Genomic DNA, 55,699 nt, shown 5'->3' with positions numbered 1-55,699 from the left:
CGGCGGAGTCCGGCCAGATGTCCTTGAGGAAGACATCGTTGCCTTCGGTGTCCTTGCCGAGGGAATCCGTGTCGAAGTCGAAGTTCATCGAGCCGGCCAGGGCGTACGCGATCACCAGCGGAGGGCTGGCCAGGTAGTTCATCTTCACGTCCGGGCTGATCCGGCCCTCGAAGTTGCGGTTACCGGAGAGCACCGCGGTGACCGCGAGGTCGTTGTCGTTGATCGCGGCCGAAACCTCGTCGATAAGCGGACCGGTGTTGCCGATGCAGACCGTGCAGCCGTAGCCGACGGTGTAGAAACCGAGGGCCTCGAGGTCATCGGTGAGGCCGGCCTTCGCGTAGTAGTCCGTGACGACCTTCGAGCCGGGCGCCAGGGTGGTCTTGACCCAGGGCTTGGACTTCAGGCCCTTCTTCACGGCATTCCGTGCCAGCAGGCCGGCGGCGAGCATGACGGAGGGGTTCGAGGTGTTGGTGCAGGAGGTGATGGCTGCAACGGCCACTGCGCCGTGATCGAGCGTGTAGCTGGCGCCGTCAGCCGTGGTGATCGGCACCGGGCTCGACACCGAGACGGGAGCGTGGCTCACGTGCTGGTGGGAGATCTGGTGCGCGCTCTGTTCGTCCTGCGCGGTGAAACCGATCGGGTCAGACGCCGGGAAGGACGCCTCGACGGCCGCGTCCACCATAGACAGGTCGTGAGTGGCGTAATTCTGCAGGTCGATTTCGAACTGGGTCTTGGCGTTGCTGAGCTCGACCCGGTCCTGCGGGCGCTTGGGCCCGGCGATCGACGGCACGACGGTGCCGAGGTCCAGCTCCAGGTACTCACTGAAGTTGGGCTCCTGGGCGGGGTCGTGCCACAGGCCCTGCAGTTTCGAGTACGCCTCGACGAGCGCGACCTGGTCCTCGCTGCGGCCGGTGAGGCGCAAGTATCCGAGGGTGACGTCGTCGATCGGGAACATGGCCGCCGTCGAGCCGAACTCGGGGCTCATGTTGCCGATGGTGGCGCGGTTGGCCAGCGGGACCTGGGCGACGCCCTCGCCGTAGAATTCGACGAATTTGCCGACCACGCCGTGCTTGCGGAGGATCTGGGTGATGGTGAGCACAACATCCGTTGCCGTGACGCCGGTGGGGATGGAGCCGTTGAGCTTGAAGCCGACGACCTTGGGGATGAGCATCGACACGGGCTGGCCGAGCATGGCGGCCTCGGCTTCGATACCGCCTACACCCCAGCCGAGAACGCCGAGGCCGTTGACCATGGTGGTGTGCGAGTCGGTGCCGACGCAGGTGTCCGGGTAGGCGCGAAGGATGCCGTTTACCTCGCGGGTGAAGGTGACCCGCGCCAGGTACTCGATGTTGACCTGGTGCACGATTCCGGTTCCCGGCGGGACGACCTTAAAGTCGTCGAACGCGGTCTGGCCCCAGCGGAGGAACTGGTAGCGCTCACCGTTGCGCTCGTACTCGATCTCGACGTTGCGCTCGAGGGCGTTCTCGCTGCCGAACAGGTCGGCGACGACCGAGTGGTCGATGACGAGTTCTGCCGGGGCGAGCGGGTTGATCTTGTTGGGGTCGCCGCCGAGGTCGGCGACGGCCTCACGCATGGTGGCGAGGTCGACGATGCACGGCACGCCGGTGAAGTCTTGCATGATCACGCGAGCGGGAGTGAACTGGATCTCGGTGTCGGGATCGGCGGTGGGAACCCACGCGCCCAGTGCGCGAATGTGATCCGCGGTGATGTTGGCGCCGTCTTCGGTGCGGAGGAGGTTCTCCAGCAGCACCTTGAGGCTGAACGGCAGCTTCTCGAATCCCTTGACGGCGTCCAGGCGAAAGACTTCGTAGTCCGTCGAACCGACGCGCAGGGTGTCCCGAGCTCCAAAACTATTAACAGCAGACACGATGCCCTCTCCTTCGTGGAAACCGACGGGAAACCGTCCGCAATCCTCAATCCTGACCAACTGACGCCGGGTTCTGCCAGCAAGGGTAGCCTTACTGCAAACTATCTTGACGTCGAGATAACTATAACACCGGCCGTTCGGTGGCTGTGGCCGCGTATACCGAACGCACCATCAGCCAGGAGACCACGAGGAGCGGCGCATACAGCGGGATGCCCATGAGCAGTTTGGTCGCGCCCAGCCACTCGACGTTGCCGGAGTAGTACAGGGGAAGCTGCACGGCCAGGCGGAGGATGAACAGCCCTGCCCACATGAGCGTCAGGATCGTCAGGACCCGTCGTTTGGACCGGTCGGACCGCCAGGCGAGCTGCTCCCCCATCAGGAAGCCGACCGCCACGCCGAGCAGCGGCCAGCCGACGAGGGCGGAGACCAGCAGGGCCGCGCCGTAGACTCCGTTGGTCCAGAAACCCGGGAGGTAGAAGTCTTCGGCGCGTCCGGTGAGCAGGGCGAGCACGGCGCTGAGCCCGATGCCGACGAGTCCGCCGACGGCCTGGGTGACGGTCTGCTTGCGCGCCAGCCGGAGCGCGAAGAAGATCACCCCGATGAGCACCGGAGCGATCAGGGAGGGAATCAGGTCACGGGTCAGTGTGTAGGTGACCAGGAACACCAGGCCGGGCAGGACGGCCTCGACGAGGCCGCGGATGCCTCCCATGGCCGCCAGTAGCGCGTGGCCGCTGATGGGTTCCCCGTCGGCGGCCGGACTGAACCCCGCACGCCGGGCGGCGGCCGCCATGCCGTCGGCGAGGGCGCCGGCGGGCTCTGGTGCGCTGTTGCTGCTGTCGGTGCTGCTGGTGCCGTCGGACGACTTACGCGGTTCGGGGTCTGGCACGGAAAGGGAATCCGTCATCAGGTGACTTTCGGTGAGAGCACCTGACGAATCAGGCGCCGGTGGGTTCGGGCTTGCCGGCCGGAGAGGCCGGCATCCGCAGCGGGATGAGGTCGCGCGGCGGCATCGGGGCGGAACCGCGCACCACGACGATGCTGCGGAACAGGTCTTCGATCTGTGCTGCGGCTTCGGGGTTGATGGCGCCCTCGCCGGCGATAACGCCGCGCAGGAACCAGCGCGGGCCGTCCACGCCGATGAAGCGGGCCAGCCGGGTGGTGCCGGCGGGTCCCTGGCCGGCGGCGACGGGGATCTCGGCGACGAGTTCCGGGCCGAAGGGGCCTTCGCGTGGAGTGGTCGAGCCACCCTGCTTGGCGATCTGGTCGGCGATCTGGCTGCGGATCTCCTGCCACAGGCCGCTCGAGCGCGGTGCAGCGAAGGGCTGCACCTGAAGGGTCGATCCGGCGTAGTCCAGGCCGATGGCGACGACGCGCTTGCTGCCCTCTTCGATCTCGAGCCGAAGGTGCAGGCCCTCGCGGGGAAGGATCTTCACCCCGCCGAGGTCGACGTATGGGCGCACCGGGTTCGCTTCCGACTCGTCGAGGGGGCCGTCCACGTCTCGGTCGACGGGTGCGGACTTGGCGTGCATGTCGGGGACCTGCTGCTCGGTTCCGTTGAGCTCGGTGCCGGCCGGGCCGTCGGTGGTCGAGCGCGTGTCGGGATTCACGTTGTCACTCACAGGGTTTCTCCGCTTCGGTGGGCGTCCGTCGGGGCGGACGTTTCGGTGTGGGGGGCGAGGTCTGGCGCGGCGCCCGGCGCGATGCCGGTCGAGCCGAAGCCACCCTCCCCCCGCGTGCTGCCGGGCAGTCGTTCGACGGGCACGAAGACCGCCCGCGCCACCGGCACAACAATGAGTTGGGCGATGCGATCGCCCACGTTGATGGGGAACGGCGTGACAGGGTCGGTGTTGATCAGGCAGACCTTGACCTCGCCCCGGTAGCCGGCGTCGACGGTTCCCGGCGAATTCACGACGGTGATTCCGTGTTTGACCGCCAGGCCGCTGCGCGGGACCACGAACGCCGCGTATCCGTCCGGCAACGCTATCGACACACCGGTTCCGACGAGTGCCCGTTCGCCGGCCGCCAGGACCAGCGCCTCTGAGGCATGCAGGTCGGCTCCGGCGTCACCCGGATGGGCGTAGGTCGGGAGAACGGACGCGGTAATCAGGACTTCGACGCTTTCAGCCACGTGTCGAGGGTAGTGCAGTTATCTGGTCGAATAGACCCATGCCTGATTATCGCGAAAAACTCTGGCCATCCCCGTGGCTCTTCATCATCATTGCGCTTGTGATCCCCGCGAGCCTCCTGGTCTTCCTGCCGATCTCGGTGCTGGCGGGGATCCTGACCGGGGCCGGCCTCTACCTCGGCAGCGCCCTGCTGTTGGTACTGGCGTCGCCGACTGTTACGGTGGCCGGCGGTGTCCTCACCGCCGGCCGGGCGCGCATCGAGACGCGCCTGCTCGGTGAGGCCGTGCCCGTCGAGGGAGCGGACGCCACGCTCGAACGTGGCCAGAAGCTGGATGCCCGCGCGTGGCTGCTGATCCGCGGCTGGATCGCACCCGTGGTGCGCATCCCGCTGACGGACCCAACCGATCCGGCGCCGTACTGGCTGGTGTCCAGTCGCCGGCCACAGAAAATGGCCGCCGCGATCAATGGATCGCGACGGCCAGCATCAAGTAACTAAGCGCGCTTAGGCGTCGCACTCCAGGCAGACCGGGCCGAGCTTGGTCTCGTGCGACATCTGCGAACGGTGCTTCACGAGGAAGCACTCCACGCAGGTGAACTCGTCGGCCTGCGGAGGCAGGACGACGACGTCGAGGTCGAGGTCGGACAGATCGGCGCCCGGGAGGTCGAAGCCACCGGGGTTGTCGGAGTCGTCAACATCAACGACACCAGACATCTTGTCGGGTACACGCTCCTTGAGGGCCTCGATCGACTCTGAGTCGTCTTCGGTCTTTCGCGGTGCGTCGTAATCGGTTGCCATACCCATCCATTTCATTAACGCCGATAAACGAAATCGGCGGCCATAGTTTGCAACAATCCGTGCGGAATAGCAAACCAATCACCAACCTTTCAGGTTGGCATTGGGAGCAACTTCCGGCACGCCCGCAGTATTCCCCGGAAATGAGCACTATGCATGGCAGGGTTGGGCCATCAGTAATCGCGAGAGGGCTTTCGCCATGCAGGATTTGAAAGTTATCGGAGTCGAGAACGGCGCGCTGCTTGCAGCGTCAGAGGAGGGCGATCGTTTTCGGATCCCCATCGATGCGGTTCTCCAGTCCCGGCTTCGCCAAACCCAAACGGATACGTCCGTTCGACCCAAGTTGTCGCCCAGGGAGGTGCAGGCGCACATTCGTTCCGGCATGTCCGCGGAGGACGTCGCGGCAGTGACCGGTGCGTCGCTGGACTTCGTCAAGCGCTTCGAGGGACCGGTGGTCGCCGAACGCGAGTACATCGTGTCGAGCGCCTTGAGCGTGCCAGTGCACACCGCGATCGATCCCGATCCCATCGACGAGCAGGCCAACTTCGGCAGCGTCATCCGGGAACGCCTCGCGTCGCTCGGTGCGTCCAACGAACGCTGGGCCAGCTGGAAGGAACCCGGCGCGGGGTGGATCGTCAAGCTCGCCTTCACGGCGGACGACATCGACCATGACGCCCGGTGGGGCTTCGAGCCGAAGAAGAACACCCTGTCGCCGATCGGCAGTGAAGCCATCGCGCTCTCCCAGCAGGGAGAGCTCAAGGGTGCCCTCATCCCCCGGCTGCGCGCCGTCGGCGCCGAGACCAGCCTGGCCGACGTGAGCCGCTTCGACAGCGGCGCCTTCACTTTCAAGGAGTCCCTGGCCGACGACATCCTCAACGACACGGCTCCGCTGCACGATCCGGTTCCGTACGCCCGCTCGGCCGGAACCACCGAGGCCGTCTCCAAGGCCGCCATCAAGCGTGCGGCCGAACCGCCGCAGAGCCTGAGCGAGACCGCGGACCTGCTCGAGTCGCTGCGCCGCCGCCGCGGCGAACGCGAGGCGGCCGCCGGGGAGACCGAAACGCACGCCACGTCCGTGGCTGACACGCGCCGCGCCGAGCGGGCACCGGCCGAGTCCGGTATCCGCCTGGTGAACGAGGTGACCCCGACCGCCGAGCCGGCCGCCGCACCTCCCGAGGAGACCCGTAATGTATGGGCCACTCAGGCCGCGACGGGACAACCGCGCACCGGTCAGACCGGTCGCCGCGGCCGAGCGTCGATGCCCAGCTGGGACGAGATCGTCTTCGGCGCTCGCACCGACGACGACCTGGCCTGATCCGTCAGACCGACAGGTCACCCTGAGGGGTCCCCTGACGCGTCACCCTGACTTGTCATAGGCTGCGGTTCCATGACCCGCGCCTCCCGCTCCGACATCACCCGGCGTCGCCTGGCCAGCCAGGCGCTGACCGGGTCGATCACCGATCCCGCCCTCGTCGTGGACCGGATGCTGGCCGTGCAGGCGCAGGACCTCCGGTGGGCGAAATGGGCCGTTGCCGTGCGGGCACCCGGAAGCACCTCCGCCGACGTCGACGGGCTGATCGATTCCGGCCGGATCGTGCGCTCCTGGCCGATGCGGGGAACCCTGCACCTGGTGCCAGCTCCCGACCTGGCCTGGATGCTCGGGCTCACCACCGCCAGGCTCTGGGCGGGAGCGGCAACCAGGCGCCGCGACCTGGGCCTGGACGAAGCCACCATCGAACACGCCCGCACCGTGGTCGAGGATGCGCTGAGCGGCGGACGGGAGCTCACCAGGGCAGGCTTCCTGGCGCTGCTGGAGAGCCACGGGATCAGCACAGACGGCCAGCGGGGCTATCACCTCATCTGGCACCTGGCCCAGTCGGGAACGCTCTGCTGGGGCCGGCAGCTCGACTCCCAGCAGATGCTCGTCCTGCTGTCGGAATGGGTCCCCCGGCCCCGGCTGCTGGAACGCGACCAGGCACTCGGCGAATTCCTGCTGCGGTACCTGGCCGGGCACGGGCCGGCCCCACTGACCGACTTCGCCTGGTGGTCCCAGCTCACCATGGCCGACGCCAAGACCGCCCTGGCCGTTGCGGGAGGACAGCTCGACGCGCTCGACGTCGACGGCGTGCGCCATCTGCTCCCTCAGCGCTCCGACCTGGGCCCGCTTGGCCGTGCCGCACCGGGGCGTGGTCCGACCGCCGTGCTGGCCCTTCCCGGCTTCGATGAGTACCTGCTCGGCTATCGGGACCGCAGCTTCGCGATCGAGCCCGAGAATCTGACCAGGGTCGTCCCGGGCAAGAACGGCATCTTCCTCCCCATCCTGGTTCGCGGTGGACGCATCTTCGGCACCTGGCGCCGTGACTGGCAGCCCCGGGCGATCACGGTCCACCCCGAGCCGTTCTCCCCGCAGCCCGCAGACTCGGAGACGAGCACCGAGCGGGCCCTGCACGACTACGCGCGCTTCCTCGGCCGCCCGGTGCAGGTGCTTCCGGCCCCGCCGACCGCGCCGCCCGCACCGTAGTATCGCGGGCCTCGCCCGGTGATCCGGCCGGTCCCGCGGGCCTTGTACCCTATGACAGTGCGAATAACGGCCAACCTGCGAGTGTCCAGACGGATCCCGCTGCTGCAGACCCTCAAGACCTCAGTCGCCGTGGTCCTGGCTTGGGTCATTTCGATGTGGCTCCTGCCCGGCGAACTGCCCATCTTCGCCGCGATGGCGGCGATCTTCGTCGTGCAGCCCAGCGTCAACCAGTCCCTCGGACGGGCCCTGGAACGCAGCCTCGGCGTGGTGGGCGGGGTCCTGGTCGCCCTCGCCATCGGGCTGGTGTTCGGCCAGTCCAGCTGGATCGTGCTGGCGGCGATCGTGCTCTGCATCCTGCTGGCCTGGGCCCTGAAGCTGTCCCCGGGATCGGCCAATCAGATTCCGATCAGCGCGATGCTCGTGCTCGTGTTGGGCGCCGCGACCCCGACCTATGCCAGGGACCGCATCATCGAGACGATCCTGGGCGCCGCGATCGCTGTCATTGTCAACGCGTTGATCGTTCCGCCCGTGCTGCTCACGCCCGCGCACGACGCGGTGACCCGGCTCACGCTGGAGGTGGCCGCGACCTTCGACCGGGTGGCCACCGCACTGCTGAGTCCGCAGAAGTACGCCGACCTGGAAACCCTGATGATCCAGGCGCGACTGCTCCGGCCGATGCTGGCCAAGGCCGAACGCGCCATCAGCCAGGCGGAGGAGAGCCTGACCCTCAACCCCCGCCAGGCCAGGCACCGGGAGGTTCTCGACGCCGACACCGACCTCTACGCCCGCCTGGTCCCCCTGGTCACCAGGGCGCTGGGTATGACGAGGGCGCTGCGCGACCACTACGACGATTCCCTGCACCTCGAGCCCACCGTGCAGGCCTTCGCCATCGAACTGGAACGAGCCGCCCATGATCTGCGGTTGCTCACCGTGCCGTCGGACGGGGGGCCGGCTAGCGCGGCTCCGGCGTTCGAGCCACCCGCCCTGACGGCGCCCCTGATGATCATGACCCCGCATCCCCAGCACTGGATCCTGATCGGCGCCCTGATGGAGGACCTGCGACGGGTGCGCGAGGAGATCACCGGCGAGTAGGCTGCCCGCATGTCGAGCAGCCCCGAGCCCGCGCCCCAGGGCAAGCCGGCGGGCGGGGCATCTCCCCGGCGGACGGTTCTGTCCACCCGGCGCCTGGAATCGTACACGGACGGCGTGTTCGCCATAGCCGCGACGCTGCTGGTGCTGAACGTCTCCGTGGACAGCATCGGCGTCGTGACGTCGAACGCCGAGTTCCTGCACCAGATCAGCGCGTTGGTGCCGAGCGTCCTGAACGTGGTCATCAGCTTTCTGCTGCTCAGCCTGCTGTGGCTCATCCACGTACGTCAGTTCGAGTTCATCCCCCGCGTGGACACCACCATCATCTGGCTCAACAATTTCCGCCTCCTCGGCGTGGTCCTGGTTCCGTTCACGACGAGCCTCAACGACGAACTCAGTCGGTTCCTGCTGGGCCGCATACTGTTGCCACTGAATTTCTTCGTGATACTGCTCTTCAGCACCTGGCAGTGGTTCCACGCCAGTTCTCCCCGCCGTCGGCTCGGGGAGGGCGCATCCGCCGCCGCGGTGCACAACGCCAGGGTGTACAACGTCAGCGCGCTCGCGCAAGCGTTCGCCGTCGTGCTGCTGGCCACCCTGGTCGGTTCCCCTGCGTTCTTCCTGTTCGCCCTTGATCCGCTCATCGCCCTGGTATTGCGACGCGCCGGGGTGCTGAGGCCCACGCCGGACGAAGCGGCGGCCGGCTGACCCAGGAACTGCACGCAGAGACACCACAACGGGGACCCCACTGGTGGGATCCCCGTCGCGTGATGCCGAGTGCTTAGGCCTGGAGGGCGCCCTGCAGTTCGAGGGTGATGGTGACCTTGTCGCCCAGCAGCATGCCGCCGGTCTCGAGGGCCGCGTTGTACGAGAGGCCGAAGTCTGCGCGGGCGACCTCGGTCGTGGCCGTTGCGCCGAACTTGTAGTTGCCGTAGGGGTCGCCGCCGAAGCCACCGAACTCGAAGTCGAAGGTGACGGGCTTGGTGACACCCTTGATGGTGAGGTTGCCGTCGACGAGGTAGTCGCCCTTGACGACGCGCACGCCGGTCGACACGAAGTCGATGGTCGGGTAGGTCTCGGCGTCGAAGAAGTCGCCGTTGCGCAGGTGACCGTCGCGGTTGGCCTCGTTGGTGTTGATGGACGCGACCACGGCGGACGCCGTGACACTGGTCTCGAGGGGGTTCTCGGTGGTGACGAAGGTGGCGTTGAAGGTCTCGAACGTGCCTTTGACCTTGCTGATCATGATGTGACGGATGCTGAAGCCGACCACGCTGTGGGTGGGGTCGATAGTCCAGGTTCCTGCTTTGTAGCCGGGGATGGTGGTCATGGTGATGTCGCTCATCGTGCTCCTCAAGTCGATGGGGGCGGTGGATTCGCTGCCCTCAGGTATATGCAAGCGCATAGGACCCCAGGATATTCCATCGCTGTCCGCAAAAGATGTGAACGGTTCAGGAACGTCCGGCGAACCGGACTCGGTGGCGGGGGAAGTAGGCTCTGCCTGTCGAAAGGATTCCACGATGCCGACCGCCTCCCTGTCCCGTCCGGCGCTGTCCAGTCCGGCACTGGGCATCCGCCATCTGGCCCCCGAGAGCGTTCTGGTTCTCGCCGGGGGCCGGGCGATCCTGCTGCAGCTCGCGAACCCCGCCGTCGGGCACGGTGTCGCCAGACACAGCGACTTTGCGGCCAGACCGTTGAGCCGCCTGAGTGGGACGCTGTCCTACGTGTACGCCGTCACCTGCGGCACGCCCATCGACCGGGCCGCGGCCGTGCGCCGGGTCTCCCTGGCCCATCGTCCGGTGCACGGTGCGCAGACCCTCAGCACACCGGCGTACAACGCCTTCGATCCGCAGTTGCAGCTCTGGGTGGCCGCCACCCTGTACGAGTCCGCGACCCGCATGCACGAGCTGGTCTACGGACCACTCCCCGATGCCGACGCCGAGACCGTCTACCGGGACTATGGAGTGCTGGGCGCGGCACTGCAGGTGCCGCCAGGGCTGTGGCCGGCTGACCGGGCGGCTTTCGCGGCGTACTGGAGCCGCGCGACGACCGGGCTGTCCACGGACGAGACGACCCGATCGGTGGCCAGGCAACTACTGCACCCGAAAACCGGACCGGTCTGGCTGCGCCTGGCGATGCCGCTGGCGCGCCTGGTCACGACGGGGCTCCTGCAGCCGGACGAACGAGCGCTCTTCGGCCTGACCTGGTCCACCGGTCGACAGCGCCGGTACACCGCCGTGATCGGCGTCGTGCGGCTGGTCTATCCCCGATTGCCGACGCGGCTGCGGCAGGCCCCGATGCGTCACTATCTGCGGGCCGGCCGGGCCCTGGCGGCCGAGGAACGTGCGGCGGTGGAACCTGACGGCCCCGAAAGGCGTTGACCGGCACGCGTCGACCGGCACGCGTCGACTGGCACTCGGCCTAGAAGAAGTCGTCCGGAGTGCCGGCCGCACGGGTCACCGCGACGGTGGATACGCCAGCGCCATCGAGCTTGGCCACTGCGACGCGAAGCCCGGACTCCATCTGGGATGCCCACACCTCGGTCTCACGGGCCCCGGCCTCGACGGCAGCGAGCTTGGCGAGGGCCTTCTCCTTGTCGGCGCGCTCGGTGGTGACCTGCTGGATGCTCAGGGTGACGGCGTAGTACGCCGCCACCATTGAGGCGATCGGCGTGGCGATGACGGCGAGGGCGATGATGCTCTCGTTGGAGACGTTCACGAAGATCATGATGATGAAGGCGATCGCCAGAACGGCGATGCCCACGAGCACGACCAGCGCCGCCCGCTGCGCCGGTCCGGTCCTGAGATCGGAGAGCAGGGTGCGGCTGCGGGGTTTGGCCGCGGCTGGGGTCGAGGATTCCGCAGTGCCACCGGGCCCGTCGGTTACCGGTTCGGTTGCCGGTGCGGTGCCCGGCATCGGCAGGCGTTCCGTGGTGGTCGAGGTGTCGAGGGGGAACGTGCGGTCGAACGGGTCATAGCTCTGATCGGTCATGGTCACTCCGTGGGTGGGTTTCGGTAGCCGGGTGATGTCTCAAGGCTCTGTCGTTGTGGGCGTTGTCGTTGTGGGGGGGGTGTTGTTGAGGGGGGGTTCTGTCGTCGAGGGTAGCGCGTCCCCGGGCAGGAAGACGCGTTTATAGCTGCGGCCATCCGCCAGCTCGACGGTGCGGCTGATCAGCTTACCCCTGCTCACCTGCAGATACACCGCCTGCACGCTGACTCCGAGCAGTGCAGCCGCCTCGGCCACCGAGTGCCCGGGCAGGTCGGTCGGAACGCTGCTGGGCCGCGCGCTGCGCTTGCGGCCGGCATCCAGTCGGGCCGCGATGTCGTCGTCGGTGCCCTGCCAGCGCCACTTGGCCGCGGTGGGCTTGAGCCCGGCGGCATCCGCGATCTCGGGCCAGCCCGCCCCGTCGGCCAGGGCGTCGCGCACGCTCGCCAGGGCGGCGGGGTCGGCATCGAGGTGGTGCAGCACGGCACGAATGGCGCGCATCCGTTCGAGCGGCGGCGCCGCCGCGTCGGCGTCCAGCGCCGACAGCCGGGCCAGCGCGGCCGCCGTCTCCGGGGAAAGAAAGTGGCCCATTGGTCCTCCTCGATGGTCAGTGGAACCGGCACGTGGAGCTGTCTGGTGGAGCCGTCTGGTGGAGCTGTCTGGTGGAGCTGTCTCGTGGCGCTGCCGGGTGGTGCTAGCCAAGCACCGCGACCGAGTGCGGCGGCAGCAGCACTTGACCGGCGTCCAGCCGGAGGCTCGCGTCGGCATTGTTGGCGAAGGCGAGCAGGACGCTATGCCCCGTGACCGGCACGGACTGTGCGCTCGTTGAGAGGTTGATCACGATCTCGGTCTCGCCGCGGGACAGCCGCAGCCAGCCAGCCGCTTCGTCGAAGGCCACCGCGACACGCGCGAACCGTGGGTCGGTCAGGTCGGCGAGCCGGCGCCGCAGACTCGCGAGGTCACGGTAGAACGCCAGGAGACGACCGGAATCGCCCCGCTGCAGCTCGGACCAATCCAGTTTGGACCTCTCGAAGGTGGCCGGGTCCTGGGGGTCGGGCACCACGGCCGGGTCCCAACCCATGCGGGCGAACTCGCCGATCCGGCCCTCTGCGGTGGCCAGGCCGAGTTCGGGTTCCGGGTGCGAGGTGAAGAACTGCCACGGAGTGTGTGCGCCCCATTCTTCGCCCATGAACAGCATCGGGGTGAACGGGCCGAGCAGCGTGAGTGCGGCGGCGATGCCCAGCTGGCCGGTGTCGAGCTGGGCGCTGAGCCTGTCGCCGATGGCTCGGTTGCCGATCTGGTCGTGATTCTGCGAGGCCACGACGAGGCGCCAGGCCGGCATCCGTTCGGTGTCGACCGGGCGGCCATGGTGGCGGCCGCGGAAGGTGGATTGGGTGCCGTCGTGGAAGAAGCCGCGGGTGAGTACCTTCGCCAGGGCGCCGAGCGGGGCGAAGTCGGCGTAGTAGCCCGCGGTCTCACCGGTGAGGGCGACGTGAACGGCGTGGTGGAAGTCGTCGCTCCACTGAGCGTCAAGTCCGTAGCCGTTCGCTTCACGGGGAGTGATGAGCAACGGGTCGTTGAGGTCGGATTCGGCGATGAGGGTGAGCGGGCGCCCGACGGAGGCGCTGAGCACCGCGACCTCACCGGCGAGCTGTTCGAGCAGGTGCACGGCGGAGTGGTCCTTGAGCGCGTGCACGGCGTCCAGGCGCAGTCCGTCGACGTGGTAGTCACGCAGCCACATCAACGCGCTGTCGATGATGTACCGGCGCACCTCGTCGGAGTCCTGGCCGTCTAGGTTGACCGAGGCGCCCCAGGTGTTGCCCTCGGCGTCGCTGAGGTAGGGGCCGAAATTGGGCAGGTAGTTGCCGCTGGGGCCCAGGTGGTTGTGCACGACGTCCTGGATGACGCCGATGCCGGCCGCGTGGCAGGCGTCGACGAAACGCTGGTAGGCCGCCGGGCCGCCGTAGCCCTCGTGCACGGCGTACCAAAGCACGCCGTCATAGCCCCAGTTGTGCGTGCCGTTGAAACCGTTCACCGGCAGCAGCTCGACGAAGTCGACACCGAGCGACACGAGGTGGTCGAGCCTGCCGGCCGCGGCCTCGAGGGTGCCCTCGGGGGTGAAGGTGCCGATGTGCAGCTCGTAGATGGTGGCGCCGGCCAGCTGGCGGCCGGTCCACCCGTCGTCCTGCCAGGCGTGCGCGGCCGGGTCGAAGGTGCGGGAGAGATCGTGCACGCCGTGCGGCTGGCGGCGGGACCGCGGGTCGGGGAACGGGCCGGTGCCGTCCACCAGGAAGCCGTAGTCGACACCGTCGGGGGCGCCCGCCAGGGTGCCGTGCCACCAGCCCGCGTCGCCGCTGGTCATCGGCGCGGTGCCGTCTGCGGACACCAGCTGGACGGTCCCGGCGGCCGGCGCCCACACGTCGATCTGAACGGCTGTGTTGTCCTTAGGCACGGGGTGACCTCCTCGATAGCGACAGGTGCGGCGGATGCGGCGGCGATTCGGCGGCGGATGCGGGGATCAGCAGCGCCACCGGGTAGCGCGACAGCAAGTCGGCCAGGCGCACCTGGCCGCCGTCGAAGCGGGCGCCGGTGAGCGCGTCCTGCCAGTCGTGCCCGGCGAGCATGATCGTGGTGTCGCCCCAGCCGGTGCGGGCGAGCGCGACCGGCAGCCGGGTGGCCACGGTCACCGCGCCGCCGCGATCGTAGGCCACCACGTGTGCGGCGGCCGGGCCGAAGGCCTCGACGGGCGCGTGCCGGCCGAACAGCTCCGGCCGGTCGCGCCGGAGACGCAGGGCGCTCGTGGTGACGAGCAGTTTGGCGGCACCGGTCTCGTCGATGGGGGGCAGCCAGCCCGCCTGGACGCGGTCCAGGAAGTCCCGGCGCACGGTGTAGTCCACCGGGCGGCGGTTGTCGGGGTCGACGAGTGACATCTCCCAGAGTTCGCTGCCCTGGTAGACGTCGGGCACGCCGGGTGCGGTGAGCTGGATGAGCTTGAGGGAGAGCGAGTTGCTCCAGCCGGCCTGTTCAACCCGGTCGACGAAGGAGGCGACGGTGCGGGCCAGGGGTCCGTCGTCGGCCAATGCCCTCACCAGGGCGCGCATGCGGTCTTCGAAGTCTTCGTTCGGCGCGGTCCAGGTGGTCGAGAGGTTCGCTTCCCTTGACGCCTTCTCGGCGTAGCCGATGAGACGGTCGGTGGAGGCGGGCCAGGAGCCCACGATGGCCTGCCAGAGCAGGTTTTCGAACGGGGCATCACCGAGCGGGGCCAGGGCGCGCAGCTCGGCAAGCAGGCCGGCCCACTCGTCCGGGATCTCGGCGAGTACCGAGATCCGGGCTCGCACGTCTTCGCCGCGCTTGGTGTCGTGGGTCGACAGCGTGGTCTGTGAGGCGGGCGCAACCGCGAGCCGCGTCTGCTGGCGGCGGTGGAACTCGTCGACAGACACCGCGAACTCGCTCGGGTCTGCGCCGACCTCGTTGAGGGAGGTGAGCCGGCTGTAGCGGTAATAGGCGGTGTCTTCGACGCCCTTGGCCATGACCATCCCCGAGGTCTGTTGGAAGCGAACGGCCGCGGGGTGCGTCGGGTCGGTGAGGTACGGGAGCAGAGCGGTGATGGTGGCGTCGAGGTCGGGGCGGCGCTGCCGGGCCAGCCGCACGGCGGTATCGAGCTCGGGCCGGCCGACAGGCAGGTAGGAGCGGTAGACCGGGAACCAGGCGATCAGTTCCGCGAGGGCGTCGGCGGAATCGGCCACCTCGGGGATCAGGCGGTCGAGGCGGCGCACCTCGCTCTGCAGGATGCCGTCGGCGATGGCGCGCTTAGAGGTGTAGACCAGCTCGGCCCAGGACACGGCACCGTCCTGCAGTGTGGCCTCGAGGGCGTCCAGAGCGTCCTGGCCGGCTGGGTCGACGAGGACCCTGTCGAAATCGGCGAGGGCGTCATAGCCGGTCGTGCCGTCGGTCGACCAGCTGCTGGGCAGCTGCTCGCGGCCCTCCAGGATCTTCTCCACCAGCAGGTAGCCGTCGGGCATGGCAGCGTGCAGCCTGTCGAGGTAGCCGGCCGGGTCCGCGAGGCCGTCCGGGTGGTCGACCCGCAGGCCCTGCACCTGGCCGGTGTGCACCCAGCGCAGGATCTCGCGGTGGGATTCGTCGAAGACCCAGGGCACCTCGACGCGCACGCCGGCGAGGGTGTTCACGGCGAAGAAGCGGCGGTAGTTCAGGTCGGCGTCCGCCCGGCGCCAGTTGACCAGTTCGTAGTGCTGCCGGTCGTGCACGACGGCGGCGGGGGCGCCGTCGTTCGCGGTGCCGGGAGCGATCGGGAACCGGTTGTCGTAGTAGTGCAGTTCGTCGCCCACCACCGTGAGCCGGTCCAGTTCGGTCTCGCCGTCGCCGAGCACCGGCAGCAGGAGCCGACCGTTGCCCGCGGGCCAGTCCACGTCGAAGGCCTCGGCGTAGCGCGAGCCCTGCCCCTCACGAAGCAGCTCCCACCACCAGGCGTTGCTGTGCGGTGTGTTGACGCCCACGTGGTTGGGCACGATGTCCACCAGGATCCCGCGGCCGGCCGCGGCCACTCGCTCCGACAAGCGGGCGAGCGCCTCGGGCCCGCCGCGGGCCGGGTCGATGCTGCCGTGGTCGATCACGTCGTAGCCGTGGTCGGAGCCCTCCTCCGCCGTGAGCAGCGGTGAGAGGTAGAGCCAGTCGGCGCCGAGCCGGCTGACGTAGTCCAGCACTCCGGCCGCCGCATCCAGATCGAAGGCCGACGTGATCTGCAGGCGATAGGTGGATACGGGGATGCTCATGTCGGTTACGCGTGTCCTTCGGTCGAGGAATACGGGTCCGCCAGCACCGGCAGGGTCAGCGTCGACGTCGGAGGCGACGGGTGGCTCGCCAGTGACGCGGCGACGGAGTGATCCGGAGCGACCTCAGGGACGTGATACTCGCGCAGCACGACGAGCGAGCGTGCCATCACGGTGTGGGTGGCACCGGCCGGGCGGGCCTCCGAATCGGCGCCCTCTCCCCCGGTGTCGATCACGATCTCCCAGGCGGGCGAGTACTCCTCGCTCGGCAAGGTGAATTCGACGTCTTCGGCATCAGCGTTGAACAGCAGGATGAAGTTCACGTCGGTGACCTCGCGGCCGCGGGAGTCGCGTTCCCGGATGCCCTGGCCGTTCAGGAACATGCTCACGGTGCGCGAGCGGCTCTCGACCCAGTCCTCAGCCCGCATCTCCTGGCCGTCGGTGTTCAGCCAGACGATATCGGCCAGCGGGTCGCCCTCGGCGCGCGTGCCGGGGTGGCCGTCGAAGAAACGGCTGCGGCGAAAGGTGGGGTGTTCCTTGCGCAGGCGCACGACGGCGGAGGTGAACTCGATCAGGGGCTGGTCGGCCTCGTCCCAGTGGATCCAGCTCAGCTCGGAGTCCTGGGCGTAGGTGTTGTTGTTGCCGCGCTGGGTGCGACCGAGTTCGTCGCCGTGCAGGATCATCGGAACACCCTGGGAGAGCAGCATGGTGGCGATGAAGTTGCGCTGCTGGCGGCCGCGCAGGCTGCGGACGGTGTCGTCGTCGGTGGGACCCTCCACGCCCGCGTTCCAGGACCGGTTGTGGCTTTCGCCGTCGTTGTTGTCCTCGCCGTTGGCGTCGTTGTGCTTCTCGTTGTACGACACCAGGTCGTTCAGGGTGAACCCATCGTGCGCGGTGACGAAGTTGATCGATGCGACCGGGCGACGACCGGAGTGTTCGTAGAGGTCGGCGGAGCCGGAGATGCGCGAGGCGAATTCACCCAGGGTGGACGGCTCACCGCGCCAGAAGTCGCGTACGGTGTCGCGATACTTTCCGTTCCACTCCGTCCACTGGGGCGGGAAGTTGCCCACCTGGTAGCCGCCGGGGCCGACGTCCCAGGGCTCGGCGATCAGCTTGACCTGGGACACGATCGGGTCCTGCTGCACGAGCTCGAAGAAGGTGGACAGCTTGTCGACGTCGTACAGGTCGCGGGCCAGTGCGCTGGCGAGGTCGAAGCGGAAGCCGTCGACGTGCATTTCGATGGCCCAGTAGCGCAACGAGTCCATGATCAGCTGCAGCGAGTGCGGGTGGCGCACGTTGAGGGTGTTGCCGGTGCCGGTGTAGTCCATGTAGTACCGGCCGTCGTCGTCCATCAGCCGGTAGTAGGCGGCGTTGTCGATGCCCTTGAACGAGATGGTCGGGCCCAGGTGGTTGCCCTCGGCGGTGTGGTTGTAGACCACGTCGAGGATGACCTCGATGCCCGCGGCGTGCAGGTTCTTGACCATGCCCTTGAATTCCTGCACCTGCTGGCCGAGGTCGCCGCTGGAGGAGTAGGTGTTGTGCGGGGCGAAGAACCCGATGGTGTTGTAGCCCCAGTAGTTGGACAGGCCCTGGTCCTGCAGGGTGCTGTCGTTGACGAACTGGTGCACCGGCATCAGCTCGATCGCGGTGACGCCGAGCTTCTGCAGGTGCTCGATGACCGACGGATGTGCGACGGCCGCGTAGGTGCCGCGCTGGGATTCCGGCACCTCCTGCTGCAGCTGGGTGAGGCCCTTGACGTGAGCCTCGTAGATGACCGATTCGCTGTACGGGGTGCGCGGGGAGCGGTCGCCGGTCCAGTCGAAGAATGGGTTGACGACAACACCGAGCATCATGTGCGGGGCGGAGTCCTCGTCATTGCGGGAGTCCGGGTCGCCGAAGTTGTACGAGAACAGCGCCTGGTCCCAGTCCATGACGCCGCAGGTGGCCTTGGCGTACGGGTCGAGGAGAAGCTTGTTGGGGTTGGCGCGCTTGCCCTCCGCGGGGTTGTACTCGCCGTGCACGCGATAGCCGTAGCGCTGGCCCGGCTGCACCTCGGGCAGGTAGCAGTGCCAGACGAAGGCGCTGGACTCCCGGACTTCGACGGGGGTTTCGGCGCCGTTCTCGTCGAAGAGGCAGAGTTCGACCCGCTCGGCGGCCTCACTGAACAGAGCGAAGTTGGTGCCGCTTCCGTCGTAGGTTGCGCCAAGCGGGTAGGCAGATCCGGGCCAGGTTTCCACGGTGTACTCCTCGAGGAAGGTAAGAACGAAAGGATGAGGTGGGTGGTTTGCCCGAGCCGGGCCCACATATTTACGCTACCTCGTCCGCGGCGCGCGAAAGTCCCGTTAGGCCATGATTTCGTGCACCAGAGGGGCCACTTCGGTGCCATAGAGCTCGATACTGGTCATCAGCTTCTCGTGCGAGAGGGTGCCCAGGCTGTACTTGAGGTCGAAGCGGGACAGCGAAAGCCCCGCGGCCGTTTTGGCGATCTTGGTCGCGACGGTGTGCGGCGAGCCCACGAACAGGGCTCCGTCGGGGCCGGCATCCTGCTCGAACCGGGCCCTGGTGGCCGGGCCCCAGCCGCGCTCGCGGCCGATGCGGTCCTGCATGGCGCGGTAGTGCGGCCACATTTCTTCGCGCGCCTGGTCGTCGGTCGCGGCGATGTAGCCGGGTGAGTGCTCGCCGATGGGCTGCGGGTCCTTGCCGAACTGGTCGAGCGCACGGTGGTAGAGGTCGGTGAACTGGGCGAACGCGAGCGGCTCACCGCCGATGATGGCGAGCATCAGCGGGAGGCCGTAGTGGGCGGCACGCACCACGGACTGCGGGCTGCCGCCCACGCCGATCCAGGTGCGGATGGAGCCGGATTCGGTGGACGGGAACACCCGTTGTTCGGTCAGCGCGCCGCGGGTGCTGCCGGTCCAGGTCACCGGCGCCTCCTTGAGGAGTTCGGCGAAGAGTTCGAGCTTTTCCTCGAACAGCTGCTCGTAGTCGCTGAGGTCCAGGCCGAACAGCGGGAAGGACTCGGTGAACGAACCTCGACCGAGGATGACCTCCGCGCGGCCATTGGAGACGGCGTCGAGGGTGGCGAAGCGCTGGAAGACGCGCACGGGATCGTCGGAGCTCAACACGGTGACCGCGGACCCGAGCTTGATGGTGCTGGTCTGGCCGGCGATGGCGGCCAGCACCACCTCGGGGGCGGAGACGGCGAAGTCCTCGCGGTGGTGTTCGCCGATGCCGAAGAAGCTCAGGCCCACCTGGTCGGCGAGTACGGCCTCTGCGACGACGTTGCGCAGCACCTGGGCGTGGCTGAGCAGGCTGCCATCCGCGGCGTAGGTGACGTCGCCGAACGTGTCGAGACCCAGTTCCAGTTTCGGTGCCATGTGGTGCGCCCTTCCGATCAGTTTGTATGCATACGCATACTAGTCTCCAACCGGACGGGGCTCGTGACTATTCCGGCCCGATCAGGCTGTGTCGCCGGACACGACTGCCGGCAGGATGTTGTGGTTCTGCCGAAGCAGATTCTGCGGGTCGTACTCGCGCTTGAGGAGTCCCAGGCGTTCCAATTTGGACGCGCCGTAGACCTGCTCTGCCTGCTGCACGGGGTCGGCGTCGCGTTCCTCGCCGAGGAAGTTCACGTACCGGCCGCCGGAGCCCAGGGGCTCCACCTCGGCGCCGAAGTCGCGGATGAAGGCCGTCCGGGTGAGGTCGTCGTCGGGTTCGGCCCAGAATCCGTAGATGTTCAGCCAGAACCGGGCGGCGCGGCTGGGGAATGGCGTCGCATCCTCCGGCACGCGTCCGAAGGCGCCGCCCAAGTGGTGGATGTCAAACCCGGTGCCGATCCAGGTCTGCTCGGTGCCCCTGCGGATCAGGGCGGCGATCACCTCGGTATCCAGGCTGTCGAAGGAGGTGTTGCGCCAGTAGCCGCGAACTCCCTTGGGGAAGATCGCGTCGACGGAGGACTGCCAGGCCGGCCAGCTGACGGGTTCGGTGGCCTCCATCGCGGGCGGCGCGGCGCGGCGCAGCCGGTCCACGACCCGCTCCGCCCTGGCGGTGTCGTCGGTCGCCCAGGTGAACCCCAGCAGCAGCAGGGGATCCGAGCCGAGCCCCATCAGAGGCGGTGGCACCGTGAAGGTCAGCACGCTGGTCAGTTCGTCCGGCAGGTCCCGTGTCCACACCTCGTAGGCCGTGAGGGCGGACTCCCAGTGAGGCGCCGGATAGACGAAAGTGCCGGTGAACGGCAACGCGGGAATCGGGTGTGCCCGGAAGGTGAACTCGGTGACGACACCGAAATTCCCGCCGCCGCCGCGAAGCCCCCAGAACAGTTCCGGGTTCTCGGTCCGGCTCGCCGTGACCAGGTGCCCGGCCACGGTCACGACCTCGGCCGAGACGAAGTTGTCGACGGTGAGCCCGTACGCCCTCGTGAGCCACCCCACCCCGCCGCCCAGCGTCAGTCCGGCGATGCCGGTGTTCGAGACCACCCCGATCGGCACGGCCAGGTTGGCCCGTTCGGTGGCGCGGTCGACCTGGGCGAGGCTCGCGCCGGCCGCCACCCGCACCGTGCGGGCCTCGGCGTCCACCTCGACTCCGTTGAGTCCGGAGAGGTCCAGAACGAGGCCGTCGTCGACGGTGCCGTTGCCGGCGACGTTGTGGCCGCCGCCGCGCACGGCGAGCGGCAGGCCCTGTTGGGAGGCCAGGGCGAGCGTGGGTGCGATGTCGGCGACCGAACCGGCCCGCACCACGGCGATCGGCCGTCGGTCGATCATGCCGTTCCAGACCCGCCTGGCGTCGTCGTAGCGGGGGTCGGAGCGATCGATCAGTTCGCCCGAGATGCGGGTGCGCAGCGAGGAAAGCAGGGAACGGTGGGTGGGGTTTGAGTGTGGGTCAGACGGGGAGTTCATCGGGCTTCCTCCGGTTTTGTCGACGACGGGTTTACCGGCGCCGGCCTGCCCCCTGTCCCGGCGCCGTCCGCGTCCATGACACCACCTTCAGCGGCCGACGGCAACGCCCGTCGTGATCTCCGTCACCCGGCCGGCGTCGACCGCCCAGTGCCGGTCGAGACGCACCGTGGCCAGCATCCGCCGGTCGTGGGTGACCAGCAACAGGGTGCCCGTGTACGACTCGAGGGCCTGCTCCAATTGTTCGATCGCGGCGAGGTCGAGGTGGTTGGTGGGCTCGTCGAGCACCAGAAGGTTGACGCCGGTGGCCTGCAGCAGGGCGAGACCGGCGCGGGTGCGTTCCCCGGGTGACAGGGCGTCGGCGGGCCGGTTGACGTGGTCTGCGGTGAGGCCGAACTTGGCGAGCAGGGTGCGGATCTCACCGACGGGGCTCTCGGGCAGGCGCTCCTCGAAGATGGCCACCAGGGTCTGGTCGCCCGTGACACTGGCCCTAGCCTGGTCGATCTCGCCGATGGCGACGCTCGCGCCCAGGCTCGCCGAGCCGGCGTCGGGAAGGCGGCGGCCAAGCAGTGCGCGGAGCAGCGTGGTCTTGCCGGCGCCGTTGGGACCGGTGATTCCGATGCGCTCCCCCGCGTTGACCTGCAGGGAGACCGGACCGAAGACGAAGTCACCAAGCCGGATGATCGCTTCGTTCAGGATCGAGACCACGCTGCTCGAGCGCGGTGCGGCGCCGATGGTGAACTCGAGCTGCCACTCCTTGCGCGGTTCGTCGACCTCGTCGAGACGGCTGATGCGACTTTCCATCTGGCGCACCTTCTGCGCCTGCTTCTCGCTGGACTCTGCGGCCGCCTTGCGGCGGATCTTGTCGTTGTCCGGGGACTTCTTCATGGCGTTGCGCACACCCTGGCTGGACCACTCCCGCTGAGTCCGGGCGCGGCCGACCAGATCGGCCTTCTTGTCGGCGAACTCGTCGTAGGCGGCGCGCTTGCGCCGTCTGGCCGTCTCGCGCTCGTCCAGGTAGGACTCGTACCCGCCGCCGAAGACCCGGTTCGCGCTTTGGGCGAGGTCCAGTTCGAGGATCCGGGTCACCGAGCGGGCCAGGAACTCCCGGTCGTGACTGACCAGGACGACTCCGCCCCGCAGGCCCGTTACGAAGCCTTCCAGACGTTCGAGACCGTCGAGGTCGAGGTCGTTGGTGGGCTCGTCGAGCAGCACGATGTCGAATCTGGACAGCAACAGGGCGGCCAGGCCCACCCTGGCGACCTGGCCGCCGGAGAGCGACGTCATCAGCGCATCCGCGGCGACGTCGGCGTCGAGGGTGAGACCGAGGTCGTTCAGCACGGCAGGGAGCCTGTCGTCGAGGTCCGCCGCACCGCTGGCCAGCCAGCGGTCCAGGGCCACCGAGTAGACATCGGCCGGGTCCGCCCCGCCCGGTGCAGCAGGCTCGGCAAGGGCCGCGGCGGCGGCGTCCATCTCCCTGGTCGCCTGGGCACAGCCGGTGCGACGACCGATGTACTCCGCCACGGTTTCCCCCGGCACCCGTTCGTGTTCCTGGGGCAACCAGCCGACGAAGGCATCCGCCGGTGACAGCGCCACGGAGCCGCCCTGCGGTTCGTCGAGGCCGGCGAGCAGGCGCAGCAGGGTGGACTTACCCGCACCGTTCACGCCGACGACACCGACGACATCGCCGGGTGCGACGGTGAGATCCAGGGAATCGAATAGTGTGCGGTGGGCGTAGCCGCCGGCCAGGGCCTTGGCGACGAGGGTTGCGGTCATGGGTCCAGTTTCCCATCTGGACAGCTTCCCAGCCGAACGGCACCGGTGTAGCGAAGCGTCATCGCCCGGTTGCACTCTGGCGGCTGCGCCTACGCTGGGCTCATGACGCCTCGCCCCGACAAGCATGTGCCGCAGACCCTCGCCGCGTTCAGCCAGGCCGTGCACGCCGGCAATGACATCGACTCTGGCACCGGCGCGGTGCGCACCCCAATCGTGATGGCGAACTCGTATGCGCTGCCGGAGGATCCGTCGTCGATCAGCTGGTCGGGCACCGATGTGCCGCTCTACACGCGCAACAGCGGGGTCAACCAGTTGGGCCTGCAGCAGAAGCTTGCCCTGCTCGATCGCGGCGAGGACGCCGTCGCCCTGGCCAGCGGGGTGGCCGCCCTGCACGCCGTGTTCTTCACCTTCCTGCGCACCGGTGACCATGTGGTGGTGTCCGACGTCGCCTACGAGGCCACCTTCAAGCTCTTCAGGGAGCTGCTCCCCGAGAAGTACGGCATCCTGGCGACCTTCGTCGACACCAGCGACCCGGTCGCGGTGGCGGCGGCGATCCGGCCGGAGACCCGGCTGGTGCACGTCGAGGCCATCGCCAACCCCACGACCAGGGTCACCGACATCGCTGCTGTGGCGGTCATCACCCGTGCGGCCGGCGTGCTCCTCTCGGTGGACTCCACCTTCACTCCGCCGCCGGTGCTGCGCCCCCTCGAGCTCGGGGCAGACCTGGTGGTTCATTCCCTCACCAAGTACATCAACGGCCACGGCGACGCCATGGGCGGTGCCGTCATCGGCTCACGCGAGCTGATCCAACGCATCAAGTCGGAGGCAATGGTTGACGTGGGCGGGGTGATCAGCCCGTTCAACGCCTGGCTGATCGTGCGCGGCTCCGTCACCCTGCCGCTGCGGATCCGCCAACACACCGAGTCCGCCCAACGGGTCGCGGAATTCCTCGCCGCCGATCCCCGGGTGGCGTACGTGGCATACCCGGGTCTGCCCGGCCACCCCCAGCACGACGCGGCAGTCCGGCAGTTTCGACACGGCTTCGGCGGAATGCTCGCCTTCGCGGTTGACGGAGACCCCGCGACGCAGAACCGGTTCGTGGCCGCGCTGCGGGTGATCACGTCCGCGGTCTCGCTCGGCCACGACGAGAGCCTCATCGTGCACGTATCGGGCGCCGGACCGCGGGCCGCCCACTACCCTGAGGAGTTCCAGCGGCTCGGTCACCTGCGCCTCTCGGTGGGCCTGGAAGACGCCGGGGACCTGATCGGTGATCTCTCGGCCGCCCTGGACGAGACGTTCGCATGACGCGCCCGGAAACCAGGCCGATCCGTCGCGTCAGTCGGCCGCGTCCAGGTACAGCCAGGTGCCGGACACCTTCTCGAATCTGCTGATTTCGTGTTGCTGCGCCCGCCGGCCGTCCTGGCGCGAATGTGCGGTGAATTCCACGATGCCCTCAGTGTCAAAGAGGGAGCCCTGCACGGTCCGGTCGATCTCCAGCCGCATCCATCGCTCCGACGGCTCCAGCCGGAGGGAGCCGGGCCGGGTGCGCGGGTGCCAGGTGCGCAGGAGGTAGCCGGCATCGCCGACCGCGAAGGCCGAGTACCGCGATCGCATGAGCTGCTCGGCCGTGGCGGCCCTGGCGTCGCCCCGGTGCAGGCGCCCGCAGCAGTCGTCGTAGCTGTTGCCGCTGCCGCACGGACAGCGCACGGCCGCGGATGGTGGCCGTTCTGATTGAGCGGCGGGTTCTGGAGGAGGCACCCAGCCATTATCGACGACTCTCAGGCCGAGGTCACTCGCACCAATGCCTCATTGCGACCCAGGAGCCCGGGCCGGAACGGCGGGTCGAACCGAGCGAAGTAGACCGGTCCGTCCGGCAGAAGATCAGCGGCCGTCAGCGAACCGAGCAGCGCACGGCCACGGTCGGTGAATCTCTTCGTGCTCCAGCCGCCGCCGAAACGCAGGACGGCGGCCTCATGGGCCGGTACGACGAGGATCCTCAGTGTTTCGTCGAGCGGCACTGGCACACGGTCGAGGTCCGACTCGCCCGGCAGCGCGACGCTGATCAGGTGCCCGGACTCCCCCGTCTGCTCCTGCAGCACCGGAGGCGCCATGGGGATTGTCGCGGCGGACCTGTTGTTGCCGTCGAGGTAGTCCTGAATCGGCCGGAAGCCGCGGCTGGCCGCTCGCGTGAAGTCCCCGTCGACCTGCACCTGCACGAGGACTCGGTCCGGATAGCGGCGAACATCGAAGCCTGGGAAGGCCCGCACCACGGTGTATGGCTGCTGCTCGGTCATGTCGGGGAGTGTAATCCGAGACCCCCGGTCGGGGGGTGGATTGCTGACCCCCTTGACGCGGGCGTGACGAGGGCGCGGCGACTCTGCCTGCGGAGGGACTCTGCCTTCTTGACTATGCCGTCTTGACCATGCCTTCTTGACGACTATGCCTTCTTGACGACTCCGGACTTGAGCTGCATGCTCACGCCCTCGATTCGGCATTCGATGTCGTGGTCGCCCACGCCCTGGCGCAGGCGGATACCGCGCACCTTGGTGCCGACCTTGATGACGGTGGAGCTGCCCTTGAGCTTGAGGTCCTTGATGATGGTCACGGAGTCGCCGTCGGCCAGCACGCTGCCGTAGGCGTCGGTGATGGCGGCATCCTGCGCCGGCTCACCGGCTGCCGGGGCCTCTGCCGCCCACTCGTGCCCGCACAGTGGGCAGACCAGCAGCGCCCCCATTTCGTAGGTCAGATCGCTGGAGCATTCCGGGCACGGCGGCAGTGTCTCATTCACCTCCCCATCGTAGAGCCGGGACCCAGAGTCGATGGTCCTACCCGGTCCGATCGACAGGGTGCGGTGCGTTTGGAGAAGAACCGGGTATTTCCCTGACAACTCCACGCTAATGAGCGTATTTTGCCCGATAGAGCGTGCCGTCGACTGGGACGGCGACGCACGAGCCCTGGGATGAAGGTGGACACATGGCCCTGTACGTCTTATCGAAGCCGCCGGTGACGACCGGACGAGGCGGGTGGTCGACGTGAGCGTCCTCGCGGAGGTTCTGCTCGCCCTCGCGGCGATAATGGTCGTGTCCACCGTGACGTTCGTCGTTATCGTGCGGGTGCTGTACCGGCGGATGCGTCGCAGCAGGGCGCTCAACGGTGCCGTGCTGCGTGTTCGCACTCGGGTGAGTATCGGCCCGCAACACGAGATTCTCCGGCTGCGGTTGCGGCTGAGGGAGTCCCTCGCCAGCGGACAGGCCGCCGTCGACGTCACGGCGCAGAGCGGAGGCCCTCGCGGTGACCTGCAGAGGCTCCTGGGCCGGTTGCGGGACGAGGGGGCCAGAGTGGAGTCGCAGTTGTTGCTGTTGGCCACCGAGCGGGATCCGGTCGCGCTCGCGGAGGCTCTCCCGGTGGCGGCTCGCCGCGTGGACCAGATAACCGACTTGGTGCGACGGGTGCGGTCCGTCGTTGCGGCCGGTCTCGGCGTTCGCACCGATGACACGCTCACGACGCTCGGCGCTGACGTCGACCGTGAGATCGCCGCGGTGGCCGCCGGAGTGGCGGAGTTGCACGCCCTCACCCTGCTCGACGGGTTGCCCGCTCCGGGGCCGGACAGGTCGGGTTACCTGATCGCGCTGCCGCGGACCTCGGCGCACCGCTTTGACAAGAGGAGCACCCCATGACCTTCACCAACCGGCTGCGCGTCATCTTCCGCAGCAAGGCATCCCGCACCCTGGACCGGCTCGAGGACCCCCGCGAAGCCCTCGACGACAGCTACGAGCAGCTGGTGCGGATGCTGCAGGACGTGAGGTTGGGCCTGGCCGAGGTTGCGACCGCGAAGAAACGGCTCGAGTTGCAGGGCCAGGAGATGGGTGCCCGCCACCAACGGCTGGCCGACCAGGCCGAGTCGGCCCTGAACCAGGGCCGCGAAGACCTGGCCAGGACGGCGCTGGAGCGTCGCTCCCTGCTCGAGGGCCAGGTGGCTGCCCTCCGTGACCAGTACACCCTCCTGCAGAAGCAGCAGGGACAGCTGCAGGACAACGAACGGCGTCTCGCGGAGAGGGTCGCCGCGTTCCGCACCGAGAAGGAGAGCATCAAGGCCAGCTATGCCGCCTCCCAGGCGCAGGTGAAGGCCAACGAGGCCGCGGCCGGCCTCGGCTCCCAGATGAGCGAGGTCGGCGTCAGCCTCGACCGGGCCAAAGACCGCATCGCCCAGATGCAGGCCCGCGCCGCCGCCACGGACGAACTGCTCGCCAGCGGAGCCCTCACCGATCTCACCGCCCCACCGGATGCCGACCTCGAGCGGCAACTGTCTGCCGGTGCGACCTCGGCGGACGTTGAGCGGCAGCTGCGGGCAATGAAGGACGCCAGGGCGTCACGGCAGGGCCGGCCGGCCGGGTCGCGGGGAACCGGGCCGGACGCATGGCTCAGTATCGGGAACGGTCCCGACACCCCCTGAGGCCGGCGAGGGAATCCGCCGACAACCCGGTCTAGAAATATCAACCAAAATATCCAGCACATAGTGCCACGAGAATGTTTCGAAGTTGTTCTCCCCGGAGCGGCAAGGCAGCAAAAAACCCCCGATGACGACTGTCATCGGGGGTTTTTCTTCTGCTTGGTGGATCCGAGGGGATTCGAACCCCTGACCCCCTGCATGCCATGCAGGTGCGCTACCAGCTGCGCCACGGACCCAGACTTTGTTTCGAATTCCTCCGAAACAACTTCATTAGGTTACTACATGTTTTGAGTGCTCGTGAACCAAACGCTACTCCGCGGCGTCAATTTCCACGATGGATTCGACATCCGAGCCGTTGGACGAGCGGTCTGCAGAAGACTCGTCGGACTCGTCGATGGCGCGCGCGCTGGCCTGGTCGATCGGGATGACCGGGCAGTCCTTCCACAGGCGCTCGAGCGAGTAGTAGACGCGCTCCTCCTCGTGGAAGACGTGCACGACGAGGTCGCCGAAGTCGACGAGGATCCAGCGCCCCTCGGCGCGTCCCTCGCGGCGAAGCGGCTTGTAGCCGGCTTCGATCAGCTTGTCCTCGATTTCGCCGGCGATCGCGACGACGTTGCGTTCGGAGCGTCCCGTGACAATGAGGAAGATGTCGGCCAACGGCAACGGGTTGGAAACGTCAATGGCAACGAGATCCTCCCCCGCTTTCGAGTCGGCGGCGGCGGCGGCCACCTTGAGGAGCTCGAGAGCGTGGGCAGAAGCGGTCATCGATTGAATCCCTGAGTTAGTAAGAGCGAAGAGGATGGCATTAGTAGATATTGAAGGCGTAGCCGAGGACAAAGAGCGACAGTACTCCGATGGCGAGCACCGCAGCGGTGATCGCGAGAACCGTCGGCAGGGAGGCGCCGCGTTTGCGAGGCGGCGTCATCACACCCCTGGTGGAGGTGTGGGTGCTCACGGCGCGGCTGGCGCTCACGGGTGCCACATCGTTGTGGTGGCCGCCCTCGTCGAGTTGGTCGAGCATGCGGTCCATCTCCGACGAGTCGAAGAGGTTGGGGTGCTGACCGGTGGCGCCCAGGCTTCGCGGCAGGTCGATCGAACCCGTGATCATGATCTCGCCGGTGCTGGTGATGGGGCCGCCGGGTCCCTGACGCGGGATGGACGGAAGGATCAGTGCATTGGTGGTCGTGGGCATTCCGCCGGCACCGACGCCGCGGCCCACGAGGTCGTCGAAGGTCGCGTCATCGCGGCGCCCGATGGTTTCGATGTGACTGTCGTCTTCACGGTCCACCGACCAGTGACCGACCGGCGGGTGCAGGGCGTTGACCGCGGCCGCACCGTCAGAACGCTTCGTCTCGTCGTCGGAGCCCGAGCGGGGTGCGGAGACCGGGGACGAAGCCACCGGGGACGGAGCGACCGGGGAAGGTGCGACCTGCTCATGGACCGAGACATCCTCGGCGGCACTAGCGGACGACGCGGCCTGCAGGGCTCGAAGCTCGCGACGGGTGAGGGTACGACCGGCGTCGGTGTCGGCCGGAGTGGTGTGTCGGGAGTGGTGCGGCTCGGCCTGAACAGGATGGGCCTGAACCGGATGGGCCTGAACCGGATCAGTCTGAACCGGACCGGCAGGCGCGTCGGCGACCGCGGAGGCATCGGCGGGCAGGACGATGTCGCCGGTGGAGGTCTCCTGTGCAGAATCCGTCTCACCGGTCGACGGCTCGTGCTCCCGAGCCAACTCGCGCAACTGTCGTCGCGTCAGTGGCTGCGGGCTGTTACCCAACGTCATGCCACACTCCGATACAGATGGTGCTTTGAGATGTACTGGACAACCCCATCGGGGACCAAGTACCAGACCGGGAATCCCCGGTTCACGCGTGCCCGGCAGTCAGTAGACGAGATCGCCAGAGCCGGAACCTCCAGCAAGCTTACGTCCTGGTTAGGTAATCCTGAAATGCTCAGGTCGTGTCCCGGGCGACTCACAGCCACGAAGTGGGCCAGTTTCCACAGTTCGGCGGCATCTTTCCAGCCCAGGATTTGGGTGATCGCGTCGGCGCCTGTGATGAAGAACAGCTCTGCGTCCGGGCGTTCGGCGTGCAGGTCTCGGAGGGTGTCGATCGTGAAGGTTGGCCCGGTGCGGTCGACGTCGACGCGGCTGACGGTGAAGCGGGGGTTGGATGCCGTGGCGATGACGGTCATCAGGTAACGGTGTTCGGCCCGCGTCACGTCAGCCTTCTGCCACGGCTGCCCGGTAGGCACGAAGATGACTTCGTCGAGGTCGAAGCTCTGGGCGACCTCGCTCGCTGCGACGAGGTGCCCGTGATGGATGGGGTCAAAGGTGCCGCCCATCACTCCGATGCGCGGGCGGTTCCGGGTCACAATGCGCCGATTGTCAGTGGCCGCCGTGGCTGGCTGCGCCACCGTGGGCGGCGGCGTAGGCATTGGCCTTGGCGCTGTGACGGTTCGCGACGTCGCGGAAGCTCCAGACGACGAACCCGAGGGCGGCGAACACGATGAGCGCCACGAGGCCGTAGACCCAGGTCGCGACGGGCAGCTGAGTGTGCTCGACCTCAGCAAGGACAGCGGTCACGAACAACATGGAATCTCCGTTCAGGATTACTCTTTCGCGCTGCATGGGCGGGCGGCAGCGGTACCGCGACCAGTCTAGCGGGACCATCCGCCCGCGCTGGCGAGCGGCACCGGCCCTAGACGCGGATCTGGCCGGTGCCGCGCACGATCCACTTGGTGCTGGTGAGCTCCGGCAAGCCCATCGGTCCGCGAGCGTGCAGCTTCTGGGTGGAGATCCCGACCTCGGCGCCGAACCCGAACTCGCCGCCGTCGGTGAACCGGGTGGACGCGTTGACCATCACCGCGGCCGAGTCGACCTCGTTGAGGAAGCGCTCCGCGTTGACGATGTCGTTGGTGATGATCGATTCGGTGTGCCCGGTCGAATACCGACGGATATGGGCGATCGCGGCGTCGAGGTCGGCCACCACGGCGACAGACACGTCCAGGCTCATGTATTCGGTTGCCCAGTCCTCGTCGGTCGCGGGAACGGCCGCCGGGTACAGAGCTCGGACCGCGGCATCGCCGTGGATGGTGACGCCCGCGCCGGCGAGCTTCGCCAGCACCCCGGGCAGCACCCGGCTGGCGGCCTGCTCATGCACGAGGACGGTCTCTACGGCGTTGCAGACGCTGGGCCGTTGCACCTTGGCGTTATGCACGATGTCCGCTGACCACTGCTCGTTGGCGGAGGCGTCCAGGAAGATGTGCACGACACCGGCCCCGGTTTCGATCACGGGCACCGTCGACTCGGAAACGACGGCCTGGATCAGCCCGGCGCTGCCGCGCGGGATCAGCACGTCGACCTGGCCGCGGGCCTGCATCAGCGCCGTCGCCCCGGCCCGTCCGAACGGGTCGATGGTCTGCACGGACTCCCCCGGCAGGCCGGCGGCGACCAGGGCCCCCTGGATCAGGGCGACGAGCACCCGGTTCGAGTTCTCGGCGGCGGAGCCGCCTCGCAGTACGGCGGCATTCCCGCTCTTGAGTGCCAGCGCGGCGATGTCCACGGTCACGTTCGGACGTGCCTCGTAGATGACCCCGACGACGCCGAACGGTACGCGAACCTGGCTGATCTTGACGCCGTTGGCCAGGCTGCTGCCGCGCACGACCTGGCCGACCGGGTCGGTCAGCGCTTCTATCTCGTCGACAGCGTCGGCCAGAGACCGGATGCGCGCATCGTCCAGGCTCAGCCGGTCGAGAAGGCCGGCGGTGAGGCCGTTCCGGGCTCCGGCGGCCAGGTCGAGGGCATTGGCGGCGACGATCTCCGCCACGTTCTCGCGCAACGCCACGGCGACTCCGCGGAGCGCTTGGTTCTTCACCTGCGTCGGCGCGGACGCCAGCGCGAGGGAGGCCGCACGGCCCGCGTCGAGCAGGGCCGTGAAGGAGCCGTCGAACGGGACGCCGGCGGCGTCGGGAGCGGAACCGGGCAGGACGGAGGCTGGAGGGGACTGCGACATGCCCTCAGCCTAAGGCAGGCCGCCGCACGCTTGCCGGGTCGGCGGGCTCGAACCAGGTGCCGATCCGGTCGCCGCGGAGGGCCTCGGCGACCAGCGCCGTCGACGTCACCAGGACCGCGGTTCCGGCCTCAGCGGCGATCCGGGCGGCGGACACCTTGGTGCCGGCGCCGCCCGTTCCCACCCCGGACCGGGAGGAGCCGAATACGACGCCGGGAAGGGTGTCGCCGAGGGCAACACGCTCGATCCGTTCGGCGCCGGGCAGGTGTGGAGGCCGGGTGTAGAGCGCATCCACGTCGCTGAGCAGCACGAGCAGGTCGGCCCTGACAAGGGTGGCGACGAGGGCGGCGAGCCTGTCGTTGTCACCGAACCGGATCTCGTGAGTGGCGACGGTGTCGTTCTCGTTGACGATCGGCAGGATACGCAGCCCCAGGAGACGGTCCATTGCCCGTCGGGCATTGCTTCGGTGGGAAGGATTCTCCAGGTCCCCCGCGGTCAGCAGAACCTGCCCGGCGACGATGTCGTAACGGTCCAGGCTCTCCTGGTAGCGAAACACGAGCAGATTCTGACCCACGGAGGCCGCGGCCTGCTGGGTGGCCAGATCGGTGGGACGCTCGTCGAGCTGCAGGTACGGCATCCCGGTGGCGATGGCTCCGGAGGACACCAGGACCACCTCGGTGCCACGGCCGTGGGCGCCCGCGAGGGCATCGACCAACCGCGGTATCTGGCCGGCGTTGGCGCCGCTAATCGAGGAGGAGCCCACCTTTACCACGATGCGTGGGGCACCGGACACCCCGTCCCTGGTCAGGACGCTCATTCACACACGCACCAAGGCATACTCAGCCCGGCTGCGGCGACGGCTGGCCGGGTCACAGCAGCGCCCGTCCCGGTGCCATCGGCGCGGGTTCGAACCAGGTGCCGACGTGTTCGCCGCGGAGGGCGGGCCCCGCCAATCCGGCAGCGGTGACGAGCACGGCGGTTCCTGCGGACGCCGCCAGGCGGGCCGCCGTGACCTTGGTGCTCGCTCCACCGGTGCCGACGCCTGGCCCGTTGCTTCCGCCGAACTCCATGCCGACGAGGTCCTGGTCGAAGCCGATGTCGTCGATCCGCTCGGCACCCGGCAGGTGCGGCGGCTTGGTGTACAGGGCATCAACGTCGCTCAGCAACACCAGCAGGTCGGCCCGGATCAGTACGGACAGCATCGCCGCGAGCCGGTCGTTGTCGCCGAACCTCAGGCCGTAGGTGGCCACGGTGTCGTTCTCGTTCACGATCGGCAGGATGCGCAGGTCGAGGAGACGGTTCACCGCCCGGCGTGTGTTGCTGCGGTGCGGCTCGTTGAGGAGATCTCCCTCAGTGAGCAGCACCTGTCCGGCGGAGATGCCATGCCGGTCGAGAGTCTTCTGATAGATGGCAGCGAGCACATTCTGCCCGACGGATGCCGCGGCCTGCTTGGTGGCCAGATCCGTCGGTCGGTCCTCCATGCCCAGGTGACGCATCCCGCTGGGGACCGCGCCGGAGGATACCAGGACGACTTCGGCGCCGCGGTCATGTAGCTTCGCCAGCGTCTCAATCAGCGGGCCGATCTGATCGACGTTGTCACCCGTAATCGATGACGACCCGACCTTCACAACGACTCGCCGCGCTGTGGGGATCCGGGCCCGCTCGTGGGAGCTCATTCGGAGTCTCCCTCCTTGAGTCGCCGGCGTGCGGCGTTGTTCTCGGTGACTACGCCTTCGCCGGCGTTGTACTCCTCTTCGCCGGTGGACCACATGCCGGCCTCGCGCTCACGGATGAGCTCGGCGCGCGCGGCGGACTTGGCGTCCATGCGCTTGAGGTATTCCTCGCGACGCTCGTTGCTGGTGCGGCGCTTGGAGTCGTCCATACGGCTGTCCGTGCCACGAGGGGCGGTGATCAGCTCGGCGGTAGAGGTGAGGGTGGGCTCCCAGTCAAAGATCATGCCGTCGCCCGGGCCGATGACGACGGTCGAACCGGCGACCGCGCCGGCCTTGAACAGTTCGTCCTCTGTCCCGAGCTTGGCCAGCCTGTCGGCGAGGAAGCCGACGGCCTCGTCGTTCTTGAAGTCGGTCTGCTGCACCCAGCGTTCGGGCTTGGCGCCGAGGATGCGGAAGATGTTGCCGAACGAGCCACCTTCGACGCGCACGATGAAGCCGCTGTCGTCGACGGGCTTGGGGCGGATGACGATGCGCGGCTTAAGCGCCGCGGCTTCGGCGCTGGTGATCCGGCCGGCTTCGACGGTCTCGGCCAGGGCGAAGTTCAGCTGGCGAAGTCCCTCGTGGCTGACCGTGGAGATCTCGAAGACACGGTAGCCGCGCTCCTCGAGCTCGGCCTTCACGAAGGCGGCGAGCTCGCGGCCCTCCGGAACGTCGATCTTGTTCAGCGCGATTAGCTGGGGACGCTCGAGCAGGGGCGTCTGGCCCTCGGGCACCGGGTACGCGGCGAGTTCGCCGAGGATGATGTCGAGGTCGCTGATCGGGTCGCGGCCGGGGTCGAGGGTGGCGCAGTCGAGCACGTGAAGCAGTGCGGTGCAGCGCTCGACGTGGCGCAGGAATTCGAGGCCGAGTCCCTTACCCTCGCTGGCGCCCTCGATGAGGCCGGGCACGTCGGCGACGGTGTAGCGCACCTCACCGGCATCCACGACGCCGAGGTTGGGCTGCAGAGTGGTGAAGGGGTAGTCGGCGATCTTGGGCCGGGCCGCCGAGATGGCGGCGATCAGGCTGGACTTGCCGGCCGAGGGGTATCCGACGAGCGCGATATCCGCCACGGTCTTCAGTTCGAGGTAGACATCGCCCTCGAAGCCGTAGGTGCCGAGCAGCGCGAATCCCGGGGCCTTGCGCTTGGTGGAGGCGAGCGCGGCGTTGCCGAGGCCGCCCTGGCCGCCCGCGGCGACGACGATGCGGTAGCCGGGCTCCGTCATGTCGGCGAGCTCGTTGCCCTCTGCGTCCTTGACAACGGTGCCCAGCGGCACCGACAGCTCGATGATGTCGCTGCCGTACCCATTGCGGTGGTCACCCATGCCGGGGCCGCCGTTCGCGGAGCTGCGGTGCGGTGAACGGTGGAACGCGAGCAGTGTCGTCACCTGCGGGTCGGCCACGAGCACGATGTCGCCACCGTTGCCGCCGTTTCCGCCATCGGGGCCGGCGAGAGGCTTGAACTTCTCGCGTTTGACCGAGACACAACCGTTTCCTCCGTTGCCCGCTCGCAGGTGCAGCGTGACTTGGTCAACGAACGTGGCCATGGGAATGCCCCTTTCAGGTGGCGATACAAACAAACATGAGGACGAGCCGAAGCCCGCCCTCATGCTGAAAAGCTGTGTGGATGCCTAAGCGGCAGCCACCACGATGTTGACGACCTTACGGCCACCCTTGGCACCGAACTCGACCGAGCCGGCTTCGAGGGCGAAGAGAGTGTCGTCGCCGCCACGGCCGACGTTCACGCCGGGGTGGAAGTGGGTGCCACGCTGACGGACGATGATCTCGCCCGCGCCGACAACCTGACCACCGAAGCGCTTCACGCCGAGGCGCTGTGCGTTGGAGTCACGACCGTTGCGAGTGGAACTCGCACCTTTTTTGTGTGCCATTTGTTATTCTCCTCGGGCCTAGGCGATGCCGGTGACCTGAACGCGAGTGAGCTCCTGACGGTGCCCCTGACGCTTCTTGTAACCGGTCTTGTTCTTGAACTTCTGGATGACGATCTTCGGGCCGCGAAGGTCGTTGAGGACCTCGGCGGTGACCTTGACGTTGGCCAGCGACGTCGAGTCAGAGGTGATCTTGTCGCCGTCGACGAGAAGCACGGCGGCCAGCTCGACGTTGCCGTCCTTGTCAGCCTTGATTCGGTCCATCGTTACGATGGTCCCGACCTCTACCTTCTCCTGCCGCCCACCGGCGCGCACAACTGCGTAAACCACTTTACGTACCTATCTCTGGGGAACCCCGGGGGCTCCGATTCCTATGATGGAAAGTTACCGAGTGCACATGAACCAAGTCGGACCATGTCACTTCAGAAAACCTTGGGCGCTACGTGGACAGAGTCCTTCGCACACCAACACTCGACTTTAGCGGATCGGATTGCCCCGGTCAAACCATCTCGAGAGGGCGTGTCGCGCCTTCGGTTCGAGGGTGCCGCCGAGGTCCACGCTGAGGGCCGGGATTGTCCATACACTTTCAGCATGGGCATACTGATCGACCAGCCGGCCTGGCCGGCGCACGGCACGCTCTGGTCGCACCTGGTCAGCGACTCCTCGCTCGAGGAGTTGCACGCCTTCGCGGCCGCCCAGGGCATCCCCCGGCGCGGATTCGATCTGGACCACTACGACGTGCCCCTGGAACGCTACGACGCCCTGGTGGCGGCCGGAGCGGAGCCCGTCGACTTCCGCGGACTGGTCACCCGGCTGCGGGCGAGCGGGCTGCGCGTCCGCGGCAAGGACCGCTGACGTTCCTCACCAGGTAGCGTCGATGCCCACGATGCTCCGGCTGATGGCCCCGGTCGCGAGCTCCACGAAGAGTGTCGTCGCCGTGGTTGCCTGCGGGTCGACGGGGTAGCCATCCGTCACCTGGGTTTGACCGTTCGGCACGGTCTGGATCGCCAGGTACTGGTCGTTGGGTGAGATGGTGAATCCCACGATGGTCTCGTTCGGCAGCACCGGTTCGTAGACCGGTCGGGTCGTCGGGGCGGCCGGGTCGCCCGTGACGAGGATGAGCGTTTGCCGCACCCGCCCGGTCGCCTGGTCGAATTCGGCGACCCTCTGCACGTACCCCTCTCCCCCGGTGAGGAAGCGCAGTTCAGCGGTGTATGGCGTGGTGCCGGCGACATCCCTCACGATCGCCGCTTCGGCACCCGTGGAAAGGTCGAGGATGTACTGGTTGTCCTGATCGGACACGGCAATGCGCAACCCGTCGGGGGCGAACGCGTTGAGGTTGGGGAACTGGCCGATCGGGATGGGCACGGCGTCATCGGGCACCGCGTCATCGGGCACGGTGTCATCGGGCACGGTGTCATCGGGCACGGCTACGCCGTCCACGCGGGGGTCGATCAGGAGCAGGGTGGTGTCGAAGAGTTGCGCCACGACCTCGGCACGGTTGGCCATGAAACCCCAGGCGATGGCCTGCACGGGCTCGCCATCGAGACCGGCCACCGTATCGACGGTGCCGCGGGTGAGGTCGAGCAGGAACAGGGTGTTGTCGTAGACGTGCCCGGCCGCCCCAGGGGCGCTGCTGAAGCGGAAGCCGACGGTGCTCGAGGACGAGGAGGCCTGCAGATCGTGCACCGTCCCCGTGCCGGGCAGGGTGAGTTCCGCGGCGCGGCCGTCGCGGTCCACCAGGCTGAGCGTGTTGCTGAGGTCGTCGGCGAGGGCGACCACCACGAGTTCCTCACCAACGGGAACGAACGACTGGATGTACGGGGCGCTGAACGCGACGCTGGTCTCGGCCGATCCCACGGTTGTGCGCACAATCCGGTCCGGCGCCTTGGTCGACTCACCGGGCTGGGCCGGGGACCGGCTGAGCAGGTAGAACGGTGCTTCGTCGGTGTGGAAGGTGACGGCCAGGTCGCTCGACCTGTCCGCGAACGGGCCGGTGACGTCGATCACCGCCACCGTGTACTCGGTGTCGTAGGCGAGCGGCTGGGGAAAGACGATCACGATGGAGTCGTTCCTGGTCTGCACGTCCACCACGACGGCGGGACTGACGGTGACCTGGTCCGCGCCGACGTCGGCGAGCTGCTGGTTCGTGTCGAGCACCAGCCGCTGGTTGGCCGCCGTGACGACCGCGCTCGCGTCCACGTGTGAACCGGTCAGACGGGGCCCGTTGAACACGTTGACAGCCACGAGCGCCAGGCACAGCACGGTCAGGCCGGTGAGCAGGACCGCGAGGGTACGGCGGAACCGCCGGGTCGCGGCTGCGGGTGCCGGCTCGGGTGTCGTCGGGCCTGAAGATCCCAGCTCAGTAGACATATGGGTCGCTCGGCTGGTCGACGGGCTCGATGGTAGTGGGCAGCACGGCGAGGCTGTCGGCGGATCGGGAGCTCGGGTTGCTCATGAACGTGCCGCTCACCTGTACCCAGTCGTCGGTGTCGTAGCTGGCCTGCCAGCCCGGCTGGTACACGGCCACTCCGATGGGCTGGGCGTCCACGGCGCAGCAGGTGACCACGAACCTGGCCACGTAAAAGACGTTGTCGGGGTCTGCGGCGTCCGGCAGCACAAAGCCGGTGATGCTGGCCGTCTTGTCCGCGTAGAGGGCGGGGTCCTCGGACTGGGCCAGGAGCGACACCCATTCCTTCACGCTCAGGCGGTCGTAATCGCCGGTGCCCACCAGGTCGGCCGCCTCCTCGGCGGCTGCCTCGCTGTCCAGCCCGCCGGAGTTGACCTCGCGTTGGATGGCTGTGGCGCTGGTCAGGGTGGCCGGCGGCAGGCCCAGAACCGCGACGGCGGCGAAGGTGAGCAGCGCGGCGCTTCCGCCGAGCGCGAGGGCCCGGCGCCCGGCGGTCGTGCGGTCGCCGGTCGGACGGCCGGCCGGCCGGGACTCGTCGGCCGGCCGGGTGCGAAACGCGAAACTCGCGACGACGAAGACGAGTCCGAGCCCGGCCATCACCGTCGTGAAGATGAAGTAACGCGGGTGGATGTACAACCCGAGCTGCCCGGTGGCGCCGAGCCAGAGGGTGGCCACCACGACTACCAGGCTCAGTCCGATGCCGCGCCAACGCTCGGCGAGGTAGCGGGAAAGCCCGTCGGTGCGCGGCGTCTTACGTGGGGTGGTGCCACGCGATACGGCTCTAGGCGACATAGTTCACCAGCAGGCCAGCGGCCGCGCTCATCAGGGCCACCAGGGCGGTGATCTGCACGAGGGTGCGGGTGGTGAAGGTGGTGCGCATCAGCGCGAGCATCTTGACGTCGATCATGGCTCCGAAGGTGAGGAAGGAGGCGATACCGCCCGGCATGAAGGTGCTGCCGAACGACAGCACGAAGAAGGCGTCGACATTGGAGCAGACCGCGACGATGAAGGCCAGGGCCATCATGGCCAGCACCGACCAGACCGGGTTGCTGCCCAGCGCCAGCAGCACCGACCGCGGCACGAAGACCTGGGTGAGCGCCGCGATCAGCGATCCGAGAAACAGGGCGGGCATGATCACCGCGGTCTCGCGGGTGAATAGGTCCACCGAACGCTCGATGCGGCCCGGACGGGCACCGGGCGGGTGGCTGTGTCCCTCATGCTGATCATTGTCGTGCCCGGAGACGCCCGGCACGGCGCAGGAAGCCGAGAAGGTGCGCGTGAGGAGGCTGTCCGGGTTCGGGTGGCGGCTGAAGAGCCAGCCGATCACGTTCGCGATCACGAATCCGGCAACGATGCGGGTGAGAAGGATCCCATCTCCCCAGCCGAAGGCCTGGTGGGTGGTGATGATGGTGATCGGGTTCAGGATGGGGGCCGCGAGCAGGAAGGTGATCGATTCCGGCACCGTGAAGCCGCCCACCATGAACCCGCGGGCCAGCGGCACGTTGCCGCATTCGCAGACCGGGAAGAACATGCCCAGCAGCGAGATGCAGGCCCGGCGAAGCAGGGGTTGGCGGGGAAGGAACCGGGTGATGAAGCCGTGCGGCAGCCAGACCTGGACCACCGTGGACAGCAGGATGCCGAGGAACACGAATGGCGCGGATTCGATGATCACGCTCAAGGCGAGGGTGATGGTGTCCTGGGCGCGGTCCGGGACGCCCCAGCCGGCGAACGCCGGGCTGGCGGCGCGGATCGCGAACGCGGCGGCCACCAGCGCAACACCGAGGATGAGTCCGGTGGGCGCGCGCCTCACCGACCCCCTATCCCTGCGCATCCGTCGATCTTACCGGCGTGCAGCGACCAGCCCGGTCAAGCCCGAAGGCCCAGACGAGAGGCCCAGACGAGAACAGCGGTGCCGCCCGGACTGGGCGGCACCGCTGTGGGGCCGATGAGGGTCGTCGACCGTTAGGCGTTGTCCTGAGTGGGAACCACGATCGGCTGCACGGTGGCGGTCGGACCTCCGGCCGTGGTGACCCGGCGGCTGCGCGACCGGCCCTGGCCGGGCTGCTTGGGCTCCGGCAGGGCGTCGAGCACCGAATCCAGAAGCTGGTCGGTGACCTGCTTGCTCACCGGGCGGCGACTGCGCGGTGACTTCTGCACGGGGATGTCCAGAATCGCGACACCCTCGACAGAGTCGGCCGGCTCGACCTCCGGAACCGGCACCGACTCCTGAACCGCCGGTGCGGCGGGCTCGGCCTCGATGGTGGCCGGGGCGGTGGCCGCCTCGTCGGGCTGCGCGGCGGGCGCGCTGTCGGTCGTCTGGCCGTTGCGGCCACCCGAACGGCCGCCCGAACGGTTGCCGCGGGACGTCGAACGAGCCGCGGGTGCGGCCTCAACGCTTTCGGTCTCGGTCGGGGCGGCGGCCTCGGCAGCCGGGACAGCGGCCGGGGCAGCTGTCTCTGTCGGCGGGATCACGGGGATCGAGCCGGTCAAAGACCGGCTGATTGTGCGCGCGGCGATCAGCGCGAGGGCGTGCTTGGCGTCCTCGGTGATTCCGTGCGTGCCGTGGCCGGCCTTGGCGGCATCCGTCTGCGCGGGTGCGGCGTGCGCCTGGCCCGAGTGCTGGTTGCCGTTGCCACGCTGGCCAGAGGTGCCGTTGTCGTGGCCAGAGCCGCCGTTGCCGTTGGACTTGCTGCGGGGGCGACGCTCCTGAGCGGGCTGAGCGGGCTGGGCGGTCTGGCGGTGCTTGACAACGGGGTCGTGGTGGATGACGATTCCACGTCCGGCGCATGCCTCGCAGTTTTCGCTGAACGACTCCAGCAGGCCCAGGCCGAGCTTCTTCCGGGTCATCTGCACAAGCCCGAGCGAGGTGACCTCGGCCACCTGGTGCTTGGTGCGGTCGCGGCTGAGGCACTCGACCAGGCGGCGGAGCACCAGGTCCCGGTTGGACTCCAGGACCATGTCGATGAAGTCGACCACGATGATGCCGCCGATGTCGCGCAGGCGCAGCTGGCGCACGATCTCGTCGGCCGCTTCCAGGTTGTTCTTGGTGACGGTCTCTTCGAGGTTTCCGCCAGACCCGACGAACTTGCCGGTGTTGACGTCGACAACGGTCATCGCCTCGGTGCGGTCGATCACGAGCGAACCGCCCGACGGCAGCCAGACCTTACGGTCCAGGGCCTTCTCGATCTGCTCGGAGATGCGGTATTCGTCGAACGCGTCGCGTTCGCCCTCGTAACGCTGGACGCGCTCGACGAGGTCGGGAGCCACCTGGCGCAGGTAGGACTCGATGACCTCCTGGGCGTCGTCGCCGGAAATGACCATCTTGTGGAAGTCCTCATTGAAGACGTCACGCACGATCTTGATCAGCAGGTCGGGCTCGCTGTGCAGCAGGGCCGGGCCGGAAACCGTTTCGACCTGCTTGGCGATGGAGGCCCACTGCGAGGTGAGTCGGTTGACGTCGAGGGTGAGCTGTTCGTCGGTCGCGCCCTCGGCGGCGGTGCGCACGATGACGCCCACGTTGTCGGGCAGGACCTCCTTGAGGATCTTCTTCAGCCTGGCGCGCTCGGTGTCGGGCAACTTGCGGCTGATGCCGTTCATCGACCCGTTGGGCACGTAGACGAGGTACCGGCCCGGCAGCGACACCTGGCTGGTGAGCCGGGCGCCCTTGTGGCCGATCGGGTCCTTGGTGACCTGCACGAGCACCTTGTCGCCGGGCTTGAGGGCCAGCTCGATGCGGCGGGTCTGGCTGCTCCCCGGGGAATTCACCGCGGCGGCGTCCCAGTCGACCTCACCGGAGTAGAGCACGGCATTGCGGCCGCGTCCGATGTCGACGAAGGCGGCTTCCATGCTCGGCAACACGTTCTGAACCCGGCCGAGGTAGACGTTGCCGATGAGCGACGCATCCTGGTTCTTGGCCACGTAGTGCTCGACGAGTACGCCGTCTTCGAGAACGCCGATCTGGATCTTGTTGTGCTTGGCACGCACGACCATGGCGCGGTCGACCGACTCGCGGCGGGCGAGGAACTCGGCCTCCGTGATGACCGGGCGGCGGCGGCCGGCATCGCGGCCGTCGCGGCGGCGCTGCTTCTTCGCCTCCAGGCGGGTGGAGCCCTTGATGCGCTGGGGCTCGGTGATCAGCTCGGGTTCGCGGGGGGTGCGCACCCGCACCACGGTGTTCGCGGGGTCGTCGCTGCGGCCCTCTTCGCCGGTGCGGCGGCGGGCGCGCCGGCGTACCGTCGAGCCTTCTTCGGGGTCGTCGTCCTCGTCGTCGAGCTGGCGGCCGCCGGACCTCACCGGGGCCGGCAGGATCGCCGGTGCCTGGAAGATCAGTGACGTCGTCGGCCGGCGAACGACCTCGACGGTCTCGTCGAACGGTGTCGGCAAGGCGGGGAATGCCACCGGCTGGTCCGTCACAGCGGCAGCCAACGCTGCTGTAGCCAACGCTGCTGACGACTGGTCGGCCGAAGCCGACGGTGACTCCGGCGTCACGGCCGGGTCGCCCTGAGCGGGTACGCCAGGCGTCTCACCGATCGGTTCGAGCTGCTTGGCCGGTGCCGCCTTCCTGGTTGTCTTGCGAGTGCCGAACAGGCCCTTGCGCTTCTTGTTGTCGTTGTCTTCCACCATCACTGGTGCGCTCCTTGACCGCTGTGGGTGACCGCGCCACCCACTCGGTTACTCTCTCGTGCGGGCCTTTCGCTTGCGCGAAAACCCCGCGAATCCTATTGCGTTACGCAACCGGCTCTTGGCTCTGGTTGCAAATACCTTTGGTCTAGGACCAATGAATCTGGGCGAATGCCGCCCATTAAGCCTTATGGCATCGGTTTGAGCGCGGCTCAAACGACTGTTTCGATTATCGCACGCATTCTCAGGGACGCGCACGCGACACATGGCATAATCCGAATGTGCCATTCACCACCTCAAAAAAGCCTCCGATCGGCCTCGCTGTTTTCCTGATCCTCGCCGGGGCAATCGGGTTCGCGGCGGCATTCGCGCTCACCCTGGACAAGTTCGCGATGCTGGAAGATCCCAACGCCCAGCTGTCCTGCAACTTCAGCGTCCTGGTGGGCTGCAGCACCAACCTCGGCTCCTGGCAGGGCGCGGTGTTCGGCTTCCCGAACCCTCTGATCGGAGTAACCGGCTGGAGCGTAGTGATCACCATCGGCGCCGCGATCCTCTCCGGCGCCCGCTTCGCGCGGTGGTTCTGGCTGGGCCTGAACCTGGGGGTCGCCGGGGCGCTTGCCTTCGTCATCTGGCTCATGGGTCAGAGCTTCTTCGTCCTCGACGTGCTGTGCCCGTGGTGCATGGTCACCTGGGCCGTGACGATCCCCGTGTTCCTCGCCGTGACCCTGTACAACCTCAAGACCGGCATCATCCCGGGTTCGGCCCGCATGCGACGGATGGCGGCCGGCGCGTACTCCTGGATTTTCGTGATCACCATCGCCTGCTACCTCATCGCCGCCACGGTCGCCCAGCTCCAAATGGACTTCCTCCACCGCCTCTAGGCCCGCGAGCCGTGAGAAAAGCCCCGAAGACTTCCAGTTTTCGGGGCTTTTCTCACGGCTCGCGTGGAGGGGATGCGGGGTCTAGGCGAACCAGAGCGCCAGCTCGCGGGCCGCGGACTCGGGCGAGTCCGAACCGTGCACGAGGTTCTGCTGAACCTTCAGGCCCCAGTCCCGACCGAGGTCGCCGCGAATGGTTCCCGGTGCTGCCGTGGTGGGGTCGGTGGTGCCCGCCAGGGCGCGGAAGCCCTCGATGACGCGGTCGCCGGCGACACGCAGGGCCAGGATCGACCCGCTTTCCATGAACTCGACGAGCGGCTCGAAGAACGGCTTGCCGGCGTGCTCGGCGTAGTGCTCGGCGAGGAGTGTGCGCTCGGCCTGCACGAGCTTGATGTCGACGAGGGAGTACCCCTTTGCCTCGATCCGGCGGAGTATCTCGCCGGAGAGATTGCGGGCCACGCCGTCGGGCTTGACCAATACGAGTGTTTCCTGAACGTTAGTCATGAGTTCTCCTTGTTCGGTCTGTCTGGGTTCTGTCTGTCTATGCGTGAACCGGTGATCATGCAGTAGACCCACATGCCGGCAAACAATGCCCCGACGACGAACATCGCCGGGTTGAGGAATCCGGTGGCGACGATGACGACCTGGATGGCCCAGCCGATCGTGTAGGCCCAGTTGTACCGTAGCAACCCGAGAGTGGCGACCATGATCAGGCACAGCAGCGCTCCGCCGCCGAGGGTGACCCAGGCGGGCAGGTCGCTCAGCCCGAAGATCACCAGCGTGGCCAGGAACACCACGATCAGCTCGAAGCCGAGCACGATCGAGGCGAGCGAGCGCCGCACCGATCCGCTTCTCACTTGGTCATCCAGTCTCCCGCGTCGGCCAACGCCACGGCGTCGCCGACGAGGGTGATCGACCCGGCGACGAGCACGGCACGCTTGGGGGCGTCCTGGGCCCAGCCGCGCGCTGCGTCGAGGGCCTGGGCGAGGTCGCCGAACCTGAAGGTGTCGGCGTCGCCGACGTGCTCAGCGACGAGATCGGCCAGGTCGTCGACCGGGATCGCCCGCTCGGAATGCGACTGGGTCACGTGGAATCGGGCGACAGCGGGGCGCAGGGCCTCGATGATGCCCGCGGCGTCCTTATCGGCGAGGATGCCGACGACGACCACGATCTCGTCGAAGTCGAAGTAGCTGTCCAGGGCCGCTGACAGGGCGAGCGCCCCGTGCGGGTTGTGCGCGGCGTCGACGAGCACCGTCGGCTCGACGCCGACCAACTGCAGCCGGCCGGGTGAGGTCGCCGTGGCGAGGCCTTCCACCAGGATGTCTTCGACGAGGGCCTGGCTGCCCGCGCCGAGGAACGACTCGACTGCGGCGATGGCCACGGCTGCGTTCTGGGCCTGGTGGGTTCCGTAGAGCGGCAGGAACAATTCGGAGTAGGTGCCGGCGATGCCGCGCACGGAGATGAGCTGTCCGCCGACGGCCACCTTGCTGGCGAGGAGCGCGAATTCGGTTCCCTCACCCACCACGGTCGACTCGGTGAGCTCGGCTGCCCGGCTCAGCTCGGCCATGGCTTCCGGCAGCTGCGCGGCGGTCACGACGGCCGCGGCGGGCTTGATGATGCCGGACTTGGTGCGGGCGATCTCGGCGATGGTGCTGCCGAGCCGCCTCGTGTGGTCCAGCGCGATCGGGGTGAACACGGCCACCTGACCGTCGGCGACGTTGGTGGAGTCCCATTCGCCGCCCATGCCGACCTCGAGCACGACGACATCGACCGGCGCATCCGCGAAGCACGCGAAGGCGAGAACCGTGAGGGCCTCGAAGAAGGTGAGCGGCTCGTCACCGGCCGTGGCCAGCTCGGCGTCGACCATGAGCAGGTAGGGCTGGATGTCGGCCCAGTTCGCGGCCAGGGCCTCGTCGGTGATGGACTGCCCGTCGATCACGATGCGCTCGTTGAGCCGCACGAGGTGCGGGCTCACCAGCAGCCCGGTGCGCAGCCCGTAGGCGCGCAGGATGCTCTCGATGATGCGGCTGGTGCTGGTCTTACCGTTCGTGCCGGTCACATGGATGATCGGGTACGAGTTCTGCGGGTCGCCCAGCAATTCGACCGCGCGGCGGGTGGCCTGCAGCCTCGGCTGGGGGGAGCCCTCGCCCACCCTCTCGAGAAGCGCTGCGAGCACGGCGTCGCCGGCGTCGCGGAATTCGTCGGGGTAGTAGTCGTCAGACATTGATGGTTCCTTTTTCGCGGGCGACGGCAACGATGACCGGTCCGTGGTTTGCGTAGTGGTCGGCCTCGAAGCGCACGTAGTGCTCCACGATCGAGCCGGTCAGGCCCGGCAGCCATTCGGAGGGGGTGCCGGCTGTATCGGCCGGGGCGGCATGGGTGCGGAAGCGGGTGGCGAGGGTTTCGCCGGCCACATCGACCCCCGTCGCCAGGGCGAAGGTGGCGGCGTCGGTGTCGGCGAAGAAGACCAGGTCGAGGCGGATACGGTCACTGACCTCGAATCCGGCCGACTTGCGGGTGTCCTGCACGGCGCGGATGAGGTCGCGGGCCAGGCCCTCCGCCTCGAGTTCGGGCGTGGTGGTGGTCTCCAGCAGCACGAAGCCGCCGCCGGCGAGCAGGGCGAGGGCCGAGCTGTTCAGCACCGAGTCGACGTCCGTGGCCGTGGAGGCGGCCTGCAGTTCCAGGTCGTACTCCCCCGCCGCCAATTCGATGCCGCCGGCGGTGACGACACCGTCGGTCTCGGACCAGTCGCCGGTGCGGGCGGCCTTGATGACCTGTTGCACCTGCTTGCCCAGGCGCGGGCCGGCGGCCCTGGCGTTGACGGTGAGCTTGGAGGTGATGCCGTAGCTCTCGGCAGAGCCCGGCTCCTGTTCGACCAGGGTGACGGCCTTGACGTTCAACTCGTCGCGCAGGATGCCCTCGAAGCCGGCCAGGGCGGCGGTGTTCGTGGTGACGACGGTGAGGTTGGCCAGGGGAAGGCGCACCCGCAGGCCGGCCTTCTTGCGCAGCGACAGCACGGTGGAGCTGACCAGGCGCACCTGGTCCATGGCCGTGACCAGGCCGGTATCGGCGGGGAAGACCGCGGCGTCCGGCCAGTCCGTGAGGTGCACGCTGCGTCCGCCGGTCAGGCCCTGCCAGATGCGTTCGCTGATCAGCGGCAGTAGCGGGGCGGCCACCCTGGTCACGGTCTCGAGGACCGTGTACAGGGTGTCGAAGGCATCCGCTCCGGTGCCGTCGGCGGTGACGCCGGCCCAGAACCTGTCGCGGGACCGGCGCACGTACCAGTTGGTCAGCACATCCGCGAAGTCGCGCAGGCGCGAGGCGGCGAGGGTGCTGTCCAGGCGTTCGAGGTCGCTGGTGACGTCCTCGATGAGGTCGCGGGTCTTGGCCAGCAGGTAGCGGTCGAGCACATCGGTCGAGTCGGTGCGCCAGATCGCGGTGTAGCCGGAGGCGTTGGCGTAGAGCGAGAAGAAGTACCAGGTGCTCCACAGCGGGAGCAGCATTTGGCGGGTGCCTTCGCGAATGCCCTCCTCGGTGACGATGAGGTTGCCGCCGCGCAGCACCGGGGAGCTCATCAGGAACCAGCGCATGGCGTCGGAGCCGTCGCGGTCGAAGACCTCGTTGACGTTGGGGTAGTTGCGCAGCGATTTGCTCATCTTCTGGCCGTCGTTGCCGAGCACAATTCCGTGACTGACGACGTTCTTGAACGCGGGCCGGTCGAACAGGGCGGTCGAGAGCACGTGCAGCAGGTAGAACCAGCCGCGGGTCTGGCCGATGTACTCCACGATGAAGTCGGCCGGGTTGTGCGAGTCGAACCATTCCCGGTTCTCGAACGGATAGTGCACCTGCGCGAACGGCATCGAGCCGGAGTCGAACCAGACGTCGAGGACATCCTCGATGCGCCGCATGGTGGACTGCCCGGTGGGGTCGTCGGGGTTGGGCCGGGTGAGCGCGTCGATGTACGGGCGGTGCAGGTCGGTGGGGCGCACGCCGAAGTCGGCTTCGAGTTCGTCGAGCGAACCGTAGACGTCGATGCGCGGGTAGGCGGGGTTGTCGCTCTTCCACACCGGGATCGGTGAGCCCCAGTAGCGGTTGCGGCTGATCGACCAGTCGCGGGCGTTGCCGATCCACTTGCCGAACTGGCCGTCCTTGACGTTCTCCGGAACCCAGTTGACCTCCTGGTTGAGGTCGACCATGCGGTCGCGGAAGTCGGTGACCCGCACGAACCAGCTCGACACGGCCTTGTAGATCAGCGGGTTGCGGCAGCGCCAGCAGTGCGGGTATGAGTGCTCGTAGCTGGCCTGGCGCAGCAGCCGGCCCTGCTGCTTGATCAGCTGGGTGAGCGGCTTGTTCGCGTCGCTCCAGAGCTGACCGGCGACCTCGGTCACGTCGGCCAGGAACTTACCGCCGTCGTCGAGCGAGAGGATGACCGGGATGCCGTAGGCCTGGCAGACCGTCTGGTCCTCCTCGCCGTAGGCGGGGGCCTGGTGCACGATGCCGGTGCCGTCAGAGGTGGTGACGTAGTCGGCGACCACGAAGCGCCAGGCGTTCTGAGTGCCCCACTCGCTCTCGTCGGCGTAGTAGTCGAACAGGCGGTCGTAGGAGACGCCCTCGAGGTCGCGGCCGGTGACGGTGCGACTGATCGCGACCGTCGCGTCGGCGGCGCTCTCGTAGCCCAGGTCCTTGGCATAGCTGCCGACGAGGTCGATCGCCAGCAGGTACTCGGCGCCCAGCACCTCGGTGGCGTTACCACCAGTACTGCCACCAGCTGTGCTGCCACCAGCTGTGCTGCCGGCTGCCGGGCCGGCCTGCTCGCGCAGCACCTCGGCATCCGGGGTGCCGTGCGGGCCGGCCGGAACGACGGCGTACTCGATGTCCGGGCCGACGGCCAGGGCGAGGTTGGTCGGCAGGGTCCACGGCGTGGTGGTCCAGGCGAGGGCCCGCACCGCGGTGAGGCCGAGGGTCTCGGCCTTGGCGCCGACCAGCGGGAAGGTGACCGTGACCGTCTGGTCCTGGCGCATCTTGTAGACGTCGTCGTCCATGCGCAGTTCGTGGTTGGACAGGGGGGTCTGGTCGCGCCAGCAGTACGGCAGCACCCGGTAACCCTCGTAGGCGAGTCCCTTGGTGTGCAGCTCCTTGAACGCCCAGATCACCGACTCCATGAAGGTGATGTCGAGGGTCTTGTAGTCGTTTTCGAAGTCGACCCAGCGGGCCTGGCGGGTGACGTACTTCTCCCAGTCCTTGGTGTACTCGAGCACCGATTCCCGGGCGACGGCGTTGAACGCGGCCAGGCCCATCTCTTCGATCTGGCTCTTGTCGGTGATGCCCAGCTTTCGCTCGGCCTCGAGCTCGGCCGGCAGACCATGGGTGTCCCAGCCGAACCGGCGGTGAACCTGCTTGCCGCGCATGGTCTGGAAGCGCGGGAACAGGTCCTTGGCGTAGCCGGTGAGCAGGTGGCCGTAGTGCGGCAGGCCGTTGGCGAACGGCGGGCCGTCGTAGAAGACCCACTCCGGCGCGCCCTCGCGGTTGTCGATTGAGGCCTGGAACGTGCCGTCCTTCTCCCAGAAGTCGAGCACCTCGCCCTCGATCTGCGGGAAGCTCGGCGAGGGAACGACGGCTGCGTCGCGGACGGGATCGGGGCTGGGCAGGCCGAACGCGTTGTCTGTGGGCTGCTGCGGGTACGTCATGCTTCTCCTGGACGAGGCGGGTGAAAGCCGCTGGCCTATTCCACGAGGACGCCAGCCCCGACAGGACAAAGCGCGGTACCACCTCGCTTGCCGTTCCCGTGTTGGCGAACGACCGCTCAAACTAAGGCTGTGACGGGCCCGACCCGTTCGGCTTTACTTGCCGGGCACGTGCCGGGGCACGATCACGACGTTCTTCCGAAAACTCCCCGGTGATAGCCGGATCAATGTCGATTAATACTATCTTGTCAGGAATCCGCACGGACGGTTCCTGAACCGGTCCGGGTCAGGCCAGGTCGAGGACGGGGTGGAATCCCCCGCACACCGGTGAGATCGCGGCGTCAACGTACCCGACCAGCTCCCCGCGGCCCACGCCCGCGGCGGCCCACTCCCGCGCGGCCGCGACCGCCGCCGCCACCACCGCACTCGAGAACGCCCGGCCGGCGAGGTCCGCCTCGATGGTCTGCCCCGGCCTGGCGCCGACGAACTCGTGCACGAGACCGACCTGCACGAGAAACCTGGCCAGTGCGGATGCCTCGAGTTCACTGCTCGTCGCCATCAGCTCGTACTGGGTGAGGGCCCAGGGCACCCGGCCGGGCCCGAACCCCACGGCCACCCGCAGCAAGGCCTGCCGCACCGATTCGGTCACCGGGGCGGCCCGGTCGCAGCCGGCGAGCGAGGCGGGGAGCGCGGCCAGGCCCGCGTCGACATCCACCCAGAGCAGATCGCTCTTGGCTGAGAAGTAATTGAAGAAGGTGTTGCGACTCACCCCGGCCCGCCGGGCGATGTCGCCGATCGTGGTGCCGGCGTAGGTCTGCTCCAGGAACAGCTCTGCTGCGGCCTCTTCGAGCATGGCCCGGGACGATGCGTGGGGACGGCCGGGGGCACGGGAATCCGACATGGCTCTCCTGTGTTCTACGATGAGACTCGACGCGTCTGTTTTCTGGACCGAGTCCAATAATGCCACAGCAGGCTTCCCCCGCACCGCCTTCGTGAAAAGAGACCGCCGCATGCCCCGTCCGGGAATCGTTCCCTCATCCCCGCGCTCCGCCACCTTCGCCGTCCTGGCCGGCGCTGTTGCACTCGGCCTCGCCCTCACCGGCTGCACGACCGCGACCCCCGACCGCAGCGATGAGCCCGCCGCCGGCGGCACCCTGACCTACGCGTCCGGCGACGCCGAGCCCACCTGCCTGGACCCCCACGTCGGCGGGAACTACCCGCAGGCCCTGGTCAGCTCCCAGTTCCTGGAGTCGCTGGTCTCGCTGGACACCGACGGCACCATCATCCCCTGGCTGGCGGACAGCTGGAGCGTCAGCGACGACGGACTCTCCTGGGAATTCACGCTGAAGGACGACGTGAGCTTCACCGACGGCACCCCGCTGGATGCCGCCGCGGTGCAGGCCAACATTGCCCATCTGCAGGACCCGGAAACCGGCTCATCGACCGGGTACCTGGCCCTGGCCAAGGTCACCGGCACCGAAGCGGTCTCAGACTCCGTGGTGCGCTTCACCCTGGCCCAGCCCGACAGCGCGCTGCTCGAGTCGCTCGCTCAGCCGTGGCTCGCCATCGAATCCCCCACCGCACTGACGCGCAGCCAGGATGAGAACTGCGCCGCGCCAGTGGGCACCGGCCCGTTCATCGTCGACTCCTGGGTGAAGCAGAACGCCATCACGCTGATGCGGAACGAGGACTACACCTCTCCTCCTGCCGACGCCGAGCACGCCGGTCCGGCATACCTGGAAAGCATCGTCTGGCGCTTCATCCCGGACTCGGCCTCCCGCTACGCCGCCCTGCAGGCCGGCGAGGTCGACGTGATCGACAACGCCCAGCCCGACACCATCAGCCAGGCGGAGTCCAGCGACACCATTGTGCACCTCGACGCCCCGCGACCCGGCGCCTCCAACCGCATCGAACTGAACTCCGGCAAGGCGCCGTTCAACGACGCCGCGGTGCGTGAGGCGTTCATCCGTTCGGCCAATGTCGACGATGCCGTTGCGTCGCTGTTCCAGGGCAGTGCCGAGCGGTCCTATTCCGCACTGTCCAGCGTCGAACCGCTCGGGGTGTCCGAGCCCGACCTGTTCGACTACGACCCTGACGCCGCCGCCGAGCTGCTCGACGGCGCCGGCTGGTCCCAGAAGGACTCCGACGGCTATCGCGTCAAGGACGGCGTGCGACTCACCGTCGTCTTCCCCGTGAGCACCAACCAGTCCATCCCCGCCGAACAGTCCCTGTTCGAGCAGATCCAGGCGACGGCCAAGGAGACCGGGTTCGACGTTCAGCTGACCAAGCTGGACCTCTCCAGCTGGTACACCGCTCTGGGCAGCAATGCGTATGACGCCGTCAGTGCGCCGTACACCAAGATCGGCCCGGATGTGCTTCGGATCCTGTTTCACGCCGACGGCATCACCCCGGCGCCCAGCGGTTACTTCGCCAACCACGCCCAGGTGAACAACCCCGAACTGGACTCCCTGCTCACCGAGGCGGACCAGACCAACGACGCCGACCAGCGCGCTTCGCTCTACGAAGACGCCCAGGAGTTGATCCTGAACGGGTACTACATCCTGCCGCTCTACGACCAGCAGAATCACTTCCTGCTCGGCTCGGCGGTCGAGGGCGCCCGCGCGCTTCCGACGGTGTCGACGCCGGCGTTCTACGACGCGTGGCTGAACCGCTGACGATAGCCGCCCGGCGGGGCGTACGGCCTCGGCTCCGAGGTCTCGTCCGGCGAATCGCCGGCGCGGTCTTCGTACTGTGGGCCGTCGCCACCGTCACGTTCTTCGCCGTGCGATTGATCCCCGGCGACCCGGCCGAGGCCATCCTCGGCGGTCCCGGCTCGCAGACCTCGCCGGAGGCCCTCGCGGCGGTGCGCGCCGAATACGGCCTCGACCAGCCGCTGCTGGTGCAATACCTGCAGCAGCTGGGTCGGCTGGCCACCGGCGACCTCGGCCGGTCCTATGCGCTGAACATGGATGTCGGCCCGCTCGTGCTCAGCCAGCTCGGCGGCACCCTTGTCCTGGCCGTACTCTCGCTCGCGGTCGCCTGGCTGATCGCACTCGTCCTGGCCACCTGGTCCACCGGTCGCGGCCGCCTGGCCGCCCAGATCGGCTCCGGCCTCGAGATCGTCGCCGCGGCCCTGCCCCATTTCTGGCTGGCCACCACCCTCATCGTCGTCTTCAGCATCTGGGCGGGGGTCCTGCCGCCGATCAGCACGGTGGATGCCCGCGGCCTGGTGCTGCCCGTCGTCACCCTGGCCATCCCCCTGGCCGGGTTCCTCGGTCAGGTCATGCGGGAGAGCCTCACCACCGCCCTGGAATCACCGTTCGTGCTCTCGGCCAGGGCTCGGGGGGAAAGCGATCGCGGGGTGCTCTGGCGACACGCCCTGCGGCACGCCGCCCTGCCCGCGATCAGCCTGTCCGGATGGGCGTTCGGCTCCCTGATCAGCGGCGCCGTGGTGGTCGAGACAATCTTCGCGAGGCCGGGACTCGGCCGCACACTGCTCAACGCCGTCACCGTTCGCGACGTGCCGGTGGTGGTCGGCGTGGTGATGGTCGTCGCCCTGGCCTACATCCTGATGACCATCGTCACCGACCTGGCGTCAGCCCTGGCCGACCCGCGGCCCACCGAACACGGGAACGGAGCGCTCTCGTGAGCGAGCTGGAGATTCAGGCGTCGGCGACCGGCCGCGGTGCCGGCCGCTCCCCGACAGCCGCGCGCGGCCGGCTCGGCAGGATGCGGGTCACGTTCGTGGAGCTCGCCGCCGTGCTCGTGGCCGTGCTGCTGCTCACCGCGGCGATCGCCCCGCGCCTGCTCGCCCCCGGCGACCCGCTCGCCATCGACCCGCTGGCCGCGTTCGGCGCCCCGTCGTGGGCGCACTGGTTCGGCACCGACGAATCGGGCCGGGACGTCTATACGCGCGTTGTCTACGGCGCCAGGGATTCCCTCCTGATCGGCCTCACGGCCACCCTGATCGGGCTCGGCCTTGGCGCGGTCCTCGGCACCATCGCCGGCACCCTCGGCGCGGCCGTGGACTTCACGGTCAATAGATTCCTGGAGGTGCTGTTCGCGTTCCCCGGGCTGCTGCTCGCCCTGCTGTTCATCCTGGTGTTCGGTCCGGGTCCCGGCAGTGCCATCGTCGCGGTGGGGCTCTCCACCGCACCGGGTTACGCGCGCATCATCCGCGCCCAGCTGCTGCGGGTGCGCTCCTCGGCGTTCGTGGAGGCGGCCACGGTGCAGGGCCTGGGTCGCGGCCGGATCCTGGCCAGGCACATCCTGCCCAATACGCTGGCACCGCTGCTCGTTCTCGGCACCCTCGGCATCGGTCAAGCCATCGTCTGGGCAGCCGCGCTGAGCTACCTGGGGCTGGGCGCGCAGCCCCCGGCCGCCGAATGGGGTGCCATGCTCTCGGCCGGCCGCACCTACATCACCTCGGCCTGGTGGATGAGCTTCTTCCCCGGCCTGTTCATCGTCCTGACCGCCGTGTGCGCGACGACCCTCGGCCGCTCGATCGAACGACGGATGAGGCACGCATGAGCACAAAAGGCTCCCTCGCCGCCGGCCCGAACGCCGCCGGCCCGAACCCTGCGGTCGCCCTGCGGGTGCGCAACCTGCGGGTGGGTTTCGGCGATGCGTCCGCCGACGACGCCGTGCGCGGCGTCTCGTTCGAGGTCAGCGTCGGCGAATGCCTGGCCATCGTCGGCGAATCCGGTTCGGGCAAGAGCGTCACCGCGCGTAGCATCCTCGGACTGGCCGGCGCCGGGGCCAGGGTCAGCGCCGACGAACTCAGCCTCGCCGAGGAGTCCGTGCTCGGGCTCTCGGAGACGGCCTGGCGCCGCCGCCGCGGCCGGGACGTGGGCCTGGTGCTGCAGGACGCCCTCGCGTCCCTCGACCCGCTCCGCCCGATCGTTCGGGAAATAGGCGACTCGCTGCGGCTGCACACCCGCCTCGACTCGGCCGAACGCACCCGCCGGGTGCTCGAGGTCCTTGACGCCGCCGGACTGTCCCAGCCGGAGCTCTACGCCGGCCGGCGCTCCGGGGAGCTGTCCGGTGGCCAGCGCCAGCGGGCGCTGATCGCCGCCGCCCTCGCCCTCGATCCCCCGCTGCTGGTGGCCGACGAGCCCACGACAGCGCTCGACGTGACCGTGCAGGCCCAGGTCCTCGACCTCCTCGAGCAGGCGCAGGCCCGCGGCACCGCCATCGTGCTGATCAGTCACGACCTCGCCGTGGTGAGTCGCATCGCGGACCGGATCGCGGTCATGCACGACGGCCGTATCGTCGAGACCGGTACAACGGCCGAGGTGCTCCAGAACCCCCGGCACGCCGAGACCCGGCGAATGCTGGCCGCGATTCCCGTGGACAGGCCGCGCGGTTCGCGGCTCGCGCCGGCCATGGATACTCGGCAGACACCGCGCGCAGGCGTCTCCGACCGCGAGAGCGCCCCAGTGCGTCCGGCGGTTCCGGCGACGTCGGCGGCTTCGACACCCGAGGCCGACAGTGCCGCGCTGGAGGCCATTGGTCTGGCCAAGACCTTCCGAGGACCACACGGCACCGTCCATCACGCCGTCGACAACGTGTCCTTCAGGGTGCCGCGCGGGAGCACCCTGGGCATCGTGGGCGAGTCCGGGTCGGGCAAAACCACCACCGCCAGGCTCGTCCTGGCCCTCACGGCAGCCGACGCCGGCGAGGTTCGCCTGCTCGGCGAGCCGTGGAGCGTGCTGCCGGAGCGGGACCGCCGGGCCATGCGGCCCCTGGTCGGCGCCGTGTACCAGGATGTGCTCGCGTCGTTCGACCCGCGGTTGAGCGTGCGCGAGCTCCTCCGTCACGCGGTGGCCGGTGCGGCACCCGAGAGCCCCAGGTCCGGTCGTTCCTGGTCCAGTCGTTCCTGGTCCGGCCGCGGCGGCGCCGCTCTACGCAATGCCGGAGCAGCCAGGGTCGCTGAGTTGCTGGACAGTGTCGGCCTGGCCGGCGCCCTGCTGGATCGCAGACCCGCCGACCTTTCCGGTGGCCAACGCCAGCGAGTGGGTATCGCCCGCGCGCTGGCCTCCCGGCCACAAGTGCTCATCTGCGACGAGCCCGTCTCGGCGCTGGATGTGAGTGTGCAGGCGCAGGTACTCGATCTGCTCGACGAGCTGCAGCGCGAGTTGAAGCTGAGCCTGCTGTTCATCTCCCACGATCTCGGCGTGATCCAGCACGTCAGCGACCAGGTAGCCGTGATGCACGACGGCCGGGTCGTCGAGACCGGCACCGCCACCGAGGTGTTCACGGCGCCCACGCATCCGTACACACAAGCGCTACTGGCGGCGGTGCCGCGCCTGCCCTGAACCCGCGGGTACCCTACGCTGCGCCCTGTGTTCTCCATTGTGACCTCGACGCTTCGGCCGGCCGCCTCGAGGTGGCCGCACTGGTCGGGACCACGGACGCCCTCGGCGCGTTCCTCATCATGCCCGTAACCATCCTCGCCCGGCTGGCGAGCTTCATCGGAATGTTCCTGGTGCTGCGTCCCGGGATGCCGCGCCGACCACGGGACGTCCCACGCGGAGCCTGTCACAACGACCTCGTAACGCGACCCCGGCCGATCAGTCCAGGGCGGACCTGGCATACTCGGGCAGGAATTCCGGGACGGAGATGTCGACGGTGAGGGACGAGGACTCCCCCGCATCGGCGGGCACGACGAACTCCGCCTCAAAAGAATAAGGGATGCTCAGCTCTGAGGAGCAGGATGTGAGCGACGGCCCTGCTCCGTCGAGGTCGATCGCACCCCCGGTGTTCGTCCAGCTCCGGGTCACATTCCCGCCGCCGGATTCTTCCAGCCGTGCGGCGCACAGATCGGGGACGCCATCCGGCCCCGTGCCCGTCGGGTCGACCATGACCGTGACGGCTATCAGATCGGTGCCGGCGGGGAGCTCCCGCTCACGCCCGGTAGCGCGGTCAGCACTGAACCTGTCGGTCGCGTCGATGCGCCACCGTGCGTTGCCGGCACTGAGTCCCCCTCGGTTGGCCATGGGGCCATCGCAGCGAGCCACGGCCGGGCGATGCATCCAGCGGCTGTGCGGTGGCCGGTTCGTCTACCGCCGACGCCGTTCCAGGGTCGGCCGCTCCTCCACAAGGGGCCGGTCAGGGAACTCTTCCACACCTGGTTTTGCTGGGGCTGGAGTGTCGGTGGTCGGTGCGATTATCAAGGTATGAGCAGCCCAGCAGAGCAGTT

General features: G+C 68.2%; 52 protein-coding genes and 1 tRNA gene (1 of these 53 cut by a window edge). 15 read left to right on the top strand and 38 right to left on the bottom strand.

Annotation, left to right across the window (positions count from 1 at the left end):
- The 4 genes from acnA to dut all read right to left on the bottom strand — a co-directional run.
- Window positions 1–1,888, bottom strand: partial view of an aconitate hydratase AcnA gene (gene acnA, locus E3O42_RS15840; RefSeq protein WP_134454864.1) — the 5' portion only. It extends 932 nt beyond the left edge of the window; 1,888 of the gene's 2,820 nt are visible here — the first part of the coding sequence; its start codon is at window positions 1,886–1,888; its stop codon lies off the left edge, out of view.
- Between the two features lie 121 nt (window positions 1,889–2,009).
- Window positions 2,010–2,792, bottom strand: coding sequence for a DUF3159 domain-containing protein (locus tag E3O42_RS15835; RefSeq protein ID WP_134454862.1), 783 nt, complete (start codon window positions 2,790–2,792; stop codon window positions 2,010–2,012).
- Window positions 2,793–2,823: 31 nt separating this feature from the next.
- Window positions 2,824–3,417, bottom strand: coding sequence for a DUF3710 domain-containing protein (locus E3O42_RS15830; RefSeq protein ID WP_134454903.1), 594 nt, complete (start codon window positions 3,415–3,417; stop codon window positions 2,824–2,826).
- An 86-nt stretch (window positions 3,418–3,503) separates the two neighbouring features.
- Entirely contained in the window at window positions 3,504–4,016 is a 513-nt protein-coding gene (dut, locus tag E3O42_RS15825; RefSeq protein ID WP_134454860.1) for a dUTP diphosphatase, read from the bottom strand.
- Between the two features lie 38 nt (window positions 4,017–4,054).
- On the opposite strand from dut, the gene E3O42_RS15820 reads away from it, so the two are divergent.
- Window positions 4,055–4,510, top strand: coding sequence for a DUF3093 domain-containing protein (locus tag E3O42_RS15820; RefSeq protein ID WP_134454859.1), 456 nt, complete (start codon window positions 4,055–4,057; stop codon window positions 4,508–4,510).
- A gap of 6 nt (window positions 4,511–4,516) precedes the next feature.
- Here E3O42_RS15820 and E3O42_RS15815 read toward each other — a convergent pair whose 3' ends face one another.
- Window positions 4,517–4,810 carry a DUF4193 domain-containing protein gene (locus E3O42_RS15815; RefSeq protein ID WP_066599570.1) on the bottom strand — a complete coding sequence of 98 codons (294 nt, stop codon included), beginning with the start codon at window positions 4,808–4,810 and terminating at the stop codon, window positions 4,517–4,519.
- A gap of 196 nt (window positions 4,811–5,006) precedes the next feature.
- On the opposite strand from E3O42_RS15815, the gene sepH reads away from it, so the two are divergent.
- The 4 genes from sepH to E3O42_RS15795 all read left to right on the top strand — a co-directional run bounded on the left by sepH (window position 5,007) and on the right by E3O42_RS15795 (window position 9,122).
- Entirely contained in the window at window positions 5,007–6,122 is a 1,116-nt protein-coding gene (sepH, locus tag E3O42_RS15810; RefSeq protein ID WP_134454858.1) for a septation protein SepH, read from the top strand.
- A 72-nt stretch (window positions 6,123–6,194) separates the two neighbouring features.
- A complete protein-coding gene (locus tag E3O42_RS15805) occupies window positions 6,195–7,328 on the top strand; it encodes a winged helix DNA-binding domain-containing protein (RefSeq protein ID WP_134454857.1) in 1,134 nt (377 codons plus the stop codon).
- Between the two features lie 51 nt (window positions 7,329–7,379).
- Complete coding sequence (locus E3O42_RS15800; RefSeq protein WP_338144957.1) at window positions 7,380–8,420, top strand: FUSC family protein; 1,041 nt, start codon at window positions 7,380–7,382, stop codon at window positions 8,418–8,420.
- A 9-nt stretch (window positions 8,421–8,429) separates the two neighbouring features.
- The gene (locus E3O42_RS15795; RefSeq protein WP_134454855.1) at window positions 8,430–9,122 is read left to right on the top strand and encodes a TMEM175 family protein; all 693 of its coding nucleotides are present in this window, start codon (window positions 8,430–8,432) and stop codon (window positions 9,120–9,122) included.
- 73 nt (window positions 9,123–9,195) lie between these two features.
- Here the strand turns inward: E3O42_RS15795 and E3O42_RS15790 are convergent, their stop codons facing one another.
- Window positions 9,196–9,756 carry a YceI family protein gene (locus tag E3O42_RS15790; protein ID WP_166788021.1) on the bottom strand — a complete coding sequence of 187 codons (561 nt, stop codon included), beginning with the start codon at window positions 9,754–9,756 and terminating at the stop codon, window positions 9,196–9,198.
- A gap of 175 nt (window positions 9,757–9,931) precedes the next feature.
- On the opposite strand from E3O42_RS15790, the gene E3O42_RS15785 reads away from it, so the two are divergent.
- A complete protein-coding gene (locus E3O42_RS15785; protein WP_134454854.1) occupies window positions 9,932–10,792 on the top strand; it encodes an oxygenase MpaB family protein in 861 nt (286 codons plus the stop codon).
- Between the two features lie 40 nt (window positions 10,793–10,832).
- On the opposite strand, the gene E3O42_RS15780 is transcribed toward E3O42_RS15785, so the two are convergent.
- The 8 genes from E3O42_RS15780 to E3O42_RS15745 all read right to left on the bottom strand — a co-directional run bounded on the left by E3O42_RS15780 (window position 10,833) and on the right by E3O42_RS15745 (window position 22,851).
- Window positions 10,833–11,402: a hypothetical protein gene (locus E3O42_RS15780; protein WP_134454853.1), complete on the bottom strand. Its 570-nt coding sequence runs from the start codon at window positions 11,400–11,402 to the stop codon at window positions 10,833–10,835.
- A gap of 39 nt (window positions 11,403–11,441) precedes the next feature.
- Window positions 11,442–11,987 (bottom strand): DNA-binding protein, encoded by a 546-nt coding sequence (locus E3O42_RS15775; RefSeq protein ID WP_134454852.1) that lies wholly within the window; start codon window positions 11,985–11,987, stop codon window positions 11,442–11,444.
- Between the two features lie 103 nt (window positions 11,988–12,090).
- Window positions 12,091–13,848 carry a malto-oligosyltrehalose trehalohydrolase gene (treZ, locus tag E3O42_RS15770; RefSeq protein ID WP_134454851.1) on the bottom strand — a complete coding sequence of 586 codons (1,758 nt, stop codon included), beginning with the start codon at window positions 13,846–13,848 and terminating at the stop codon, window positions 12,091–12,093.
- The gene (treY, locus tag E3O42_RS15765) at window positions 13,841–16,186 is read right to left on the bottom strand and encodes a malto-oligosyltrehalose synthase (protein WP_134454850.1); all 2,346 of its coding nucleotides are present in this window, start codon (window positions 16,184–16,186) and stop codon (window positions 13,841–13,843) included. The genes treZ and treY overlap by 8 nt, the downstream gene beginning before the upstream one ends.
- A gap of 5 nt (window positions 16,187–16,191) precedes the next feature.
- Complete coding sequence (glgX, locus tag E3O42_RS15760; protein WP_134454849.1) at window positions 16,192–18,420, bottom strand: glycogen debranching protein GlgX; 2,229 nt, start codon at window positions 18,418–18,420, stop codon at window positions 16,192–16,194.
- Between the two features lie 105 nt (window positions 18,421–18,525).
- The gene (locus tag E3O42_RS15755; RefSeq protein ID WP_134454848.1) at window positions 18,526–19,560 is read right to left on the bottom strand and encodes an LLM class flavin-dependent oxidoreductase; all 1,035 of its coding nucleotides are present in this window, start codon (window positions 19,558–19,560) and stop codon (window positions 18,526–18,528) included.
- 81 nt (window positions 19,561–19,641) lie between these two features.
- Window positions 19,642–21,078: an FAD-binding oxidoreductase gene (locus tag E3O42_RS15750; protein ID WP_134454847.1), complete on the bottom strand. Its 1,437-nt coding sequence runs from the start codon at window positions 21,076–21,078 to the stop codon at window positions 19,642–19,644.
- 87 nt (window positions 21,079–21,165) lie between these two features.
- Complete coding sequence (locus E3O42_RS15745) at window positions 21,166–22,851, bottom strand: ABC-F family ATP-binding cassette domain-containing protein (RefSeq protein ID WP_134454846.1); 1,686 nt, start codon at window positions 22,849–22,851, stop codon at window positions 21,166–21,168.
- 102 nt (window positions 22,852–22,953) lie between these two features.
- Between E3O42_RS15745 and E3O42_RS15740 the strand changes: the two genes are divergently transcribed.
- On the top strand, window positions 22,954–24,156 hold the full coding sequence (locus E3O42_RS15740; RefSeq protein ID WP_134454845.1) for a trans-sulfuration enzyme family protein: 1,203 nt from the start codon (window positions 22,954–22,956) through the stop codon (window positions 24,154–24,156).
- Window positions 24,157–24,186: 30 nt separating this feature from the next.
- Here the strand turns inward: E3O42_RS15740 and E3O42_RS15735 are convergent, their stop codons facing one another.
- From E3O42_RS15735 to E3O42_RS15725, 3 genes are all read right to left on the bottom strand, one after another.
- Entirely contained in the window at window positions 24,187–24,609 is a 423-nt protein-coding gene (locus E3O42_RS15735; protein ID WP_174844284.1) for a YchJ family protein, read from the bottom strand.
- Window positions 24,610–24,629: 20 nt separating this feature from the next.
- Window positions 24,630–25,145: an SOUL family heme-binding protein gene (locus tag E3O42_RS15730; RefSeq protein WP_166788020.1), complete on the bottom strand. Its 516-nt coding sequence runs from the start codon at window positions 25,143–25,145 to the stop codon at window positions 24,630–24,632.
- Window positions 25,146–25,288: 143 nt separating this feature from the next.
- A complete protein-coding gene (locus E3O42_RS15725; RefSeq protein WP_134454843.1) occupies window positions 25,289–25,639 on the bottom strand; it encodes a zinc ribbon domain-containing protein YjdM in 351 nt (116 codons plus the stop codon).
- Between the two features lie 244 nt (window positions 25,640–25,883).
- Here E3O42_RS15725 and E3O42_RS15720 point away from each other — a divergent pair, with 244 nt between their 5' ends.
- Together E3O42_RS15720 and E3O42_RS15715 are read left to right on the top strand one after the other, a co-directional pair.
- On the top strand, window positions 25,884–26,528 hold the full coding sequence (locus E3O42_RS15720) for a hypothetical protein (RefSeq protein WP_134454842.1): 645 nt from the start codon (window positions 25,884–25,886) through the stop codon (window positions 26,526–26,528).
- Complete coding sequence (locus E3O42_RS15715) at window positions 26,525–27,304, top strand: PspA/IM30 family protein (RefSeq protein ID WP_134454841.1); 780 nt, start codon at window positions 26,525–26,527, stop codon at window positions 27,302–27,304. The genes E3O42_RS15720 and E3O42_RS15715 overlap by 4 nt, the downstream gene beginning before the upstream one ends.
- Window positions 27,305–27,461: 157 nt before the next feature.
- Here the strand turns inward: E3O42_RS15715 and E3O42_RS15710 are convergent.
- The 11 genes from E3O42_RS15710 to rplU all read right to left on the bottom strand — a co-directional run bounded on the left by E3O42_RS15710 (window position 27,462) and on the right by rplU (window position 35,236).
- A tRNA-Ala gene (locus E3O42_RS15710) sits at window positions 27,462–27,537 on the bottom strand.
- A gap of 73 nt (window positions 27,538–27,610) precedes the next feature.
- The gene (gene rsfS / locus E3O42_RS15705) at window positions 27,611–28,066 is read right to left on the bottom strand and encodes a ribosome silencing factor (RefSeq protein WP_134454840.1); all 456 of its coding nucleotides are present in this window, start codon (window positions 28,064–28,066) and stop codon (window positions 27,611–27,613) included.
- Between the two features lie 40 nt (window positions 28,067–28,106).
- Window positions 28,107–29,084: a hypothetical protein gene (locus E3O42_RS15700; protein ID WP_134454839.1), complete on the bottom strand. Its 978-nt coding sequence runs from the start codon at window positions 29,082–29,084 to the stop codon at window positions 28,107–28,109.
- Window positions 29,081–29,737, bottom strand: coding sequence for a nicotinate-nucleotide adenylyltransferase (gene nadD, locus E3O42_RS15695; RefSeq protein WP_420897889.1), 657 nt, complete (start codon window positions 29,735–29,737; stop codon window positions 29,081–29,083). Before nadD ends, E3O42_RS15700 begins: the two co-directional genes overlap by 4 nt.
- Window positions 29,688–29,894 (bottom strand): hypothetical protein, encoded by a 207-nt coding sequence (locus tag E3O42_RS15690; protein WP_134454837.1) that lies wholly within the window; start codon window positions 29,892–29,894, stop codon window positions 29,688–29,690. The genes nadD and E3O42_RS15690 overlap by 50 nt, the downstream gene beginning before the upstream one ends.
- Before the next feature lie 106 nt (window positions 29,895–30,000).
- Entirely contained in the window at window positions 30,001–31,314 is a 1,314-nt protein-coding gene (locus E3O42_RS15685; RefSeq protein ID WP_134454836.1) for a glutamate-5-semialdehyde dehydrogenase, read from the bottom strand.
- Window positions 31,315–31,318: 4 nt separating this feature from the next.
- A complete protein-coding gene (gene proB, locus E3O42_RS15680) occupies window positions 31,319–32,128 on the bottom strand; it encodes a glutamate 5-kinase (protein ID WP_134454835.1) in 810 nt (269 codons plus the stop codon).
- A 52-nt stretch (window positions 32,129–32,180) separates the two neighbouring features.
- Window positions 32,181–32,987, bottom strand: coding sequence for a glutamate 5-kinase (gene proB / locus E3O42_RS15675; protein WP_134454834.1), 807 nt, complete (start codon window positions 32,985–32,987; stop codon window positions 32,181–32,183).
- A complete protein-coding gene (obgE, locus tag E3O42_RS15670) occupies window positions 32,984–34,567 on the bottom strand; it encodes a GTPase ObgE (protein WP_134454833.1) in 1,584 nt (527 codons plus the stop codon). Before obgE ends, proB (E3O42_RS15675) begins: the two co-directional genes overlap by 4 nt.
- Window positions 34,568–34,651: 84 nt before the next feature.
- Window positions 34,652–34,909 carry a 50S ribosomal protein L27 gene (gene rpmA / locus E3O42_RS15665; RefSeq protein ID WP_066595878.1) on the bottom strand — a complete coding sequence of 86 codons (258 nt, stop codon included), beginning with the start codon at window positions 34,907–34,909 and terminating at the stop codon, window positions 34,652–34,654.
- A gap of 18 nt (window positions 34,910–34,927) precedes the next feature.
- Entirely contained in the window at window positions 34,928–35,236 is a 309-nt protein-coding gene (gene rplU / locus E3O42_RS15660; RefSeq protein ID WP_066595881.1) for a 50S ribosomal protein L21, read from the bottom strand.
- Window positions 35,237–35,497: 261 nt separating this feature from the next.
- Between rplU and E3O42_RS15655 the strand changes: the two genes are divergently transcribed.
- On the top strand, window positions 35,498–35,761 hold the full coding sequence (locus tag E3O42_RS15655; RefSeq protein WP_134454832.1) for a DUF4031 domain-containing protein: 264 nt from the start codon (window positions 35,498–35,500) through the stop codon (window positions 35,759–35,761).
- Between the two features lie 6 nt (window positions 35,762–35,767).
- Here E3O42_RS15655 and E3O42_RS15650 read toward each other — a convergent pair whose 3' ends face one another.
- From E3O42_RS15650 to E3O42_RS15635, 4 genes are all read right to left on the bottom strand, one after another.
- Window positions 35,768–37,279 carry a hypothetical protein gene (locus tag E3O42_RS15650; protein WP_134454831.1) on the bottom strand — a complete coding sequence of 504 codons (1,512 nt, stop codon included), beginning with the start codon at window positions 37,277–37,279 and terminating at the stop codon, window positions 35,768–35,770.
- Window positions 37,269–38,108 carry a TIGR03943 family putative permease subunit gene (locus E3O42_RS15645; protein WP_134454830.1) on the bottom strand — a complete coding sequence of 280 codons (840 nt, stop codon included), beginning with the start codon at window positions 38,106–38,108 and terminating at the stop codon, window positions 37,269–37,271. The genes E3O42_RS15650 and E3O42_RS15645 overlap by 11 nt, the downstream gene beginning before the upstream one ends.
- Window positions 38,098–39,147: a permease gene (locus E3O42_RS15640; RefSeq protein ID WP_134454829.1), complete on the bottom strand. Its 1,050-nt coding sequence runs from the start codon at window positions 39,145–39,147 to the stop codon at window positions 38,098–38,100. Before E3O42_RS15640 ends, E3O42_RS15645 begins: the two co-directional genes overlap by 11 nt.
- 131 nt (window positions 39,148–39,278) lie before the next feature.
- A complete protein-coding gene (locus E3O42_RS15635) occupies window positions 39,279–41,939 on the bottom strand; it encodes a ribonuclease E/G (RefSeq protein ID WP_134454898.1) in 2,661 nt (886 codons plus the stop codon).
- Between the two features lie 278 nt (window positions 41,940–42,217).
- Here E3O42_RS15635 and E3O42_RS15630 point away from each other — a divergent pair, with 278 nt between their 5' ends.
- Window positions 42,218–42,817 (top strand): vitamin K epoxide reductase family protein, encoded by a 600-nt coding sequence (locus E3O42_RS15630; protein ID WP_134454828.1) that lies wholly within the window; start codon window positions 42,218–42,220, stop codon window positions 42,815–42,817.
- A gap of 81 nt (window positions 42,818–42,898) precedes the next feature.
- Here E3O42_RS15630 and ndk read toward each other — a convergent pair whose 3' ends face one another.
- From ndk to E3O42_RS15605, 5 genes are all read right to left on the bottom strand, one after another.
- Window positions 42,899–43,318, bottom strand: coding sequence for a nucleoside-diphosphate kinase (gene ndk / locus E3O42_RS15625; protein WP_134454827.1), 420 nt, complete (start codon window positions 43,316–43,318; stop codon window positions 42,899–42,901).
- The gene (locus E3O42_RS15620; protein ID WP_241984873.1) at window positions 43,315–43,671 is read right to left on the bottom strand and encodes a DUF4233 domain-containing protein; all 357 of its coding nucleotides are present in this window, start codon (window positions 43,669–43,671) and stop codon (window positions 43,315–43,317) included. Before E3O42_RS15620 ends, ndk begins: the two co-directional genes overlap by 4 nt.
- The gene (locus E3O42_RS15615; RefSeq protein WP_134454825.1) at window positions 43,668–45,038 is read right to left on the bottom strand and encodes a bifunctional folylpolyglutamate synthase/dihydrofolate synthase; all 1,371 of its coding nucleotides are present in this window, start codon (window positions 45,036–45,038) and stop codon (window positions 43,668–43,670) included. The genes E3O42_RS15620 and E3O42_RS15615 overlap by 4 nt, the downstream gene beginning before the upstream one ends.
- A complete protein-coding gene (locus tag E3O42_RS15610; RefSeq protein ID WP_134454824.1) occupies window positions 45,031–48,501 on the bottom strand; it encodes an isoleucine--tRNA ligase in 3,471 nt (1,156 codons plus the stop codon). Before E3O42_RS15610 ends, E3O42_RS15615 begins: the two co-directional genes overlap by 8 nt.
- 283 nt (window positions 48,502–48,784) lie before the next feature.
- Entirely contained in the window at window positions 48,785–49,399 is a 615-nt protein-coding gene (locus E3O42_RS15605; RefSeq protein ID WP_134454823.1) for a TetR/AcrR family transcriptional regulator, read from the bottom strand.
- A 109-nt stretch (window positions 49,400–49,508) separates the two neighbouring features.
- On the opposite strand from E3O42_RS15605, the gene E3O42_RS15600 reads away from it, so the two are divergent.
- The 4 genes from E3O42_RS15600 (at window position 49,509) to E3O42_RS15585 (ending at window position 54,815) form a co-directional block, all read left to right on the top strand.
- Entirely contained in the window at window positions 49,509–51,173 is a 1,665-nt protein-coding gene (locus tag E3O42_RS15600) for an ABC transporter substrate-binding protein (protein WP_134454822.1), read from the top strand.
- Window positions 51,158–52,147 (top strand): ABC transporter permease, encoded by a 990-nt coding sequence (locus E3O42_RS15595; RefSeq protein WP_420897888.1) that lies wholly within the window; start codon window positions 51,158–51,160, stop codon window positions 52,145–52,147. The genes E3O42_RS15600 and E3O42_RS15595 overlap by 16 nt, the downstream gene beginning before the upstream one ends.
- An 80-nt stretch (window positions 52,148–52,227) precedes the next feature.
- The gene (locus E3O42_RS15590; protein ID WP_134454894.1) at window positions 52,228–53,028 is read left to right on the top strand and encodes an ABC transporter permease; all 801 of its coding nucleotides are present in this window, start codon (window positions 52,228–52,230) and stop codon (window positions 53,026–53,028) included.
- Window positions 53,025–54,815 (top strand): dipeptide ABC transporter ATP-binding protein, encoded by a 1,791-nt coding sequence (locus E3O42_RS15585; RefSeq protein WP_134454821.1) that lies wholly within the window; start codon window positions 53,025–53,027, stop codon window positions 54,813–54,815. Before E3O42_RS15590 ends, E3O42_RS15585 begins: the two co-directional genes overlap by 4 nt.
- A 255-nt stretch (window positions 54,816–55,070) precedes the next feature.
- Here the strand turns inward: E3O42_RS15585 and E3O42_RS15580 are convergent, their stop codons facing one another.
- Window positions 55,071–55,496 (bottom strand): hypothetical protein, encoded by a 426-nt coding sequence (locus E3O42_RS15580; RefSeq protein WP_134454820.1) that lies wholly within the window; start codon window positions 55,494–55,496, stop codon window positions 55,071–55,073.
- Window positions 55,497–55,699 lie beyond the last annotated feature (203 nt).

The sequence above is a fragment of the Cryobacterium adonitolivorans genome (assembly GCF_004402695.1).
In the GTDB taxonomy this organism is placed as follows: domain Bacteria; phylum Actinomycetota; class Actinomycetes; order Actinomycetales; family Microbacteriaceae; genus Cryobacterium; species Cryobacterium adonitolivorans.
The sequence above is the reverse complement of the archived record's forward strand: the minus strand, read 5'-3'. Positions and strand labels throughout refer to the sequence as shown.

What these genes read in the sequence shown, in the direction of transcription:
- E3O42_RS15795 (WP_134454855.1), top strand. Translation starts at nt 8,430, where the DNA reads ATGTCGAGCAGCCCCGAGCCCGCGCCCCAGGGCAAGCCGGCGGGCGGG.
- E3O42_RS15585 (WP_134454821.1), top strand. Translation starts at nt 53,025, where the DNA reads ATGAGCACAAAAGGCTCCCTCGCCGCCGGCCCGAACGCCGCCGGCCCG.
- treY (WP_134454850.1), bottom strand. Translation starts at nt 16,186, where the DNA reads ATGAGCATCCCCGTATCCACCTATCGCCTGCAGATCACGTCGGCCTTC.
- proB (WP_134454834.1), bottom strand. Translation starts at nt 32,987, where the DNA reads ATGAGCTCCCACGAGCGGGCCCGGATCCCCACAGCGCGGCGAGTCGTT.
- E3O42_RS15755 (WP_134454848.1), bottom strand. Translation starts at nt 19,560, where the DNA reads ATGGCACCGAAACTGGAACTGGGTCTCGACACGTTCGGCGACGTCACC.
- ndk (WP_134454827.1), bottom strand. Translation starts at nt 43,318, where the DNA reads ATGACTAACGTTCAGGAAACACTCGTATTGGTCAAGCCCGACGGCGTG.
- E3O42_RS15610 (WP_134454824.1), bottom strand. Translation starts at nt 48,501, where the DNA reads ATGACGTACCCGCAGCAGCCCACAGACAACGCGTTCGGCCTGCCCAGC.
- E3O42_RS15715 (WP_134454841.1), top strand. Translation starts at nt 26,525, where the DNA reads ATGACCTTCACCAACCGGCTGCGCGTCATCTTCCGCAGCAAGGCATCC.
- rsfS (WP_134454840.1), bottom strand. Translation starts at nt 28,066, where the DNA reads ATGACCGCTTCTGCCCACGCTCTCGAGCTCCTCAAGGTGGCCGCCGCC.
- E3O42_RS15590 (WP_134454894.1), top strand. Translation starts at nt 52,228, where the DNA reads ATGCGGGTCACGTTCGTGGAGCTCGCCGCCGTGCTCGTGGCCGTGCTG.
- E3O42_RS15820 (WP_134454859.1), top strand. Translation starts at nt 4,055, where the DNA reads ATGCCTGATTATCGCGAAAAACTCTGGCCATCCCCGTGGCTCTTCATC.
- E3O42_RS15830 (WP_134454903.1), bottom strand. Translation starts at nt 3,417, where the DNA reads ATGCACGCCAAGTCCGCACCCGTCGACCGAGACGTGGACGGCCCCCTC.
- E3O42_RS15600 (WP_134454822.1), top strand. Translation starts at nt 49,509, where the DNA reads ATGCCCCGTCCGGGAATCGTTCCCTCATCCCCGCGCTCCGCCACCTTC.
- sepH (WP_134454858.1), top strand. Translation starts at nt 5,007, where the DNA reads ATGCAGGATTTGAAAGTTATCGGAGTCGAGAACGGCGCGCTGCTTGCA.
- E3O42_RS15750 (WP_134454847.1), bottom strand. Translation starts at nt 21,078, where the DNA reads ATGAACTCCCCGTCTGACCCACACTCAAACCCCACCCACCGTTCCCTG.
- E3O42_RS15790 (WP_166788021.1), bottom strand. Translation starts at nt 9,756, where the DNA reads ATGAGCGACATCACCATGACCACCATCCCCGGCTACAAAGCAGGAACC.
- E3O42_RS15685 (WP_134454836.1), bottom strand. Translation starts at nt 31,314, where the DNA reads ATGTCGCAGTCCCCTCCAGCCTCCGTCCTGCCCGGTTCCGCTCCCGAC.
- E3O42_RS15740 (WP_134454845.1), top strand. Translation starts at nt 22,954, where the DNA reads ATGACGCCTCGCCCCGACAAGCATGTGCCGCAGACCCTCGCCGCGTTC.
- E3O42_RS15635 (WP_134454898.1), bottom strand. Translation starts at nt 41,939, where the DNA reads ATGGTGGAAGACAACGACAACAAGAAGCGCAAGGGCCTGTTCGGCACT.
- obgE (WP_134454833.1), bottom strand. Translation starts at nt 34,567, where the DNA reads ATGGCCACGTTCGTTGACCAAGTCACGCTGCACCTGCGAGCGGGCAAC.
- E3O42_RS15645 (WP_134454830.1), bottom strand. Translation starts at nt 38,108, where the DNA reads ATGTCGCCTAGAGCCGTATCGCGTGGCACCACCCCACGTAAGACGCCG.
- rpmA (WP_066595878.1), bottom strand. Translation starts at nt 34,909, where the DNA reads ATGGCACACAAAAAAGGTGCGAGTTCCACTCGCAACGGTCGTGACTCC.
- E3O42_RS15605 (WP_134454823.1), bottom strand. Translation starts at nt 49,399, where the DNA reads ATGTCGGATTCCCGTGCCCCCGGCCGTCCCCACGCATCGTCCCGGGCC.
- E3O42_RS15775 (WP_134454852.1), bottom strand. Translation starts at nt 11,987, where the DNA reads ATGGGCCACTTTCTTTCCCCGGAGACGGCGGCCGCGCTGGCCCGGCTG.
- proB (WP_134454835.1), bottom strand. Translation starts at nt 32,128, where the DNA reads ATGAGCGTCCTGACCAGGGACGGGGTGTCCGGTGCCCCACGCATCGTG.
- E3O42_RS15785 (WP_134454854.1), top strand. Translation starts at nt 9,932, where the DNA reads ATGCCGACCGCCTCCCTGTCCCGTCCGGCGCTGTCCAGTCCGGCACTG.
- E3O42_RS15745 (WP_134454846.1), bottom strand. Translation starts at nt 22,851, where the DNA reads ATGACCGCAACCCTCGTCGCCAAGGCCCTGGCCGGCGGCTACGCCCAC.
- E3O42_RS15835 (WP_134454862.1), bottom strand. Translation starts at nt 2,792, where the DNA reads ATGACGGATTCCCTTTCCGTGCCAGACCCCGAACCGCGTAAGTCGTCC.
- nadD (WP_420897889.1), bottom strand. Translation starts at nt 29,737, where the DNA reads ATGCCTACGCCGCCGCCCACGGTGGCGCAGCCAGCCACGGCGGCCACT.
- E3O42_RS15615 (WP_134454825.1), bottom strand. Translation starts at nt 45,038, where the DNA reads ATGTCTGACGACTACTACCCCGACGAATTCCGCGACGCCGGCGACGCC.
- E3O42_RS15700 (WP_134454839.1), bottom strand. Translation starts at nt 29,084, where the DNA reads ATGACGTTGGGTAACAGCCCGCAGCCACTGACGCGACGACAGTTGCGC.
- E3O42_RS15815 (WP_066599570.1), bottom strand. Translation starts at nt 4,810, where the DNA reads ATGGCAACCGATTACGACGCACCGCGAAAGACCGAAGACGACTCAGAG.
- E3O42_RS15805 (WP_134454857.1), top strand. Translation starts at nt 6,195, where the DNA reads ATGACCCGCGCCTCCCGCTCCGACATCACCCGGCGTCGCCTGGCCAGC.
- E3O42_RS15650 (WP_134454831.1), bottom strand. Translation starts at nt 37,279, where the DNA reads ATGTCTACTGAGCTGGGATCTTCAGGCCCGACGACACCCGAGCCGGCA.
- E3O42_RS15780 (WP_134454853.1), bottom strand. Translation starts at nt 11,402, where the DNA reads ATGACCGATCAGAGCTATGACCCGTTCGACCGCACGTTCCCCCTCGAC.
- E3O42_RS15690 (WP_134454837.1), bottom strand. Translation starts at nt 29,894, where the DNA reads ATGTTGTTCGTGACCGCTGTCCTTGCTGAGGTCGAGCACACTCAGCTG.
- E3O42_RS15640 (WP_134454829.1), bottom strand. Translation starts at nt 39,147, where the DNA reads ATGCGCAGGGATAGGGGGTCGGTGAGGCGCGCGCCCACCGGACTCATC.
- E3O42_RS15580 (WP_134454820.1), bottom strand. Translation starts at nt 55,496, where the DNA reads ATGGCCAACCGAGGGGGACTCAGTGCCGGCAACGCACGGTGGCGCATC.
- E3O42_RS15730 (WP_166788020.1), bottom strand. Translation starts at nt 25,145, where the DNA reads ATGACCGAGCAGCAGCCATACACCGTGGTGCGGGCCTTCCCAGGCTTC.
- E3O42_RS15800 (WP_338144957.1), top strand. Translation starts at nt 7,380, where the DNA reads ATGACAGTGCGAATAACGGCCAACCTGCGAGTGTCCAGACGGATCCCG.
- E3O42_RS15655 (WP_134454832.1), top strand. Translation starts at nt 35,498, where the DNA reads ATGGGCATACTGATCGACCAGCCGGCCTGGCCGGCGCACGGCACGCTC.